We start from the raw sequence: 57,671 nt of genomic DNA on the forward strand, positions 1-57,671 counted from the left end.
CCCGTTTCGTCGAAGTGTTCGCCTGCGCCGGGCATCCGCTGGTGCTGTTCCTCGACGACCTGCAATGGGCCGATGCGGCCACGCTGCGGATGATCGAACTGCTGATGGTCTCCTGCGACAAGAGCTGCATGCTGTTCATCGGCGCGTACCGCGACAACGAAGTGAGCGCCGCGCATCCGCTCATCGCGCTGCACGACAAGCTGCTCGCCCGCGAGGTCCGCCTGTCGACACTGTTATTGGGCGCGCTGACCGAGCCGCAGGTGGCGCAAATGGTCGCGGCGACCGTGCGCGTGGCGGCCCACGACTGCGCGCCGCTGACCAGCATTTGCTACCGCAAGACGGCCGGCAATCCCTTTTTCCTCAACCAGTTTCTCGCATCGCTCAATGAGACGGGCCATCTGCGCTACCGGGCCGAAGACGATTGCTGGGACTGGGATCTGCCCGCGATACAACAGGCCAAATATACCGATAACGTGGTCGAGGTGCTGCTGGAGAAAATCCGCCGCCTGCCCGCGGTGACGCAGCACCTGCTGCAGCTGGCCGCTTCCTGCGGCAACCGCTTCACGCTCGACACGCTGGCGCTGGCAACGGACCGCGCCCCCCGGAAAACGCAGCAAGACCTGTGGCCGGCGCTCAGGGCAGGCTTGATCCAGCCGCTCGACGAACGCTATAAATACGTCAGTGGCGACAGCGATGCGGCCAACAGCGGCGTCGCTTACCGCTTCCTGCACGACCGGGTGCAGCAAGCCGCCTACCTGGCCGCTGACGATAATACGCGCGTGGCCAACCATCTTCTCATCGGCCGCCTGCTGCTGCGCCACGCGACGCCGGAGCGTCGGGACGAGGCGCTGTTCGAGATCGTCGAGCAGCTCAACGCCGGCCGCGCGCTGATCAAAGATGCGGGCGAGCGCTTGCGGCTGGCGACGCTCAATCTCCAGGCCGGCGTCAAGGCACGGCGTTCCGCCGCGTTCCACTCCACCCTAGAGCACATGCGCATTGGTCTCGGCCTGCTGCCGGCGCAGGCGTGGGAGGTCCACGCAGGGCTCTGGCTCGACCTGCAGCTGGGCGCGGCCGAAGCGGCCTACCTGTGCGGCCAGTTCGATGCCGCCGAGGCGATCTACCCGCTGGTGCGCGCGCGTACCTTGAGCCCCCTGCTGCAGCTGCGCTGCATCGCCATCCAGGCGCACCAGTATCAATTGCAGGGCCGCCTGCTCGACGCCATCGCCGTGCAGCGCGACGGTCTGGCCCTGCTGCACATCGACATCCCGCACGAGGTGGCGCAGATGAAGGCGCGCTTCAGCGACATTCTCGCCGACATCGGGCGCCAGCCCGGCGCGCATGCGCCCGATACCCTGCTGGCGGCCGATGACATGTGCGAGCCGGATGCGGTGGCCGCGATGCAGATGATGCAGGGCCTGTGGATGGCCAGCTATTACGCCGGCCAGCAGGATCTGAGCGCGCTGATGGTAGTGTCGATGACGCGGCTGTCCATGCAGCGGGGGAACAGCGATTTCAGCGCCGTCGCCTATGTCGGCTACGCGATGATGCTGGCACTGTACAGCGGCGACGTCGCGCGCGGCTATGGCTTTGGCGCGATGGCGATGGCGCTGGCCAGGCGCCGCGCCAACCTGCAGACGCGCACGCTCACGGGCCTGATGTTCGGCGCGCTCAGCAACCACTGGACGCAGCCGCTGCGCAGCTCCGACGCCCTGTACGAGGAAGCCTTTGGCTGGGCGCTGGAAATCGCCGATTTCGTCCAGGTCGGCGTGGTGGCGGCCGTGCGCGCCACCGACCGTATCATCCTCGGCGACTACCTGCCGCATCTGATGCACGACATCGAGCATGACCTGGCGCTGATGCGCGCCAACGGCCAGCAGGCAATGGCCGATTGCTGCGTCGCCGCCGCGGTCCAGCCGATCAAGTGCCTGATGGGCCTCCTGCCTCGTCACGACAGCTACGATGATGCTGCCTTCAGCGAGGCGCGCTTCCTCGAACGCTATGGCGACTCGCAGCTGTACCGCGCCTACTTCTTGCAAGGGAAGATACGCAACGCCTACCTGTTCGACGGCGCCGACGCCGAGCTGCTGGCCGGGCAGCTCGGCGGCGTCACCCAGATCATGCGCGGCCAGGCCAAAGTCGCCGAGTGCAGTTTCTACGCCGCGCTGATCCTGATCCGCGCCTTGCGGCGCGATCCTGCGCGCCCCGATGCGGGCGATGTGTTGGCCGTGATCGGCACGCTGCAGGCGAGCCTCGCCGGCTGGGCCAGACAAGGCTCGGACAATAGCCACGCCAAACATCTGCTGGTGATGGCCGAGCTGGCGCGCTACCGGGAAGATCTGCAGCTGGCCACGCGCCTGTACCAGCAGGCGATCGACGCGGCCGGCCTGGCGGGCTACGTCAATGTGCAAGCGCTGGGCAATGAACTGTGCGGCGAATGCTGGTCCGACCAGGGTCACGCGCGCGTGGCCGGGGTCTTCATCCGGGACGCCATCGCGCATTACGGCCAGTGGGGCGCGCAGGGCAAGGTGGCGCAGCTGCGGGCACGCCACGGCGCACTGCTGTCGAGGATGGAAGACCGCGGCACGCACGGCGGTGCCGCGCTCGACCTGGTGTCGCTGCTGAAGGCATCGCAGATCCTGTCGAACGAAGTGGGCCTGCGCAACGTGCTGACGCGCCTCATTTCCATCGTGTGCGAAAACGCCGGCGCGCAGGTGGCGCGCCTGCTGCTGCTGTCCGAAGGCAGCTATCAGCTCGAGGCGAATATCGATGGCGATGGCGTCGCCGTCCTGCAAGCGCGCCCGCTCGACCTGAACGCCGCCAGCGACCCGCAGTTCCCGCTGTCGCTGCTGCGCTACGTCATCCGCACAGGCGCCGAGGTGATCGAGGACAGCATCACGGGCGTCTCGCGCTTTGCCGCCGATCCCTACGTGCAGTTGCAGCGGCCGCGTGCCGTCATGTGCCTGCCGATCCGGCACGGCGGCCAGACCGGCGGCATCCTGTACTTCGAAAACCGGCTTGCCGAAGCCTCATTCACGCAGGAACGCGTGGCGTTCCTGCGCATGCTGGGTGCACAGGCGATGATCTCGATCTCCAGCGCCAGGCTGCATGACAGCCTCGAACGGCGCGTTGCCGAACGCACGGAACAGCTGGAAGACGCCAACCGCAAATTGGCAACCTTGTCCATCACCGACGGCCTGACAGGGCTTGCGAACCGGCGCCATTTCGACGACGTGCTGCGTGCCGAATGCGCGCGCGCCACGCGCGTCGGCCAGCCGCTTGCCGTCGTCATGCTCGATGTCGACTACTTCAAGCGCTTCAACGACAGGCATGGCCACCAGGCCGGGGATGCTTGCCTGATCCAGGTCGCGCAGGCGCTGGCGGCCGGCATGCGGCGCGCGGGCGACCTGACGGCGCGCTATGGCGGCGAAGAGTTTTCCATCGTGCTGCCGAACACCGGCGCGGACGAGGCGCGCCAGACCGGCGAAGCGCTGCGGCGCGCCATCGAGGATCTGGCGATCTGCCATGAAGGTGCGGATGGCCAGCAGGTGACGATCAGCGTCGGCATCGCGATCCAGCCGCCACCGGGCGCCGCCGATCCGGACGCCCTGTTGCGCCTGGCCGATGCCGCGCTGTACCAGGCCAAGGATGCGGGGCGCAATTGCGTGGTGCTCAGGCTTCTGCCGCCTGGCTGAGCGGCATGCGGCGCGCGCAGGTTTAAGGCGCCGCGCGGCGCCTCACTCGCTGCCATGACTGTTGTCGCGCGCCTGCTCCCTCGCCACGTCCTTTGAGGCCAGTCCATTGAAGAACAGATTGAGCAGTACGGCAACGATGGCGGCCAGCAGGATGCCGCTGTGCAGCAGCGGCGACAGTGCCTTGGGCATGTGCTGCGCGTATTGCTCGGCCACCAGCGGCAGCATGCCGAAACCAATCGACAGGGCCACGATGAACAGGTTGTTGCGGTTGCTCTTGTAGTCGACGCCGGCCAGGATGCGGATGCCCGTGGCGGCGACCATGCCGAACATCACCAGCCCCGCCCCGCCCAGCACGAAGGCCGGCACGGCTTCGGCCGTCTGTGCGATCTTCGGGATCACGCCCATGACGAGCAGGATGAGGCCGGCCGCCACGCAGACCCAGCGGCTGCGCACGCCCGTCACGCCCACCAGGCCCACGTTCTGCGAAAACGAGGTGTACGGGAAGGTATTGAAGATGCCGCCGATCAGGGTGCCCAGGCCATCGACGCGCAAGCCGCGGCCGATGTCGTCCTGCGTGATGCGCTTGCCCGTCATCTCTCCCAGTGCCAAAAACATGCCCAGCGACTCGATCATGACGACGATCATCACCAGGCTCATGGTTACGATGGCAACCACGTCGAAAGTCGGCATGCCGAACTGGAACGGCGTGACGATGGCAAAGGCCTTGGCGCTGGCCACCTTGGCGAAGTCGGCCTTGCCCAGCGCAAACGACAGGGCCGTGCCGGCGATGATGCCGATCAGCACGGCGATATTCGACAGGAAACCGCGGCCATATTTGGCCACCAGCAAGATGACGGCCAGCACGAAGAAGGCGATACCCATGTTGTCCAGCGCGCCATAGCCGGGGTTGGCAATCATGGGCACGGGGCCAAGCGGCGCGGGCAAGCCGGCCGCCGTGGCGGCAGCGGCCATCTTGAGGAAGACGGGATCGGCGATCTGGGCCATGGCGGGCGGCCCACCCATGGCCCAGTTTACGCCCACGCGCATCAGCGACACGCCGATCACGGCGATGATGCTGCCCGTGACCACGGGCGGGAACAGCGCCAGCAGGCGGCTGATGAAGGGCGCAATCAGCATGGCGACGACACCGGCGCCGATCACGGCGCCAAAGATGCCCGTGATGCCCAGGGCCGGATTGTTCGCCATGGCCAGCATGGGACTGACGGCGGCAAAGGTGACACCCATCATGACGGGCAGGCGGATGCCGAAATGCTTGCCTATTCCCAAGGACTGGATCAGGGTCACGAGGCCGCAGCAGAACAGGTCGGCGCTGATCAGCGCCGCCACCTGCTCGGGCGACAGCTTGAGGGCGCGGCCGACGATCAGCGGCACGGCGATGGCGCCCGCATACATGACGAGCACATGCTGCAAGCCCAAGGTGAACAGCTTGCCGGCGGGCAGCACTTCATCGACGGGGGACGGCACGGCAGGCGTGGTGCCGGCAGTGCCGCGGTGGATGGATTTCAAGCGGGGAGAGGCCATTTACGCTCCATTTCCTGGGTTACCGCGGCCCGGATGGGCGCAGATGAAGGGGAAAGGCAAGACAGAAACGGGACGGCAGGAACACACCAGCGGCCGATGATGCATGCGAAGCTCCTTGGATGGGATGACCAAGGTATGCCATGCACGCATCGTGCCAGGCGAATTGTATACAGGAATTGTGGCAAAACATCGCCGGAGAGCGGCCAATGCGACGAAGGGCGCACCGTTTTCTCTCACGCCGTCCCATGCCTGCACCAGAAGGCGGCACAGGGCGACGGCGACGGCAGGGCACTGTTGACTGACGACGGCAGCCTGGACCGCCGATAAGACCCGCTGCGCGTCGTCATTTGCGGCCTGCGATGCCCACTGCCCCGGCGGGACCCTACTGCGCACCGTTGCGCTTCCGGGGCCAGCGGGGGCGCGATCGTTCCTTCCACCCGCTACGTTTTTATTTTGCGCTGTCAGGCCTTGCTAGCTGCCAGAGCAGGCATCGAGCAGCGATTCCAGCTGGCGGACATGGGCGGCACGCAATTGCTCGCGCGCCAGCAAGGCTTGCACTTGCTCGAAGATGCCGTGAGATGGCACCGCCGGCAAGACGGGCGCGACGGGGCGCGTGGCGATGCATGGCGCGCTCACGGGCAAAGCGTCCACCTTCGATGCCGGCGCGCAGGCCGCACAACCGGTCAAGAAACTCAGCAGCAATAAACTGGCTAAACTGCTGGCGAGGCCGCCTGCACGCCTTCCGGCACGTTCGCGCGGCGGCCTCATGGCATTTCGCTGGCGATCAGCGCCTCGGCGGCTCGGCAGGCGTCGCCTTCTGGCTGCAACGCCAGGATGCGCGCCGCTGCAGCCTGGGCATCCGCCTGCCCGGCCTGCGCCGTGGCCAGCGCCTGCCATACCCGCGCCGACCGGCGCGCGCCCTCCTCCCGTATCGCGTTCAGCGCCTGGTTCTGGCGCCGCAACACGCCCTGCACCTCGCTCACTTGCGCCGCGCACGCGGCACGGCCCGCTTCGCGGCCCCAGCGCTGGGCGCAAAACACGGCCGCGCCCAGCAGCAACAGCATGGCCGCAATACTCAACGACGGCTTCATGCCAGCACCTTGCGCGCTGCCTGATACAAGACCAGACGCTCGGCCAGGCCGTTCACGCCGCCGTTGATGCGGCGCGTCACCCGTTCCTGGTCGCCCGCATCGGCCAGGCGGTTCAAGCCGCGCGATTGCCAGAACCAGCCCGCCGAGCGGCAAGCGAAAGCCGTTTGCTCCAGCAGTTGCGGCGCCGCCAGCAAGTCATGGCCCAGCGCCACGCCGCACGCCGCATAATTGGCGCGCCCCGTCACCTGCAGCAGGCCGCGTCCCTTGAAGCGCACGCCATCGCCAGCGATCACATTGCCCAGGTCGGCACGCCCTTCATAGGCCGCGCCGCTGGCCAGCTCGCGCACATAGCGCAACTGTCCCGATTCGTGACCGACCTGCGCCAAGAAGGACGCCTGACGCACTGGCGTATCGATGTTGAACTCGGCCATCGCCGCATTCAGGGGCGCCAGAAACAGCGTAGCGCGGCGGCCGGCCAGCGGCATGATCTGCATCAATTGGGCGCCGGTCATAGCATGCCCCGCACATCCTTGACGGCAGCGGCCGCATCAGCCGCCAGTTCACCGATGTCCTTGCCGCGCCGCTTGTCGAACCAGCGCACGCAGGCGCCCAGCACCCACCAGGCGGGCAAGCCAGCCGCCACCATCAGCGGCGCGGCGATGAACAAAAATCCCGTGGCCGGATCGCCGCCATACAGGCCCGCCACGGTTTTCGCGCTGTCGAACAGGCTGGGCCACCACGACAGCACGGCGGCCACGAGCACGGGGCCGAGAAAGGTGGAAATGATGATGCTGGAACAAAAACGAATAAATGCCTCCTTGGTGGATTGGGGCCACATGAACATGAAGCCCAGCGACGTGGCGGCGGCGCCGGCCAGCACGGGCACGCCAAACAGTTTGATCAATGCGCCGCCGGCGGCGGTGGTTTCGAGGGCCATGGTTGCCTTTCAGGTGGTGGAAATAAAAAAACCCGCCGAAGCGGGTTTGGATGTAGCAAGCACAGTGTCTATGCCACCTTCACGATGACACGGGCGCGCCCATCGTCTTCGATGGCGATGACCTTGCCGATGGCGCGCATGTATTGCTGGAGTGTCATGTCCTCCTCGCGTATAGCCAAGCCCCCTACGCCATCGCCCTTCTGCACCGGGACGATGTACTGCCCCTGTGTGGCATCCAGGACGTTCACAGGTACCTGACCGCAGAAAGCGATGCGGTCAACCTGCTGACGCGCCGCTTCCAGGGCCGCTTCAAACGCGAGGCCGGGTGCGCATTTAAAGGCCCATTCTTCATCGGTATCTCCCGGTATTGCTTCTTCCCGATATTGCGCTTCGCGGGCCGGCACGGCAGGCGCAACCTCAACCAGCTTTCCATCGACCACTTCCATCACGGCGTCAATAGCAGCAACAGCCTCACTGAGCAGCACTTGATGCGTGGAAGGCATGAGACGTTCAACCGGCACCGGACGCTCACCCAAATGCCGCGCCCATCGATCCCCGCCAACCATACAAGGATCAGTCGATTTAACAGCAAAGGCAATGGCACGCTGCCATTGGTCGGTAAGTTTTCCATCAACATCGATGCCGATAATCTGCCCCGGAAGAATACCCGTGCATCCAGGTGCCTTTAACATATATTCAGCGTAATCGGTACCGCCGGCATTGATGGTGCCAGCGGCGCTAATCGAGCGCGATGTCGTGGAGTTTCGCCCGACGTATGCAACCGAAGCACTGTTGCCCCAACCGCCAGCACCATTTGACGCTCGAATGGCAAAACACGAGGAAGTGACCCCTGTCTCGACGCGCCCAACGTAGCAAAGTTCACCGAACTCCGCAGTCCTACGGGTTAACTGATGCGCACTTAACGGGATAACTGGGCCAGCAGTAATAACGCCTGGCAGGGCAATGTCGCCGGTGCCATTAATATCCATAACTGGTGTGACATTATCAGGCAAGCTCGCATCGACAGCATTCAAACGTAGTTGAAATCCCTTTCCGTTGCTCCCCGGGTGACTACGGGTACTCCAAAAAAATCTACCGGCATTGGAATAGCCTGGAACTGATGCAACCCCCATGGACAGCGTTTCATAGTAGGTGCCGGCGCCCCCCGCAACCCCATCATTTGGTGCCCGAAGAGCACTTGCCCAAAGAGTATTAGATATCCCTCCGGCAATTATTTGCTTTGGACCGATCAAAACTGACGAAGAATCGAAAGTGGTCCGCTGCCGCTCGAACGTTACCGTATTCTGCGCACCAAGCTTCAAGCCAAAGATGGAGGTCGCCAAAGTTCCGGCTGGGGGCTCGGCAGCCACACCGTAATACGACACGTCAGAATCCTGCCAGCAGGTAGACTCACAGTAAATTGCCAGGGAAAAGAAGGCGCCACACAGGATATATATCTGACCATCGTCCGTGATGGTCACTTCCGATACGGTGTTATTTGTCGCCCCACCTTCGTTGTGGAAAACACCGCGTATCTTGCTGTCGTTGTCTACCCGGAGTTGGATGATGGTTGCCATGGCGTTCGACGTACCGGCAACAGCACCGTACGACGTGGTTCCACTTACACGAATTGATGCCTCCATCCCCTGCTGTGCGGAATTAAACTTTCCGATTCGCCACCAGCCAGTCTTCATACCTGTGTTCACAATAGGGCCTGGGCCATACGCGCAAGCTTGCACATATTGAGTTGTCGTGATCGGGGCATTCGAATAGATCGTGCCCTTCATATTCCCGCCGGACAATGGCAAGGCATTGTACGGTCCCGCCGCAAACGCCCGATCCATTTCATTCAGTTTCTCGTTGACGTTGGGCATACCGTCATAAAATTTATCAGCCATTTAAATTCCTTCAATTTGTAGTGGTGCAGAATAAGTTTCAAAGTACGGCGTAGTTACCGCGTCGATATTGCTGGCCTTGCCATACAGCATGTAGTCCTGCTCCAGCAGCGGGTCCGGGTTTTCTGGGAACAAGCTGAACAGCATTGCCTTGCCCTTGCCGTTCTCGCGCAGGATGCGCATGAAGCGCGTGCGGTCCATCGGTGTCAGGTGCGTCAGATTGATGCTCAGCTTGTCGCTGGTCGTGCCCAGCGCGGTTTTCAGGTTGCCTGCACCCGTGCGGTAATTTTCACTGCTATCCTGGGTCTGCAACTGGGCGCCGTACTCGGCGTTATATTGCGGTGACCAGTAGTTGCCTGCCACCAGACGCGAGATTTCCAGGTATCCTTCCGGGCTTTGTGGCGCAGATACCTCGATCACTATCTTGCGCACGCGCACAGGGGCGAACCATGTCACGCCGTCGGCACCGCCGCCGCACGGCCAGGTGTTCACGCCGCCCCACTGATAGGCGTTCCAGCCGAGCGGCAGAACGCCCCAGGGATAGGAACCATGCACGGCAGCCGGGCATGGGAAGATGCTGCCAGTGTCGAACACCGGTACGGCATCGCCCGGCAGGGCATAACCGCGTACGCGCATGCGCGCGCTGCTGGTCATGTTGGTGGAGATCAGCGCCACGCAGGCGATGGACTCCTGCGTCGGCCAGGTGGCGGTGATGATCTGTGCAGTGCCGCTGGCGCGCAACACCGCATTCTTGCTGTCGCGCTGCAGGTTGGCCGGACCCAGTTCGCCGGTTTGGCTCGATGCAGTCAGCACCGCGCGGTCAGCGGCGTTGTCGTAGATGATGCGAAGATTGCTCATGGCAGCAATGCCCCTTCCAGAATGAGGTAAGTGATTGGTGAAATAAACCCAGTGGCAACGCCGATAGGCTCGGTGGCGGCAATTTCCCAGCGCCGCTTCGACAGCATCACCTCGACTATCCCGGTACTGGTGGACGAAATGAAAAAACCCGCCGAAGCGGGTTTGAGAGGGATGACTGCCTGGTCACACGGCCTTGACCATTACATAAGCCCGGCCGTCCGGCTCGATCGAGATCACGCGGCCGACTGCGCGCAGGTACTGCTTCATGCTGAGATCGTCCTCATGCACGGCGATGCCCTTGATGCCGGCGCCGTCCTGCACCGGCACGATGTAATCACCAGGCTGGGTACCCAGCACGTTGACCGGCACGCGGCCGGCGATGGCGATGCGGTCGACTTTCTGACGCTCGACTTCCAGCGCCGCGTCGAAGGCGGCCATGGCTTCGGCGTCCTGCTGTATGGCTAGGTTGTGGGCGGCCAGCGCGGCGGTGTAGGTGGCCTGCTTTTCCGCCCACTCGTCATCGGTGTCACCGGCTTCCGTTATCACGTCCTCATACTCCGGTGGATTAACGCCGGGAACTGGCTGCTGCGTGACGACGCCTTCACGGCGCCGGGGCTGGCTCGGCGCCGGCCCTGCCTGGGGCGATGGCCGTTGCCCTATGTCATTCGCCCAGGAATCACCACCGACAAACGAGGGCGCCGTCGATTTGATCGAGAACATGACGGCATCGGACCATTGGTCGGTGACTGTATTGTCGGCTGTGATACCGACTATTTGGCCGGGGGAGACGACACCGCAGGCCGGGCTTTTGAAAACGTATTCGGCATAATCATTGCCTGACGTATTGACTGTACCTCCGGCTGATACGCTACGACCTGTAGTGGAGTTCTTGCCTACATATAGTACCGCTACCGGTGCCGACCAACTTCCTACCCCTTCAGAGGCTAAAATACCTACACTTGGCGCAGGGGCATTATCAACGCCAAAATATATAATCTCTGCTCCTTGCCCTGTCCCACGGCAGATGCTATGTCGCAGCAGAGAAGGGTCGCTACTTCCTGCCTTGAGCAAAGGAACATAAACCGTGCCATTGCCAGTAATGGAAAACAGTGTTGGGGTGAAGTTCCCTGAACCCACATCACGAGCCTTAAGCGCCAGTTTGTATCCCAATGCGAATGGGCTGGCATTTTCACCTACGGATACCACAGCATTGAAGAAGCCGGCGTATGAGATACCTGTATTGCCGGATACACCAATACGAAGGGCTTCTGCCTCTTGTTTAGCTGCCATTGAGTGCGCTTTTGGCGCGCCTGCAAGGTACGACACTGAAGACGTGTTACCGTCTTGCGCACGCACTTCGACAATGCTGTCAAAGCTCGTACCTTGCAGAGTGGTTGGGGCGTTACCCATACCACGCGAACGAGGGGAGCGATACAAAGGCTCCGATGGGCTTGCGGAACTATCCCATACTGGCGTGCCAGTCACTGTGTCCACCGCAACTGGACTGGTATAGGTAGTGATCTGCATTCCCATCAATTGGAAAGATGCCTGAGCAAAACCACCTGCCAAAAAGAACAGGTACACCGAGACTTTGCCATCTGATTCCAAGTACGCCAAGAGTCGTACATTAACCGGGATGAAGCGGCTGGACGACCATTCGACGTTCACACCTTCAGCTGCCGTAGCGACACGACTGCCAATGATGATAGTCATGGCTGTCAAATCATAAGCGCCCCACCCCCCTACCATTGCATCAATACGCAGCGATGAGTACGTGCTGGAAACCGTAGGCTCCAAGGTTGCGATTTTATACAGGCGCTGACCTTGGCCACCTTGCAGGTAGTTGTATCCATACTTGTTAGCCATTCCTGCACCAACACTGATAGGAAATTGTGACTTAATTGGCGTTGCAGTATCAATCCACGCGGCATCAATATAGCCATTCGGCCCGCCAAGTGGCGACCGCCCCACGGCTGGCGCATACGACGCCACCACGGCACCGCGCCCCGCCAGCTCATTCAGGCGCTGGATCGTATCCTTCTGACCATAGTAAAAAAAATCACCCATTACAGTTCCTCGATTTCGATGTTGGTGGCATATGCCTGGAAAGATGGCGTGGTGATGGCGGCCAGATTGGCCAAACGCCCATACACCTGGTGCGCCTGCTCCAGCTCGACGTCGTCGCTATCCGGATACAGGCTGATGAAAAGCGGGCGCGACATGCCGTTGCCGCGCACGATGCGCCACAGCTCGGCGCGGTCCAGCGGCGTCATGTGATCGAGCGCCAGCGACAGCTTGCGGTACATCACGCCCCGCTCCACCTTCTGTTCGCCGGCGCCATTGCGGTACTGGCTGCTGGTATCGATTGGCGTAATACCGGCGCCATACGACGCGTTCTGCTCGGGACTCCAGTAAGGCCCCGCCACCAGGCGCGCGGCCTCGATATAGCCGGCAGGATTGTCGGGGTCGGCCAGGTCGATCACCAGCTTCCTGATGCTGCGCATCTGGAACCAGCAGCGGGCGTAGGTACCGCCGCCATAGCTGTAGGCATTCAAGCCCAGCGGCAATGCGCCCCAGTCCCACATGCCCAGCCGCGCATACTCGCACGCTGGCATGAGGCCACTATCGAATGCTGGCGTAGTGTGGCCAGGCTCGATGTAGCCGCGCACGCGGATGGTCGCCCCAGGAGTCAGGTTGCAAAACGGCAAGGCCACGCCACCGACAATTTCTGGTGCCGGCCAGGTTACCGTGATGCTCTGCACCGTGCCGATTGAGCGCAAGACCAGAGACTTTCCCTCTCGCTGCAGATTGGTCGGACCCAAGGTGCCGGCCTGGCTCGATGCGATCAACATTGCGCGGTCGGTGGCGTTGTCATAAATAATGCGTAGATTTTTCATTAGATTTTCACCAGCTTCCAGGTGATCTCAGTTGGGATAATGTAGCCATTGCCACTAACCGGGGTCCAGGTAAATCGAATGTATATCTGATTATCAATTGGCAGGAGGGAGGCACTAGCACTTTTGAGGCCATCACCAACAACAACAGACGCTTCGCAATAACCATTGCAGCCACCGTTCGGGCTCGAATCACCCTTTGAAATCGTCGCGGTGGCCAAAAAAGTGTCCGACGGAGCCTCATGCCATGCAACATCGAATGCTTTCCCGGTATCGATGTAAACGGTAAAGGGGCGATATTCTTCACCAGTCCATCCAACTAGCCCTGGGGAAATGGGCGTCTTTCCACGACGCACCAAATTCGGTGGTGACAGGAGTCTGCGGGCAAAAGTACCTTCACCATCGGCGGTGATACTCACTGCTCCCGAGCCAGCATAGATAAACGGCATACTGCCCGTAGCGTTAAAATCGATAAACGTCGTATTATTTTTGTTTTGACCACGTCCGGCAATAATGGTGTCTGCCGTCAACTTCCCGGAAAAAGTGCCAGAAGCACCAAGCAGTTCACCACGGAAAGTGCCACTATTCGCGTGCAAATTTCCATTTCGATCCAGGCACCATCCCGTCTTGCTACCACTTCCACTCCAATTGCTGCTATAAATATCGCCACCAATCTGCGCATTAACGATGGCCGCGTTGGCGATGTAAGTCGGGGATGTGGACGGCGTGATCTGGCCGTAAATATTGTCGCCGAAACCTGCCCCTGGGCCATCCGCCCAAGCTGACGGCACCGTCTGCGCGGCCATCGCCACGCCGAAATACCACGATGAAGTAAAAAGGTAGGCATCGACTTCTCCCTTGCCAACAAGCACGCCACGCACAGATGCGTAAGCGGCCCCTGCCGGCGCCGCGGCGAATACCACGGACCTTGGCCATGCGCTCAGGGGACCTGTGGACGACACGCTGTCCACAACACTCCCAGCCATCTCAGTTATATACGCGCCCGCGCCATCGTAAAATGCGATGTTTGCCGCCCCCTTGCAGCGGTGGGTAGTCATGTAGATGCTGAATTCGTAGCGCACGCCAGAAATCACAGGAAATTTTCGGAATGCGCCAGCCCGTCTCGGGGTCATAATAGCCACAGCGTCTACTGGAACGATCCCGGGGCACCGCATGTAGACTCCACCGGCGCCGGTCGGCTGGTAGAGCTCGGGACTCGCAATGACGGCGGTTAGCCCCGGGGCGAAGGAATACTCCACGCCGAAGTCCCCTGCAGTACCAGGGTATGGACCGGAATTGCTGATCAGATTCCCCGCGCCTATGCCTGCATTCAGATAGTTGGACGTCAATGGCGTACCGGCGCTGAGAATAATCTTGCCGGTTGAATCCTTGATGCTCAGGCCGCGCGCATCAATCTTTTCTGCTGTAACGGAATCTGCCGCCAGCGCTTGGGTGGCCACAGAGCCATTGACCAGCAGATTGCCGTTCAGCACCGTACCCAGCACCAGCCATGCGCCGTTGTCAAAATACTTCGTCACCGCATGCGTCGCGTCATACAAGGTGACGACGTCGCGGTTGACCGGCGCGCCATAGCCTGCCTTGCCGATCTCATAGACAGCCGACGCATCCGACCAACTGGCATAGCCGGGTGCCGTCACCGTGACGGTGCCGCGCTGGCCCGTAGCGCCATCGGCGGCCAGGCGCGCAGCGGCGGCCCATTCACCTGGGGCGATGTCATCAGTCGCCGCGCTTGAAACGGCCGTGGCGCCGGACATGAACAGATAGGCGCCGCCCGCCGACGGCACCTGGGTCGACCAGCCATTGTTCAGTCCTGCCAATTTGCCCGTGGCAAAGGTAAACGTACAGACGGCCGTGGGCAGCGGCGGCGCAATATTGGTCGCGCCACGCTGGTAGATGGGCACGGAAATCACGTTCAAACCATCGACGCCGTCCCTGGCCAGTTGCACCGCCCCCGCCCACTCATTGGCGGCGATACTGTCCGTGGCATTGCGCGAACTGGCGGCGGCCACGCGCACGTACAGCGGCGCCGTGCCAGCCGGGATACTCTTCGACCAGCCATTGGCCAGATCGTTGCCGGCCGGCGTCGTGATGGCCGCTGTGGCAAAAGTGAAAATCACGTCGCCCGGCGAATCGGCTGGCGCGGCGGTCGCGCGCTTGTAGGCGAAAGCCTGGCCCGTGTTCAGGCCAGCCAGGCCCGTCTCGCCGGCGGCGCCGTCGAAGACCTTGCTGACCATGTAATTGGCGATGTAGTCGACGCCAAATTCACGGATGCGCGCCTGCACCAGGGCCGTGTCGGTCGTCATGCTGGCAAAATCGACCGTGACCACGTTGCCGTTGACCCGCAAGCTCGTGCCGGACGATACCGAAAACACGATATCGCCCACCACATTGACCGGCTTGGCGGTGATGGCGATCGTGCCGGGCGCCCCCTCGCCCGCGCTATTCACACGAAAAACGGGCGTGCTGGCGGCCATCAGGATCGCCTTGCCGTCGGCAACGGTACTGAAGCGCTCCGCCGTCGCCTGCAGCAGCGTATCGCGTTCTCCCACAATCGCGCTCATGCCAGCACCCCCACCGTCACTCTGCCCGTCAGCCAGAAGCGCGACAGCAGTACCACCACGCCCGGCACGCCATCCTGCAAGCCAAAGCGCTCGGCGCGCAGGGTTACGGGCTGCCCCAATTCCAGCATCATCATCTCGGGTTCTCCATCGAATTCATAAATAGTGCGCGGCACCTTGTTCAATTCCAGACGCCGCTGCGCTTCCGCACGGGCATCGGCCCGCGTCTTCAGGCAGGTATCGCTCTGTACAGGGTCATCGGACAGGCGATAGCGCGCGCGCACCGCCGCGTCGACCATGGTTTCGGTCAGCCATTCCGTGGCATACAAATCCGCATGCGCGGGCGGAATGCTGGTCGTCAGCCCCGCCTGCAGCGTCCAGTTTCGGTCGAAGCCGATCTTCACGGCCGCCGTCACGGGCACACGCTGCGCGGGACGCAGCGAGCGTTCGCGCATCTGCTCCGGACCGATCGCCACCGGCACGCCGGCGGCCGGCAACGCGATCTGCACCAGGCGCAGCTGGCCGGTGCGCGACATGACCGCCTGGGCGCCCACGCTGGCCGCCAGTTGCTGGATGGCCTGCGCCTGGTTCGTGCGGTCCGCAACATACAACCCCACCGGCTGCCGGTGGGCCGCATCGAAGGCGGCCAGGTTGGTCAGGTCCAGATCAGCCAGCGTAAAACGGTCGGCCGCCTTGCCGTAGGCCGTGGCGATGCGCTGCACCAGCGGCGCGATGCGCGGCGCATAGCCGCCGCCCTTGTCGCCCTGCACGCTGGCCGTGATCGTGGTGGAAAATGGATCGGTCGTCAGGTTGAAACGCCCCGCCTGGTCATTCAAGGCCACGGCGATCGGCTTGCCGTTGGTGCGCACCTCGAACGTCGTTTCGACCGCGCCGAGAAAGCCGTATTCCAGGGTGGCCGGATCAGTCAGCAAGGGCGTCACGTTGTGGCACTCGCCGAAGGGAATCGGCAGGATGGCGTCCTTGTTCGGCGTGCTGCCGCCCAGCTTGGCTTCGGAGATCGGCGTATTCAGGCGCTGCAGCTTGTCGCGCAGCACCAGGTTGACCGACTCGCGCCCAGCACTGCCCACGTCGGCGATGATGCCGTCGAAGACCAGCTGGAAATCGGCCCGCGGCCAGGAGGGATCGCCGGCCCAGGCCTTGATTGGCCGGTTCATCCAGACGTCGCCCAGCCAGCCATCCAGAGCGCCGTCGGCGTTATCGAGTTCGATATCGCCGCCCGACAGCCCCGCCTCGCCAGACAGGCTGACCTGTTCCGTGAAGGCCAGGCCGCCCTTGGCCAGCGGCAGGTACGCGGTATTCGCCGGCACCTCCTGCGGGCCGGTCACGTAGGGCCGCGAAGCGATATACCGCGTCACCTCGCTGCCGGCCACATTCACCTGCGCCTCGATCAGCACCATGCGGATGGCCGACGAGCTTTGCAGCCATTCCTGAAATTGCGCATCGGTCATGCGTACTCTCCTTTCACTGCATTGGCCCAGGCGGATGCCCTGGACGATTTGTCCACGCCATCGACCACCGTCCTGGCGGCGTTGGCGTTCGATTCAAAGGTGGCCTGGATGGTGGCGCCCGTTTGCGCCCGCTGGTCGGCACGCAAGCCTTCCAGCTCCACACGCATGGCCTGGTTGTCCTCGCGCAGGCCGCGGATTTCGGCGACGAGGACGTCGGAACCCACGTTCGCGGCCGACGAATAGCGCACGGGGTCGAAGACGGCCGGCGCTTCCACGGCTGTTTCTGCGAAAGAGGCGGCGACTGACATACCTGCAGCAGGCGCAAACCGCATGCCGCCTGTGATATCGGTCTGCCCGCCTGCGCGCAACGCAGCACCCAGCGCATCGACCGCTTGCTGGATACCTACCGCCGTTTTGTTCAGGTTAATCAACTGCCCCACTTGCGTATCGAGTGCAGTCAGTTGCTTCTGCGCATCATTCAACTGTGTGCCGGTGAGCGCCGCCAGCGCTGCCAGCTCGGCCTGGACCCTGGCCGCATCGGCGGCATAGCTCGCACTTGCAGCGTTCACGACCTGGCTCGCCGTCAAATACGCGGTGGCCGTACCTGTCAGCGCCGACTGCGCCGCCGCATCGCCCGTCTTCGCCTTGGCCAGCGTCTCTTCATACTGGCGCTGCGCCTCTACCATCTTCTGCATCGGCGTCAAGGTCGACAGGCTGCCCAGCAACAGGGAATCCTTGAATGAGCGGATGCCGTCGCCAAACGACTTCAGGTGGTCGATGGTGGACTTGAGGGCAGAAGACTCCGTTGCATAGGCACTGGCAATATCCTGCCGCGCCTGCAACTGGTCGTACAGGGCCAGGTTGGCGGCATCGACCGCTGTACGCTCCCTGGCACGCAATTGCGCCGAAGTCATCGTCATCTGGTCGAGCTTTTCCTGGATGCCCTTGCGCTCGTCGGCAATGCCCTGCTCCGATTTGCTCAGGTCTTCCGTCGCCGCATGCGTCTTCGCAAACGCATCGGCCAATGCCATCAGGCCCGCGTACTGTTCGGCGCCCGTCTTGGTGGCCAATGCACCGGAATTAGCCAGTTGCAAGACCGTGTCCTTGAACTGCGCGCGCGTGGTCACGCTGGCATAACCCAGGGCGGCCATCTGTTCCGTCACGTGTTTTTGCACCGGTGCCAGGCGCTCGGCTTCGGTCAGGTAGTTTTCGGCAAAGAACGCAGTCCGATTGCCCAGTGCTTCAACGCCGCCGGCAGCCTTGACCAATTGCTCGCGCGCCGCCAGGGATGCCACGCCGACGGCGCCAAATGCCTGCTGCGAAGTGCTGCCCAAGGTTGCCAGCACGGCGTCAACAGTGGCATAACTACCCGCCAGGCGCTGCAGTGCAGCGCTCGCCGACTCGCCTTTCAATTTGAGCTGCGACAAGGAAGGAACCAATTCCATGGCCATGGCATCGCCGACGCCGGTAAAGAAATCGGCAATGGCTTTCTGATTGGCCGCATCGTCCTTGGTCATGACAATATTGAGCGACTGCGTGCGCGTGGCCAGGCCATCCGTATTCACGCCCAGCGTGCTGGCGAACGTGCCCGTCACCGCCTTCATCTGCGCGTACGTATCGCCTAGCGATGCGGCCAGCTCGGCATCGACTTCAGAGTGGTCGGTACCCTTTTTATTCTTGCGGAAAAGACCGCCTTTCTGGGTCCAGTTCGAATAACTCTCACCCGTAAAGCCATCGACACCGAGACTGCCGGAAATGCCGGCGCTGCTGACCTTTTTCTCGCCCATGCCGAACAGGCGGTTCGCCGCGCCGCCCAGCAAGCCGCCCACCAGCGCGCCCATGGCAGTACCTACCACCGGGAAAATGCTGCCAACGACAGCCCCGATCGCCGTGCCAGCATTGACAACGCCATTGCGACCATATTCACCCGAAATCATCTTGCCGCCGTACACGCCGCCCATGACGCCGGCGGCAACGCTTGCCGCCGCGCCCGCACCGGTGGCAAATGCGCCATTGGCCCCGGCCGTGTACGGAGTGCCTTGCAGCATGCTCATGCCACGCTGCACGCCATTGGCTACCGAAGTACCAATACCGGAAAGTCCGTTGGACAGCGATTCATAGATGCCTTTCGCCGAACTCAAAAGCGACTGGATACCCCCGCCATTGGCCAAACTGCCCTGCGCCTGCGCCGCACCCGGATTCAGGAACGAGGCAAAGCCGGCAGCAATGGGAGACATGATCGGTTGCAGCACGAGGTTGTTGAACATGCTCTTCAACTTGTCCTTGAACATCGTCGCCAGGTTCTTACCGCCTTCGAAGCCGTTCATGAAGGCGTCAGTCAGCGATTTTTCGATGTCCTTGGCGCTGGCGGCCCAGTCATCCGAGGCCTTCTTGGCCGCAGCGGCAGACGCTTCCTTGGCGGCCAGTTCTTCCGTCGCCGTCATGCTGCGCTGCTTGGCATCGATCAAGGCATTCAAATACTCGATCTGCGCCGCATTTTCCTTGCCCACCGCCAGCGCGGCGCGCTGTTCCTTCAACAACGCCATTTCATTTTGCGCGATGGCGGTCTTGCTCATGCCATACACCGCTACCAGCTTTTCGCCAGCCTCGGCTTCCTTGACGGCATCGGCAACGGCCTGCGTTCGCGTATCGGACAGCGCTTTCGCGTCCGCCTGCACCTGCTCCGCCACTGCCTTGGCTTTCTTGTCCACCTCGATCTCATCGAGGCGAGTTTGTATCACTTTGCGTGCAACCTCGAATCCCGCCTGCTGTGCTGCGGTCACCTTTTTCGTCCGATCCGCCAGGAGTTCCTTCAAGCGATAATCGAACTGTTGCGCCTCGTTCATCTCGGCATAGCCGGCAACTTCGCGCTTCAGGTCACGGGCCTTGCTGCGCATGTCATCCATCATGGCTTCGAAAGGTGTTGGCGGAGCGGGAAGTGATGGCGCGCCTGTACCAGTTCCGCTCGTCGGTTTACCCGACGCGCCTTGCTGCTCAAGCTGCTTGAGCTTGCCCTGCAGCGCATCGAATTCGGCTTGCAGCCTTGCCATGTTGCTGTCCCGCGCCGCCTGGTCCAGGGACTGGTATTTTCCCGTGCGATTGCGCACCGCATCCATTTCCGTCGATATCTCTGCCATGCGCTCGCCAGCCGGGGTATCCAATCCTTTCTCCGACACGCCCAGCTTTGCCAGCTCATTGCGCTTTGCCAGCTGGACCATCTGCTTGTCGAGTTCAGCAATGATATCCTTGGTGCTCTTGCGCATGGGTTCTACGGCTTTCTCCGCATTGTCCTTCGATGAATTCCCCCACATGGCCCAGGCAGTTGCACCCAAGCCCAGCACCGTGACAATCAAGCCGATCGGGCCACCCAGGAATGCCAACGCACCGCGCAACACGCCAGCGGTGACGGACGCGGCACGCATTGCCGCCGTCTGCGCCACCAATGCGGCCGCATGGGCCTCGGTGGCAACTGTAGCGCGGGCCTGGGCCGGTATCAGGCCATTGGTGGTCAACGCCAGCGCCACGTCGGCCTGGCTGGCGCGTATCGTCGCTTGCAATTCAGCCACCCGTGCAGCCGCCAGTGCCGAGGTGGCGGCGGTCGCCGTCACGTCGGCATTCGCCGCCGCCAGGGTCGACGCCAGCAAGGCCCGGTTGGCCGCGACCTTGCTGTAAGTAGCCACTACGACGCCGGCAGCCCAGGTGGCAAACTTCGCGGTGGTCAGCGTTTCCAGCACGCCAACGACCAGGGTCAGGTTATTCGACAAAAATTCGAGACCGCTCGTCATCAGGCGCACGGCGCCGCTCGACTCCGCCTGCCTCGCCGTAAATTCCATCACGTTATTGCTCAGAACGGTAAAGCTGCCGCCGATGGTTTCGAACTGCACGGCTTCCTTGCGCAACTCGCCCAGCGCGTTCGGCAGCGCGATGGCCATCACCTCGGCGGTGATCAATCCTGCGCCGGCAAACCCGGCAAGCGCTTCTTTCGACACGCCCAGACCGGCGGCCATTGCCGCCATGACTTCAGGGGCGGCCTGGCTGATGGCGTTAAATTGCTGACTGCTCAGGGCGCCATCGGCGAAGGCATCGGACAGCCCCTTGAAGGCGGTAGCGGAATCCGCCGCCGATGCGCCGCTGATCTTGACGCCCAGATTGAGCGCCTCGGTGATGCCGGCTACTTCGCCCTGGCTGATGCCCAATTTCTTGGTCGCATCGTTCATTTGGGTATACAGACCCGCCGTAGCGGCGAGATCCGTTTGTCCCGAGGCGGCAATACGCTTGACATTGTCGTAGGCCTCGCCATATTCCTGCGTAGAGCTGGTCGACATGCGCAGTTGCGCTGTCAATTTCGTATATTCATCAGTTAATTTAACGATCTGGCCGATATTGTTGGAAATACCCAGGCTGGAGAGTATCTCCGTGTATTTTTTCGTGACATCTTCGAGTTTCAGAGTCGACTTGGCGGCCTTCTCGCTGGCCTCGCGCATGCGTTCCAGGTCATCTGCCGCGATGCGCACATTGAGCGTATCAATGCGTATCTGTAGTGTTGCAATATCAACGGTCATAATTTACCCATAAAAAAAGCCACCGAAGGGTGGCAATGCAAATCGAGGCCACCCTGGCGATGACAGTTGTGTTTTTGGCGTCACCTCTGCTATAGATAGGCCGGGTAAAGGCCAGCCTAATGAGAACTGTTTTGATGGACCATGTAGGCCGCGTCAAGCTGATCGACCAGCTCTTCTTCCCATACCGCCAGGCGTATGCGGTGTCGCAACTGCCAAGCCAGGATATCGAGGCTGCTCAAGGGATTGACCGCCATACCGTTTTGCCGCTTGCGGCTCATCTGCACGAAAAACTGCCACACGTGCGCCAGTTCAAACGGCAGTTGCGCGCAAACGGGAGCCTGCGGCTCCCGGTAGAGTGGATGACGCTTCGCGGCATCCAGGTGCTCGCCTTTCGCATTGCCATCAGCCGCCTTTGCCGAACGCTCGAACTGTTCGTCGGCAAAGAGCAGCAAGGCGGCGGCTAGACCGTCAAAAAATTGCCGTCCGCCTCGAGCGCAGCCAGCACTTTTTCCTGCCAGGACGGCATTTTTTCAAAAATCGCCTTCAGCAAAGCCGGGGACGGTTGTACCGGCACGCCCTTGTCGACGAAACCAGGCATGCCCACCACCACCGCAATGGCGATCTTCATGCTGCGGTTTTCCGCCAGGTCATACAGTTCCGCAGCGCCTTCGTCCGTCTTCGCGTCGATCTGCTTGCTTTTTTGCACCGAGCGCTTGATCGCCACCACCGACGTTTCGCGGATCACGGCACGGTACTGGTCGGAATTTTTGCTGACGATTTCAAAGCCCGCCTTGTGCGCACCGTCTTCGTCGAACAAGACCGACACCAGGTGCACCTGGTCCACGGGCTTGTTACCGTCATTCAGCAGGGAGATATCAAAACCAGCCGAGGCGATCATTTGTGCGTTGTTCATGTGTATTTTCTTTCTTGATAAAGGTAAAGAGTAAAAGGGCCGCCTCACGGCGGCCCCGGAGCAAGCGTCAGCCGCTTACAGCGCGCTGTCCTGGATGGTCAGGGTGGTCGCTTCATGCTGCGCATCGGCGCCCTTGTAGCGCAGGACGTCGAAGGCGCAGGTGACGATCTTGTTCTTCTCGCCGTCGTCGATCTTGGCCGAGGTGATCTTGATGCGGCCCATGGCCAGCGCCAGCACGTCGGCGGTTGGCGCCGTGCCCGACGCCATGGCGTAGGCCAGCGGGATTTCCGTCTCGGACTTGAAGTAGTCGAGGTAGGTGGCGTCCTGCAGCAGCACCGTGAACTGGCCCGAGCCCATGACCTTGCCGCGCGAGGCTGCCGTGGCGTACTTCGAGCCGATCACCGGGTCGACCTTGACCTGGCCGTCGAGCGAAACGGACATGCCGGTGCAGATCTGCGACGGGATGCCGTTCACGGACAGCATCGCCGTGGCGCCCGAAAACTTGCCGGCGCCAGGCGCGGCCAGCGGCGTGGGGAAATACGGCACGGCCGTGGTCGGGCCTTCCGCCTTGCCCATCAGGGTGAAGTCCAGGCTGGTGATGCCGTTCGGCTGCACGGCGATATCCATCTTGCTGACCAGCTGGTCGACGAAGCTGCGGTGCACGCCGATCTTCGGGTCCTGCACTTCGGCCGTGAACCAGTCGGTGGTGTGGCCGCTCAAAGGGGTGAAGCTGCGCTTGCCCACCGCCGCCACGCCGACCGAGTCGCCGGCCGCCTTGACGATCATGGCCGAACCATCCATGAACTGGCCATTCAGGTTGGTCGCCGTCACCGACGTGACGAAGAAGTTCTTCGCGTTGTTGGCGGCCGCCGGCGCCGTCATGCCGGTGATGCGCACCACGCTGCCGGCGCGGAAACTCTCGGCCAGCCAGGAACCGGCGCTGCGCGTCAGGCCGGAGGCGGCGGCAGCGATGGTGGTTTGCGCGGCAGCGACGCCGCCGGCCGTGAAGTCGCGGCGCAGCAGCGCTGCCATCAGCGGCGCGTAGGTGCCGCACGCCGCTTCCGCCTTGATGGCGCCCGTGGTGCGGAAATTGCCCAGGCGGGTATCGCCCTGCTGCTGGCTGGCGTCGATTTCGGCGCTGGCGTATTTGTCCGCTTCCGTGTCGAAGGTGGCCGTGACGCGGGGATAAATCTGACCGCCGCCGGCGGCGGCCTTGCTGCCTTCGGCGCTTTGTTTGCTGATAACGATCAAGCTGTCGATGCCGTTTGCTGTCGATGCCATAAGTAATACCTTTCGTGGGATGAAAAAAAAGACCACAGCTGTGGTCTTGAGGGGTGGAACTGCCAAGTATCGGGAAAATAAAAAGCCCGCGCGGTGAGGCGGCGGGCTGGCGTCCGGATGGCGCGAGGCCGTGCCGGACGGAATGGGCGAAGGGGGCCATGAAGGCGGTTCGCTGCGCTGATTTCCCCTATCGGTGTCGCGCCAGAGGCGCGTCTATTACGAGTGGAGAAGCATGTGGTCCTGCGGTGTTGCCGGTGTTGCTGTTGCTGCGTGATCGAGACTCTATTGTAGGGGCATTTTTTTCAGCGTCAGGCATATTGCAAAAAACTTTTCAGTGACCCAGGCGGCGCATGGCGCGGACCCCGTGCGACTGGAAGATGCCTTCCAGCTCGCTGACCATATCCTTGATGCGTTCGAGCTCGAAGCCGCCGGAGCAGCTGATGGCCGCTTCGCCGGCGCCGTGGCAGGCCTTGCAGACGACGGGCGCGCCGGCCTGCATGGCGGCGACGACGCCCGTGCCGTGGCAAACCTTGCATTTGCTGTCGAGCCAATGCGCGAGCGACGCTTCGGCCACGCGGCGGTACAAGGTATTGGCGGCCTGCGCATCCCAGGCCGTCTGCGCCTTGACCCAGCGCCGCGCGCGGCCCTTCTGCGTCACAGCCGCCGTCCAGGCGCGCAGCAGCTGCGCCAGGTTGCCCGCATTACCCTCGAACAGGCGGCTGACGGTGCCGTCCGCGTATTTGACACGGCACAGCAAGGCGCCCATGTCGCCGGCCAGCGCGGCGGCCGCGATCACGTCCAGGTCGTGGTGGACGGCATCGTCGCGCAGGTTCTGCGACGACAGCGATGCGATGAATTTTTCTGCAAACCCCATGATTTTCTCCTCGTTGATTCTTGTCTTAATTTTCCTGCGCCGGCCCGAACAGGGCCGCCACCAGCGGATCGCGGCGCGCCGCACCGCGTGGCCAGCTGGCCGTGCGACGCACCTGCGGCGGCAGTTCGGCCCAGCCATCGGCGTCTTCATCCTGTTCGCCCAGCGCGTACAGGGCGGGCCGCTGGCGTCCTGGCTCGGTGCAATGGCGCTGCGCCAGGTGGATCTGTCCCATGCCGCACATGTGGCGCAGATAGCGGCTCATGGTGCCCGCGTCGAGTCCCAGCAAGGCGGACAACTGCGCCGCGCTGGCCTGGCCCTGCTCGCGGATGTACTGCGCGATGCGGGCGATATGCAGCTGCGACTTCTTGCTGCGTCCCTGTAACTGGCGCCCCTGCCGCGGCACCGCCCTGCTTTCAACCGACTGACTGCTGTTCAACATCTGCCTGACCTCCCGTGGTGTCGCCAACCGGCAAACGCTGTAGTACGTTTGCGACAGGCAACAAGTGGACTTTATCAATCGCTAATGTTAAAGTCAAGCATTTGGTAATTTATCAAACGGTAAATTTCAGGTTTAATGTGGAGATGGACATGTATCAATACAGACGCGACCGCCTGCTGGCCCTGATCCGCGAGCACTACGACAACACGCGCAAGAAAATTTCCGACGTCAGCGGCTGGAGCGAGGCGCGCATCTCGCAAATCCTCTCGCCCACCTACCGCGAGGGACGCGCCTTCAGCGAAAAGATCGCGCGCAAGCTGGAAGCGGACCTGCAGCTGGGCAGCATGTACTTCGACCAGGGCGCGGCGCCCGACCAGGCGGCCATGGCCGCGCGCGCGCTGGCCGGCGTGCAGCCCGTGGTCGTGGAAGATGGCGAAGATGAACGCTTCTACCCGATCCGCAAGGTGAAGCTGCGCCTGTCGGCCGGCATCACGGGCTTTGCCATCGAGCCGGAAACGCACGACGGCAGCACCATCAGCGTGCCGCGCAGCTGGGTCGAGCGCAATGGCTACCACCCTGAAAAACTGGTGGCGATCAAGGTCAAGGGCGAGAGCATGGAGCCGGCCCTGTACGAGGACGATGTGGTGATCATCAATACGGCCGACAACCGGCCGGCCGACGGCATCGTGTTTGCCATCAACTACGAAGGCGAGCCGGTGGTCAAGCGCATGGCGCGCGATATCGGCGAATGGTGGCTGACGTCGGACAACCCCGACCAGCGCAAATACCACCGCAAGCTATGCCGCGGCAATGAATGCCTGATCGTGGGCAGGGTCGTGCGCAAGGAAAGCGACCGTATTTGAAAACGATGTTTATCGATTGATAAACCTCGCTCCCGTCATGGCGCCGACGCCAATGCTGCCTGGATCTGCTGCAGCGATGCCGGGTCGTCCATCGACGTCAGGTCGCCCGGGCTGCGTCCCTCGCAGATGGCCTGGATCGAACGGCGCAGCAGCTTGCCCGAGCGCGTCTTCGGCAACTGCGCCACGAACAGCACGCGCGCGGGCCGCGCCACGGCGCCCAGCTGGCGGTCGACCACGGCCATCACTTCGCGTTCCAGTACCGCCTTCGCGTCCAAGCTGTCGAAGCCCTGCGGATTCTTCAGGATCACGAAAGCCATCGCCACCTGGCCTTTGAGCTTGTCTTCCACGCCCACCACCGCCACTTCCGACACGTTCGGATGGCTGGTGATGCTTTCCTCGATCTCGCGCGTGCCCAGGCGGTGGCCGGCCACGTTGATCACGTCATCGGTGCGGCCCAGAATAAAATAATAGCCGTCCGCGTCGCGCACGCCCCAGTCGAAGGTCGAATACACTTGCCGCCCGCTGAAGGTGGACCAGTAGGTGTCGACGAAACGTTCGTCGTCGCCGTACACCGTCTGCATGCAGCCGGGCGGCAGCGGGCCTTCCAGCACCAGCACGCCCTTCTCGTTGGCACCGCACTCCTCGCCCGTCGCCTCGTTGAGCAGCTTGACGCGGTAGCCGTACATGGCCTGGCCGGGGCTACCCAGGCGCGTCGGCGTATTGGCAATCCCTTTCGCCACCGACAAAATCGGCCAGCCCGTCTCCGTCTGCCAGTAGTTGTCGATGATATCCACTTTCAGTTCGTCGGCGATCCACTGCGACGTGGTTTCATCGAGCGGCTCGCCCGCCAGATACAGCGCCTTCAAGGACGACAGGTCGTATTTGCGCATCAGTTCCACCGGGTGCTTGCGCAGCACGCGGATGGCCGTCGGCGCCGAGAACATGCGCGTGACCTTGTATTTTTCAACGATGCTCCACCAGATGCCAGCATCGGGACAGATGGGCAAGCCTTCGTACAGGATGGTGGCCATGCCGGCGATCAGCGGACCGTACACGATGTAGGAGTGGCCCACCACCCAGCCGATATCCGAGGTGGCAAAGAAGGTTTCGCCTGGCTTGCCGCAGAAGTTGTACTGCATCGACGAGGCCAGCGCCACCGCATAGCCGCCCACGTCGCGCTGCACGCCCTTGGGTTTGCCCGTCGTGCCCGAGGTGTACAGCACGTACGACGGCTCGTTCGATTCGAGCCAGGCAACGGGCACCTGCGCGTCCAGATGCTGCTCGCGCAGGGCCGCGTAATCGACGTCGCGGCCCGGCGTCCGTTCCATCGGCACCATTTGGCGGTCGACCAGCAGCACGTGCTGCGGCTTGTGCGCTGCGATGCGGATGGCTTCGTCGAGCAGCGGCTTGTAGGCAATCGCCTTGCCGTTGCGCGAACCGGCATCGGCGGAAAATACCAGCTTGGGCTGCGCATCGTCGATGCGGCTGGCCAGGCTGTTGGCGGCAAAACCGCCGAACACCACGGAATGCACGGCGCCGATGCGGGCGCAAGCGAGCATGGCAAACGCCGCCTCGGCGATCATCGGCATGTAGATCAATACGCGGTCGCCCTTGACCACGCCGAGCGACAGCAAAATGGCGGCGCAGCGCTCCACTTCGCGCTGCAGCTCGCGAAAGCTGTAGCTGCGCTCCGTATTCGTTTCGGTGGAAATGGCGATCAGCGCGGCGGCATCGCCCTGGCTGTCCACCCAGCGGTCGACGGCGTTGTGGCACAAATTCGTGGTGCCGCCGACGAACCATTTGGCGAAAGGCGGGCGGGAATAATCGAGCACTTGCGAAAACGGGGTGTTCCAGTCGATCTTGTCGGCTTCCTCGCGCCAGAAAACGTCAGGCGTGTCGATCGAGCGTTGATAAAATGCCGCGAAATTCATGTCTCCTCCGGTATGCGTGGAATCTGTATCGGACCTGGGCGACCGGGCCTGGTCACCGTTTTATGTGTTCCATCTGTGTGCCATCTGCCTGCGTCTCGCTGCCTAGAACGCGTCGCCCGGAATGCGCACGGCACCTTCCATCAGCACGCGCGCGCTGCGGCTCATGATGGCCTTGGTGACGCTCCAGGCGCCATCGAGCAGCGCCGCTTCCGCGCCCACCATCAGGGTGCCGGACGGGTGGCCGAAGCGCACGCTCTGGCGCGGGCCGCCGCCGGCCGCCAGGTTGACCAGGGTGCCGGGAATGGCCGCCGCCGTGCCGATGGCAACCGCCGCCGTCCCCATCATGGCGTGGTGCAGTTTGCCCATCGACATGGCGCGCACCAGCAGGTCGACGTCGCCCGCTTCCACCTTTTTCCCGCTCGACGAGACATAGCTTGCCGGCCGGGCGACAAAGGCCACTTTCGGCGTGTGCTGGCGCTTCGCCGCTTCATCGACATGGGAAATCAAGCCCATACGCAGCGCGCCATGCGCACGGATGGCCTCGAAGCGGGCCAGCGCGGCCGGATCGCCATTGACGGCGTCCTGCAGTTCCGTGCCCGTGTAGCCGATGACGTGCGCGTCGACGAAAATCGTCGGGATGCCGGCGTTGATCAGCGTGACTTTCAACACACCGATGCCGGGCACGTCGAGGTCGTCGACCAGGTTGCCGGTAGGGAACATGGCGCCACCGCCACCCTCTTCCTCCGCGGCCGGATCGAGGAATTCCAGCTTCACTTCGGCAGCCGGAAAGGTCACGCCATCGAGTTCGAAGTCGCCCGTTTCCTGCACTTCGCCATGCGTCATGGGTACGTGGGCGATGATGGTCTTGCCGATATTGGCTTGCCAGATGCGCACCGTGGCGATGCCGTCGGCAGGCACGCGGGCCGCGTCCACCAGGCCGCTGGCGATGGCGAACGAGCCGACGGCGGCCGACAGGTTGCCGCAATTGCCGCTCCAGTCGACGAAAGGCTTGTCGATGGAGACCTGGCCGAACAGGTAGTCGACATCGTGGTCAAGCTTGCTGCTTTTCGCCAGGATCACCGTCTTGCTGGTGCTGGACGTGGCGCCGCCCATGCCGTCGATCTGCTTGCCGTATGGGTCGGGGCTGCCGATCACGCGCAGCAGCAGCGCATCGCGCGCCGCGCCCGGCACTTGCGCGCTGGCCGGCAAATCCTGCAGGCGGAAAAACACGCCCTTGCTGGTGCCGCCACGCATGTAGGTGGCGGGGATGTTGATTTGGGGTACGTGGGTCATGAGTTTTCCTGGAAAGAGGTAGATCGGATTAGCGTGGCTTCGCCACGCTAATCCGACACATTGTTGGCGCGTTTTGGCAGACAGCGTCGGATTACGCGCAAGCGCTAATCCGACCTGCCGTTACGCGGCTTTCGAAGATTCGAGGAAATCTTGGGCAAATCGCTGCAGCACGCCGCCGGCCTCGTAGATCGACACCTCTTCCGCCGTATCGAGGCGGCAGGTGACGGGCACTTCGACCGTGTCGCCGTTCTTGCGGTGGATGACCAGGGTCAAGGTGGAGCGCGGCGTGCGCTCGCCCACGACGTCGTAGGTTTCGCTGCCGTCCAGACCCAGGGTCTTGCGGTTCACGCCCGGCAAAAACTCCAGCGGCAAGACGCCCATGCCCACCAGGTTGGTGCGGTGGATGCGTTCAAAACCTTCGGCCACGATGGCTTCCACGCCGGCCAGGCGCACGCCCTTGGCGGCCCAGTCGCGCGAGGAACCTTGGCCATAGTCGGCGCCGGCGATGATGATCAAGGGCTGCTTGCGCTCCATGTACACCTCGATGGCTTCCCACATGCGCGAGATTTTTCCTTCCGGCTCGATGCGCGTGAGCGAACCCGCTTTGACTTTACCGTCCTCGATGACCATCTCGTTCTTCAGGGTCGGGTTGGCGAACGTGGCGCGCTGCGCCGTCAAATGGTCGCCCCGGTGCGTGGCGTAGGAATTGAAGTCTTCCTCGGGCAAACCCATCTTCGCCAGGTATTCGCCGGCCGCGCTGTCGAGCATGATGGCGTTCGATGGCGACAAGTGGTCGGTGGTGATGTTGTCGCCCAGGACGGCCAGCGGACGCATGCCTTTCAAGGGGCGCGCGCCTGCCAGCGCGCCTTCCCAGTACGGCGGACGGCGGATATACGTCGTCTGCGGACGCCAGTCGTACAACGGGCTGACCTTGATGCCGTCATCCGCCTGCGCGGCGAACATGGGAATGTACACCTTGCGGAACTGCTCCGGCTTGACGCTGGAGGCGACGATGGCGTCGATTTCCTCGTCGGACGGCCAGATATCCTTCAACAGGATAGCCTTGCCATCCGCGTCATGGCCCAGCACATCCTTCTCGATATCGAAGCGGATGGTGCCGGCGATCGCGTACGCCACCACCAGCGGCGGCGAGGCGAGAAAAGCCTGCTTCGCGTACGGGTGGATGCGGCCGTCGAAGTTGCGGTTGCCCGACAGGACGGCCGTGGCGTACAGGTCGCGCGACACCACTTCATCCTGGATCACGGGGTCGAGCGCGCCCGACATGCCGTTGCACGAGGTGCAGGCGAAAGCCACCACGCCAAAGCCCAACGTTTCGAGCTCCGGCATCAGGCCCGCTTCCTGCAGGTACAGTTCCACGGTTTTCGAGCCGGGCGCCAGCGACGATTTCACCCACGGCTTGCGCGTCAGTCCCAGGCGGTTCGCATTGCGCGCGATCAAACCGGCGGCGATCATGTTGCGCGGGTTGTTCGTATTCGTGCAGCTGGTGATGGCGGCGATGATGACGGCGCCGTCCGGCATCTTGCCCGGCTCGTTTTCCACCACGCCGGAAATGCCGCGCGCGGCCAGTTCCGACGTCGGCACGCGGTTGTGCGGATTCGACGGCCCGGCGATATTGCGCACGACGGACGACAGATCGAACGTCAGCACGCGCTCGTATTGCGCGTCCACCAGGCTGTCGGCCCACAATCCCGTTTCCTTCGCGTACAGCTCCACCAGCTTGACCAGTTCGTCGTCGCGGCCCGTCAGTTTCAGATACTTGATGGTTTGCGCGTCGATGTAGAACATGGCAGCCGTGGCGCCGAATTCCGGCGCCATGTTGGAAATCGTGGCGCGGTCACCCAGGGTCAGGTGCGACGCGCCCTCGCCGAAGAATTCCAGATAGGACGAGACGACCTTCTGCTTGCGCAAAAACTCCGTCAGCGCCAGCACGGTGTCGGTCGCCGTGATGCCCGGCTGCGGCTTGCCCGTCAGCTTGACGCCGATGATATCGGGCAAACGCATCCACGAAGCGCGGCCCAGCATCACGCTTTCCGCTTCCAGGCCGCCCACGCCGATGGCGATCACGCCCAGCGCATCGACCATCGGCGTATGCGAATCCGTGCCCACCAGGGTGTCGGGATAGGCCACGCCGTCCTGCACCTGGATCACGGGCGACATGCGCTCGAGGTTGATCTGGTGCAGGATGCCGTTACCGGGCGGGATCACGTCGACGTTTTTAAAGGCCTTCTTGGTCCAGTCGATGAAATCGAAACGGTCTTCGTTGCGGCGGTCTTCGATGGCGCGGTTCTTGGCGAAGGCGTCGGGGTCGAAACCGCCGCATTCGACGGCCAGCGAATGGTCGACCACCAGCTGCGTCGGCACCACCGGATTGACCAGGGCCGGGTCGCCGCCCTGGGCCGCGATGGCGTCGCGCAGGCCGGCCAGGTCGACCAGGGCCGTCTGGCCCAGGATGTCATGACAGACGACGCGCGCGGGAAACCAGGGGAAATCGAGGTCCCGGCGGCGTTCGATGAACTGGCTCAGCGAGGCGTTCAGGGTGGCCGGGTCGCAGCGGCGCACGAGGTTTTCGGCCAGCACGCGCGAGGTGTAGGGCAAGGTGGCGTAGGCGCCGGGCTGGATCGCATCGACGGCGGCGCGCGTGTCGAAGTAGTCCAGCCCTGTTCCCGGCAAGGGTTTGCGGTGCAGGGTATTCATCGGGGTACTCATTGCTGTGCTCATTATTTGCGGTCCTTGATCGGCACGAATTCCAGGTCTTCCGGGCCCACGTAGTTGGCGCTCGGGCGGATGATCTTGTTGTCGATGCGCTGTTCGATGATGTGGGCGGCCCAGCCCGAGGTGCGCGAGATGACGAACAGCGGCGTGAACATCGCCGTCGGCACGCCCATCATGTGGTAGGACACGGCCGAGAACCAGTCCAGGTTCGGGAACATGTTCTTGATTTCCCACATGACCGATTCCAGGCGCTCGGCGATGTCGAACATTTTGGTCGAACCCGCTTCCAGCGACAGATTGCGCGCCACTTCCTTGATGACCACGTTGCGCGGGTCGGAAATCGTATAGACGGGGTGGCCGAAGCCGATCACCACTTCCTTGTTGGCGACGCGCTCGCGGATGTCCGCTTCCGCTTCGTCGGGGTTGTCGTAGCGCTTCTGGATGTCCAGCGCCACTTCGTTGGCGCCGCCGTGTTTCGGGCCGCGCAGCGCGCCGATGGCGCCCGTGATGGCCGAGTGGATGTCCGAACCCGTGCCGGCGATGACGCGGCTGGTGAAGGTCGAGGCGTTGAATTCGTGTTCCGCGTACAGGATCAATGACGTGTGCATGGCTTTTTCCCACGACGCCGACGGTTTTTCGCCGTGCAGCAGGTGCAGGAAGTGGCCGCCGATCGAGTCGTCGTCCGTTTCCACTTCGATGCGCTTGCCGTTATGGCTATAGTGGTACCAGTACAGCAGCATGGAGCCGAACGACGCCATCAGGCGGTCGGCGATGTCGCGCGCGCCCGGCGCGTTATGGTCGTCTTTTTCCGGCAGGGTGCAGCCCAGCACGGACACGCCCGTGCGCATCACGTCCATCGGGTGGGCGGCGGCCGGCAGCGCTTCCAGCGCCAGCTTGACGGCCGACGGCAAGCCGCGCAGCGACTTCAATTTGGCCTTGTAGCCCTTCAGTTCCGCGCTTGTGGGCAGCTTGCCGTGCACCAGCAGGTAGGCGATTTCCTCGAACTCGCAGCTGTCGGCCACGTCCAGGATGTCGTAGCCGCGGTAGTGCAAATCGTTGCCGGTCTTGCCGACCGAGCACAGCGCCGTGTTGCCGGCGGTGACGCCGGACAGGGCGACGGATTTTTTAGGCTTGAAAGTGGCGGCTTGCGGTGCGGTCATTGTGTTCTCCAGATTGAATAGTCTCGGGTGCGTCACTGCGGGACCGGCATGCGGTCCCTGCTTTTTGCTTATTCTTGCTTATTTCTGCTTATTTCTTTTGCGCGGCGAACAGCGCGTCCAGTTTCTGCTCAAAATCATGATAGTTGATCGATTCATACAGTTCCATGCGCGTCTGCATGGTGTCGACGACATTCTTTTGCGTGCCGTCGCGGCGCAGCGCCTGGTAGACGTTTTCCGCCGCCTTGTTCATGGCGCGGAAGGCCGACAGCGGGTACAGGGCCAGGCCCACATGGGCGCTGCGCAGCTCGTCCAGGGTGAACAGCGGCGTGGCACCGAATTCCGTGATGTTGGCCAGGATCGGCACGTTGACGGCCTTGGCGAAGGTGGCGTACATGTCCAGGTCCGTGATGGCTTCCGGGAAGATCATGTCGGCGCCCGCTTCGACGCAGGCGACGGCACGCTCCAGTGCCGCGTCCAGGCCATCGACCGCCAGCGCATCGGTGCGCGCCATGATGACGAAATTCGGGTCCGTGCGCGCATCGACGGCCGCCTTGATGCGGTCGACCATCTCTTCCTTGCTGACGATTTCCTTGCCCGGACGGTGGCCGCAGCGCTTGGCGCCCACCTGGTCTTCGATGTGCAGGCCGGCCGCGCCGAACTTGATCATCGATTTCACCGTGCGCGCCACGTTGAAGGCGGAGGAACCGAAGCCCGTGTCGGCGTCGACCAGCAGCGGCAGGTCGCACACGTCGGTGATGCGGCGGATATCGGTCAGCACGTCGTCCAGGCTGGAAATGCCCAGGTCGGGCAAGCCCAGCGAGCCGGCCGCGACGCCGCCGCCGGACAGGTAGATGGCTTTATAGCCGGCGCGCTTGGCCAGCAAGGCGTGGTTGGCGTTGATGGCGCCGACGACTTGCAACGGGGATTCTTCCTGGACGGCCTTGCGGAATGCGGCACCTGCGGAGTATTGAGTCATGTGTTCACCTTATGGGTTTCGGATGGTCCCGAATGTTTCACGGAGTGGCTATGAGCATCAGTATTGCAAATGCCGTGCCAGCACCATGCGTCCGTGCGGAAAATGCGCCACGGCACAGTGAAAACCAGGGTAAACGGCCACGCGGCGGCAATGCAGGCGCTGCCACGCCAGGGAACAGCGATGTCACGATGCAGGTCAACGATGTTTCAAATATGTTTCAATCATTCCATTTGAAACATTGAAACATGAAACGTGCCGGGCTGCCGCCGGGCAGGCGGGACGCCGGGCGCACGCATAAAAAAACAGCCGGCGGGTGCCGGCTGCAGGTCTGCTGAAAATGCAGGGTCTACGCGAGCCGCACCAGCGGATTGGCGATGATGTTGTCGATCTGGCGCACGGCTTCTTCGCAGGCGGCGGCAATGGCGCCCTCCTCGTCGTCGCGCACGAACTGCATGGTCGAGCCTTCGAATACTTCCAGGCCTTCCGCCGTGGCGCGTTCGATGTCGCAACTGGCCGACCATTTGCCATCGGTGGTGGGCACGGCCAGGGGAACGATTTCCCAGCCTTTATAGTGAATTTTAGAACTGCTATCCATGGGGTGCCTCCTTGGTGACTGACTCAATACTGGAAATCGTAGCATGAAGCGGGACCGCTAGCGACGTGTTTCACGCGTCGGCGCGCTGTCAGGCCGACTTTCGGGCTAAACGATTTACGCTGTCTCAAGGACGCAGCAGATTATCCACTTCCGTCCTGGCCACTTCCAGGCCCGCCGTGCAAGCGGTCTCGGGCGCCGCGTAGCCGCCCAGGGTGCGGCTGCGCGTGATGGCCTGCGCTTCCGGCTCACCCTCGCGCTGCAGGCGGTAGGTAAAATCCCATAAATCATCGTTGTCCTTTTGTGGGGTCACGGAAATCGTAAAACCGCGGTACTGTTCGCTGCGTGCAGTGATATCGTTCATGAATTCCTCCTTGGAAGAATGAGGTTACCATGCTGCAAGCGCGAGCATGCGCACGGCTGCGACGGGGGCTTATCTGTTTTTCGCATGTCAAATGTCAATTTGCAGCATTTTTTTAGCGAACTCTGGCGATATAATGCCATTCCCTTGCCCGTCCCTTGCCGCCGCGATGACTCCACAAATCCAAGCCTTCTTCGACCCGACCACCGCCACCGTCACCTATGTTGTCTACGAGGCCGATGGCCGGGACTGCGCCATCATCGATTCCGTGCTCGACTACGACCCCAAGGCGGGGCGCACCTCGACCGCCTCGGCCGACAAGGTGATCGCCTTCGTGCGCGAACACGGCTTGCAGTGCCGCTGGCTGCTGGAAACCCACGCGCACGCCGACCACTTGTCCGCCGCGCCCTACCTGCAGCAGCAGCTGGGCGGCGACGTGGCCATCGGCGCCGCCATCCAGACGGTGCAGCAGGCCTTCGCCGCCGTCTACCACCAGGACGGCGCCAAAGCCGACGGCTCGCAGTTCGACCAGCTGTTCGCGCCCGACCAGGTGTTTCATATCGGCAAGCTTGAAGTGCGCGCGCTGCACGTGCCGGGCCACACGCCGGCCGACCTGGCGTACCAGATCGGCGACGCCGTGTTTGTCGGCGACACCCTGTTCATGCCGGACGTGGGTTCGGCCCGCTGCGACTTCCCCGGCGGCTCCGCTTCCCTGCTGTACCGCTCCGTGCGGCGCCTGCTGGCCCTGCCGCCGCAAACGCGGCTGTTCATGTGCCACGACTACCCGCCCAACGGCCGCGCCCCGCGCTGGGAAGTGACGGTGGCCGAACAGCGCGCCAACAACATCCACTTGCGCGACGGCATCACGGAAGAGCAATTCGTAGCCATGCGCACGGGCCGCGACGCCACCCTCGACATGCCGACCCTGATCCTGCCCGCCATCCAGGTCAACATCAACGCGGGCAAGCTGCCCGAGCCGGAAGACAACGGCGTGCGCTATCTCAAGATACCGCTGAACGCGATCTGATCCCTGCGGGCACTGCCCGCCCGCCTCCCCTCCTTTCTTGACACCACGCAAGTTCCACCTCAGGCAATCCGCATACAGTGCAGATTGCCTGAATTCACTTTGGCGCCGCTTTTTCCTGCTTAACGCTGACGGAGCGCCCGCATGTCGCCCGACCCTACGCTCGATACGAATTGCCTGCTGCTGGCCGAAGCCGAAGGCACGGCCTTGTTCAGCCACGCGCTGCTCCAGGCCGTCACGCGCCTGCCGCGTCCCGGCATCGTCATCTTCGTGCATGGCGTCAATTCCGACGGCGAATGGTATGAGCAAGCGGAGCAAGGCCTGTGCGCCGGGCTGAATGCCCGTCTGAAGCGCCGCGACGAAGACCTGGAAATCCCGGGCCCGGCCGCCGGAAAGATGCAGGCCGCCACTTACGCGCGCGAATTGACGGATGACGGCTTCCTCAATCCCAAGCGCAACGCCACCACCTTCCTGCAGGCAGACGACGCCAATTCGCCCGTGATCCGCTTTCGCTGGGGCTACAAGGCCAACGGCGAGGAATTGCAGGCATTCGGCGACGGCATCTATCTGAACGAAAAGAATTACTGGGGCGGCGGGCCGTTCGCCAACGGCTGCAGCGCCCTGCCTGACCTGTGGAACCAGGGCTTGTCGGAGGAGCTGTTCCTGTGGATGCATATCCAGCACATGAACCCGACGAATGACCGGCAAGTGTATGCCTGCCCGCCGCGCCCGTACTTCGTGTTCGCCGCCTGGCGCCTGGCACATCTCGTACAGTCGATACGCGCTTGCCAGCACGACGCGCCCGTCACCATCGTCTGCCATAGCCAGGGCAATATGGTGGCCATGGCGGCCGCCTTTCTCGGCGAAACGCTGGGCGCCTCCGCCGTGGCCGACGCCTATGTACTATGCAACCCGCCCTACAGCCTGCTCGACAGCAACTTCACGGAAAACTGGGTCAGCGGCCATCTGAAGGATGAGCATGGCAACACGGGCCGGCAAAAGTATGAGGCGCGCACGCAAACCTTGAAAGCGTTTTTCAATATCTTGCGCACCCGTCCGGCCATGCAGCAGGATGCCGCCTTTGTCGACGAGTACAGCGCCAATCGCAAGCCTGCGCGCAAGAACAGCTATACGGCCGCGTTCGACCGCGCAGACTACGGTTTGCATGGCTCCACCTATGGCCGGGTTACCTTGTATTTCAATCCGCACGACCAGGTGATTTCCGCCACGCCCGTGCAGGGCATAGGCTGGCGCGGCATGTCGGCACAGGAAATTGCCGATACGGGCGGCGAAGGGATCTTCACCCAGCGCGTGTTTGCGCAAAATCACCTTGTCGGCCAGGAAGATGAGAAGGACTACGATATCTGGCAGCGCAATGGCCAGCCCTTGACGCCGGACAGCCTCGATTTCTGGCACCCGCGCTCGCTGGTCGCCGAGTACTCGATCGAAAAGGGCATGCGGGCCAGCAAAGGCATCGGCCGCAAGATACTGACCTTTCTGTTTGCGCCCATCGTCATCATTCTCGCCAAGACTGCCGGCACGCGCATCAACGCCCTGCCGCCCAAGACCTGGCGGCTGCCGATGACGGCGCCCAGGCTGCCCGAGCCCTTCCTGCCCCATTCGAAACGCTTTGCCGATACGAGCGAACAATTTGACGAAGACTGCGATGCCCCCGCCGACTCCCTGCACAAGGACCGCGCCGCCGAAGCCGACGATGCGTATGCGCCTTACCGATCCCAGGGCAAGGGCGATGCGCAGACCGAGGCGGCGCTGCGCTACGAACAGAATGGCATGCTGCGCATGCAGGCCAGGCGCGACGGCTGGGTCGAAAAAGGCAAACCGGTGACGGCGGTGGACGAGCCGGAAGAGGCTAGCAAGGAATTCAATGCCTGGCGCAAGAACGAAATCCAGAGCTACCTGGCCGCCAATATCGACACCCACGCCACCGATCACTCGACCATCATGACCAATCCCGAGCATGCGGAAAAGGCGCTGGCGTATGACGTGGCGGTGGGGGTGTGCACGATCAGGCGGGAGGCGTTGCGCAAGTTACGGGTAGCGGCGGATTGGAGCTTATTAGAGCCTCTCAATGCCACCGATGATAGCGCCGAGTTTTTTGAGTATTACGATAGCGGAAAATTCAAAAAGACATCTTTATACAAATGGGCTAACGCCAAAGACAGCCCAGCCAGAAAACCGAAAAGCATCGTTGACGAGCGCCAGAATGCCAGGCCTGCCGACCCGCCCACCAACTTTGCGCTGAGGACTGACGGTGCGTAAGTTCATTGCCACGCCGCGCCAGCGACTGGCCTGGGCGCTCACCACATTTCTCTTCGTCATTTTCCTGGCACTTTGGTCCATCTGGCCGGGCTATGCCGGCCACCAGACTGTCCATTCACCTGGAGACCTCATGAAACAGTTCCTCGCGCTGCCCATGCTCGCCGCTTTCTCCATGTTTGCGCTGTTGACAGCCTGTGCCGTGAAACCTGCGCAGAAAGAAGACGATCTCCCAACAATCACGGCCCACGTTCCCTTCCGGGCACAAGTCGTGGGCCTGCAGTGGCTCAATCCGCTGCAGCGGCTCGACTATCCGACCGAGTGGCAACTGCTATGGACCTTGGGATTGGCCAAACCCAACAAGAATGACGATATGGTCAGGACGGATCCCAGAGGTTTCAGCACCTTGCAGGCCGTCGCCCCCATTGCTCACGATCTCGATGGAACGGAAACGTTCAAGGGCTATCATTATAAGTATGTGCGGAAATTGACCAGTCTATTTCATGACATTTACTACTCCAGCCCCACCTACTTTTATCGGGTCTATCCCAAGGATCAAAAACAGAACTGGCGTGAACTGGCAGGCATCCACGTGGAATATGCGCTGCCTGCGGGCAAGTTGGATCCAGAGGAGGCAAGAAACACTATACGCGAACGCATCACCGACACCTTCAGCATCGGCAATACCAATTTCCCCACCCTCTGGACCCGCGCCACCCCGCCCGACGTGCGCATCACCCTGGGCGGCAACAACGCGGGCTTCGTCTCCCTGAAAGCCGCGCTGGCCTACCTGGAAACGCATCCGAAGGAAACCGTGTGGGTCATGAACTGGGACGCGCCGAGCCGGCCGAAGCCCATGCAGATCAATGAAAACCTGGTGCTGCTCGTGCTGGCCGGCCCCGGCTACAAGACGGAGCGGGCGGCGCTGGCGTGGATAGGCTATCCGGCCACGAAAAGCGTGGCCGATTTTGCGCTGGCCAAGGACAAGCCGCCGCGCGCCGTGCAGGCGTGGCAGGCGGCGTTCGCCGAGGCGGCCCGCCTGGGCGGCAAGACGGAAGAAGACATCGGCTACGTCATCCACGACGCCAACAAAACCTTGCCCGCCTCCTCCGACCGGCTGCGCCAGCTGGCGCATGCCTTGAGCCTGGAAGTGCCGGGCTTCGACTTCCTGCCGCAGACCTTCAATACGCCGGCCCTGCTGGGCGAGATGGGCGCCGGCACGGCGCTGACCAATGTCGCCCTGGGCATCGCCCATGCCAACCACGTCGGCCAGCCCGTGCTGGTGGCGGGCACCAGTGATCCTGACAGCGTCACGGGCGTGCTGGTCACGCCACCGGCAACGGTGCGCCCCATCGCCCACGACAAGCCGTGGTTCCGCGCCCGTGGTGAAAACCATGCCTACCTGCCCTGGTGGGGCATCCGCCACGACACGGCGGACGACATGCAGGGGTACTCAAAATAAAGGCCGGGGCGCTGGCCAGCGCCCTTCACGCTGCGCGCCATGCGTGCACGCTCCCATGCAGCATCCGGCCCGGACGCCGCAGCCAACCCGCCGGCGCTCGCCTCTTGCGCGCCCAAGCATCAGGAATCGTGAGCCGCGCGCTCAGTATTTACGATTTGCTTCGCTCCCCGTGGCGGCTTATCGTGTACCCGCAATCGGCCTGGCCCGGCCTTCCGGGACTCCGGGTCCTTGCCAGCCGGCGCCGGCCTTGTTGCCATGCGCTCCACTTCCCCCTCCTTTGCCTGGACAGGCACCACGATGACCTACTTGACCTACGCCAGCCCCCTGCCGCCCGCGCCGCCCTTGCGCCGCATCGATGCCGCCGCAGCCAGCCAGTCCGACGGCATCGCCAGCGTCTGGACGCAGGTGCGCGGCATGGCGCAGCGGCTCGCCGCGCGCGAGCCGCTGCTGCGCCCCATGCTCGACGAGCTGATACTGCCGCACGACAGCCCCGCCGGACTGCTCGCCGCCGTCCTGGCCCAGCGCCTGGGCGCGCGCGACATGCGCCCGGCCGTGCTGCGGCCCCTGTTCGAGGATATTTTAAGCACGCAGCCGCCCATCCTGGCCAGCATCACGGCCGACCTTGCGGCCATCGCACAGCGCGATCCCGCCTGCCCCGACAGCCTGCACGCGCTGCTGAACCTGAAGGGTTTTCACGCCCTGCAGACCTACCGCATGGCCCACCATCTGTGGACGGCGGGCCGCAGCGAGGCCGCGTATTCCCTGTCCAGCCATGCGGCCGGCGTCTTCGGCATCGACATCCATCCGGCCGCGCGCATCGGCGCGGGCATCATGCTCGATCACGGCAGCGGCATCGTCATCGGCGAAACGGCCATGGTCGACGACAACGTCTCCATCCTGCAGAACGTCACCCTCGGCGGCACCGGCAAGGAACATGGCGACCGTCATCCGAAGATACGCTCGGGCGTGATGCTGGGCGCGGGGGCCAAAATCCTCGGCAACATCGAGATCGGCACCATGAGCAAGGTAGCCGCCGGCAGCGTGGTCCTGCGCGACGTGCCCGCGCATTGCACCGTGGCCGGCATTCCCGGGCGCATCGTCCGCTACCACCTGGCCGACACCCCGCCCGCCTTCGAGATGAACCAGATGCTGTAGCGGCGCCCACGCACAAGACATGGCGTCAAACGCAACAACATAGTGCAAATGATGCGTCTTCCGCCATGCCAAATCCCTCAGTACCATGTAATGACTCTTATTGGATGGATCAGCCACCTTATGAATTCGCCGTCAAAACCCGTACCCCCCACACCCAGCCAGCAGGCCGCCCAGGCCGGCGCCGCCACGATGCCCGTGCGCGGCGCGCTTGCCAGCCTGTCCCTGTCGATGCTGCTGCCCGCGCTGGGCACCAGCATCGCCAACGTGGGCCTGCCCGACATGGCCAAGGCCCTGCATGCGCCGTTCCAGGACGTGCAATGGATCGTGCTGGCCTACCTGCTGGCCATCACCGCGCTGATTGTCAGCGTGGGCCGCCTCGGCGACATGATCGGCCGGCGCCGCCTGCTGCTGGCCGGCATCGCCCTGTTCGCCGCCGCCTCCATCCTGTGCGCCCTGGCGCCCACCCTGTGGCTGCTGGTCGCCGCGCGCGCCCTGCAAGGCCTGGGCGCCTCCGTCATGATGGCGCTGACCATGGCCTTCGTCGGCAGCACCGTGCCCAAGGCGCAGACGGGCAGCGCCATGGGCCTGCTCGGCACCATGTCGGCCGTCGGCACCACGCTCGGCCCCGCGCTGGGCGGCCTGCTGATCGCGCGCTTCGGCTGGCAATCCATCTTCCTCGTCAACGTGCCGCTGGCCGGCGTGGCGCTGCTGATGGTCTGGCGCTTCCTGCCGGCCGACCAGCACGGCGCGCACGCCAAGCGGCCCGTCTTCGACCACCGCGGCACGCTGCTGCTGGCGCTGACCCTGGCCGCGTACGCGCTGGCCATGACCCTGGGCCGCGGCCATTTCGGCATGCGCAACGTGGCCCTGCTGCTGGCCGCCTGCGTGGGCGGCGCCCTGTTCGTCTACGTGGAGCTGAAGGCGCCAGCGCCGCTGATACGCCTGGCCATGCTGCGCGCGCCCGTGCTCAGCGCCGGCCTGGCGACCAGCATGCTCGTGTCGACGGTCATGATGTCCACCCTGGTGGTCGGTCCCTTCTACCTGGCGCGCGGCCTGGGCCTGGGCACCGCCGTCACCGGCATGGTGCTGGCGGCCGGACCGCTGGTGGCGGCGTTCTGCGGCGTGCCGTCGGGCTGGCTGGTGGACCGCTACGGCGCGCAGCGCATGGGCGGCGCGGGCCTGTGCGGCGCGGCCGCCGCCTGCCTGGCGCTGTCCCTGCTGCCGGCCAGCCTGGGCATCCCCGGCTACGTCGCCCCGATCATGCTGCTCACGGCCAGCTACGCGCTGTTCCAGGCGGCCAACAATACCGCCGTGATGGGCGACATCGTGCCCGAGCAGCGCGGCCTCATCTCCGGCATGCTCAATCTGTCGCGCAATCTGGGCCTCGTCACGGGCGCCTCCGTGATGGGCGCCGTCTTCGCTTTTTTTGCCAGCGCCAGCGATATCGCCGGCGCCCAGCCAGCCGCCATGATCCGTGGCATGCACGCCACCTTTGCCGTCGCCAGCGCGCTGATACTCGCCGCGCTGGCCATTTTCGCGCTCGGCCGCGCCCTGGCCAAGCCCCCTACGCCTTCTGGAGACCCCGCATGATGCGCCCCCGTCCGACCCCCTCCCTGCCCGTCCCGCTGTTACTGCTGCTGGCCGTGGCCTGCAGCGCCACTTTATCCGGCTGCGGCCGTTCCCAGGCCGCGCCTGGCGGTCCGCCGCCCAAGCCAACTGTTTCCGTGGCGCTGCCGGAAACGTCGATGGTGCAAGCGAACCTCGACTACACGGGCCGCATCGAGCCGTCGCAGCGCGTGGAAGTGCGCTCGCGCGTGTCGGGCTATTTGCAGCAGATCGCGTTTCGCGATGGCCAGCAGGTCAAGGCCGGCGATGCGCTATTCGTCATCGACCCGCGCCCCTTCGCGGCGGCGCGCGACCGCGCCCGGGCCAGCCTGGCCCAGGCCCATGCGCGCAGCAAGCTGGCCACGGCCCAGTTCGAGCGCAGCAGCCGGCTGCAGCAGACGGGCGCGGCCAGCACCGAGGAGCTGGAACGGGCGCGCGGCGAGCTGGAAGGCGCGCAGGCGGCCGTCATGCTGAGCCAGGCGGAATTGCGCAGCGCCGAACTGGAACTGTCCTTCACCACCATGCGCGCACCCATCGCCGGCACCGTGTCGGACCGCCGCGTCGACGTCGGCAACTATGTCGCAGGCGGCGCGGCGCAGAGCGGCGTGCTGACCACCATCGTCGCGCACAGCCCCGTACGCGCCATGGTCGACCTGTCGGAAGCGGATTTCCAGCGCCTGCGCCAGCAAAACAAGCTGCCGTCCAAGGTGCAACTGGCGCTCGATGGCGGCGGCCCCGCCCAGGATGCCAGCGTCGACTTTGTCGACAATGAGATCAGCGCCCGCTCGGGCACGGTGCGCCTGCGCGCCAGCCTGGCCAACGCCGACCGCGCCGTCATGCCGGGCAGCTTTGCCCGCGTGCGCATTCCCGTCGGCGCGGCGCAAGAGCGCCTGCTGGTACCCGACGCCGCCATCCTCAGCGACCAGAACAAGAAGATGGTGTTCGTCGTGGACGCGGCGGGCAAGGTGGCGCCGCGCAAGCTGGAACTGGGCGGCCTGCAGGGTGACAAGCAGATCGTGCTGTCCGGCCTCGCGCCGCAGGACCGGGTCATCGTCTCCGGCGCGGCCAAGGTGCGCCCGGGCGACCAGGTCCTGGTGGCGGCTCCCCGCGCCAGCGGCACCTAAGGAGTGACCATGCGCTTTTCCCAATTTTTCATCCGCCGTCCCGTGTTTGCCATCGTGCTGTCGATCCTGATCACCCTCGTGGGCGCGGTGTCGGCCATGCGCCTGCCGATCTCCGAGTTTCCCGAGATCGTGCCGCCCACGGTGACGGTGAAGGCCAGCTACCCTGGCGCCTCGGCGCAGGAAATCGCCGATACGGTCGCCGCGCCGATCGAACAGGAAATCAACGGCGTCGACGGCATGCTCTACATGTCCTCACAATCGGTGGGCGACGGCAAGCTGACCATCAGCGTGGTGTTCAAGCCGGGCACCAACGTCGAGCAGGCCCAGTCGCTGGTGCAGAACCGCGTAGCGGTGGCCGAGGCGCGCCTGCCCGAAGCCGTGCGCCGGCTGGGACTGGCCGTCAAGAAGGCCTCGCCCGACCTGCTGATGGTGGTGCTGTTCGATTCGCCGAAAGGCACGCGCGACCAGCAGTACATCTCCAACTTCATCGGCACCGCCGTCAAGGACAAGCTGGCCCGCATCGAAGGCGTCGGCGACATCTACACGCGCGGCGCGCGCGACTTCTCGATGCGCATCTGGCTCGACCCGGCGCGCGTGGCCTCGCTGGGCCTGAGCGCGCCGGAAGTGATCGCCGCCGTGCGGCAAGCCAACTCGCAGGTCGCCGCCGGGGTATTGAACCAGCCGCCCGGCGGCAGCGACGGCGCCTACCAGGTGCAGGTGCAGGCGCAAAGCCGCTTGCGCGACGTGGCCGAATTCGAGGCGATCGTCGTGGCCGCCCATGCCGACGGCGGCGTGGTGCGCCTGCGCGACGTGGCGCGTGTCGAGATGGGCGCGCAGGATTACACGGAAAGCGGCTTCGTCGACAACCGCACGGCCATCGCGCTGGGCATCAGCCTGCTGCCCGGCTCGAACGCGCTGGCCACCGGCGACCGCGTGCTGGCGCAGCTGGCCAAAATGGAAGCCGATTTCCCGCAGGACGTCGCCTACCACGCCTATTACAACCCGACCGAATTCATCCGCTCCTCGATCGACAAGGTGCGCGACACCATCTTCGAGGCGGCGCTGCTGGTGTGCCTGGCCATGCTGCTGTTCCTCGGCTCGTGGCGCGCCGCCATCATTCCCATCCTGGCCATTCCCGTGTCCCTGGTCGGCACCTTCACGGTGCTGGCCGCGATGGGCTATACGCTCAATACCCTGTCCCTGTTCGGCCTGGTGCTGGCCATCGGCATCGTCGTCGATGACGCCATCGTGGTGGTGGAAAACGTCGAGCGCCACATGGAGGAAGGCATGAGCCCCGTCGCCGCGGCGCAGCGCAGCATGAACGAGGTGGGCTTCGCCCTCGTCGCCATCGCGCTGGTGCTGGTGGCCGTGTTCGTGCCGACGGCCTTCATCGACGGCATCTCCGGCATGTTCTACCGCCAGTTCGCCGTCACCATCGCCGCCTCCACCGTGATCTCGGCGCTGGTCTCGCTGACGCTGTCGCCGGCCCTGGCCGCGCTGCTGCTCAAGCCGCAGCACGACGCCAACAGCCTGGGCGCGCGCTGGATGGCCATCTTCAACCGCGGCTTTTCCCGCCTGACCGGAGGCTATGTGCAACTGACCGGGCGCATCCTCTCGCGGCGCTGGCTGATGCTGCCCGTGTACCTCGTGCTGGCGGGCCTGACCCTGTGGCGCCTGGACGTCACGCCGCGCGGCTTCGTGCCGCAGCTGGACCGCGGCTATGCCATCGTCTCGATCCAGCTGCCGGCCGGTTCGACCCTGGCGCGCACCAGCGAAGTGGTGCAGGACGCCACGGCCCGCCTGATGAGCCACCCGGGCGTGGCCCACACGGCCGCCTTCGTCGGCACCGACGGCGCCACGTTTACTTCGGCGCCCAACACGGCCGTCATCTTCACCATGTTCAAGGACTTCGGCGCGCGCGCCAGCGATGGCCTGGACGGCCCGGCCATGCTGGGCGCCCTGCGCGGCAAGCTGGCGCCCATCAGCGCGGCGCGCGTGATGGTGATACCGCCGCCTTCCGTGCCCGGCATCGGCACCGGCGGCGGCTTCAAGCTGATGCTGCGCGACACGGGCGGCCTGGGACCGCAAGCCTTGCAGGCGGCCGCGCGCGGCATCGCCGAGGAAGCGGGCAAGCTGCCCTCGGTGATGGGCGCCTTCACGCCGTTCAACGCCATGAGCCCGCAGGTCAAGGTCGAGCTGGACCGCACCAAGGCGGAATACCTGGGCGTGCCGCTGCTGCGCGTCAACGAGACCCTGCAAAGCTACATGGCGCCCGTGTTCGTCAACGACATGAACCTGATGGGCCGGGTCTGGCGCGTCACCGCCCAGGCGGACGCGCCCTACCGGCGCAGCGTGGCCGACCTGGCAGCCCTGAAGACGCGCGCCGCCAACGGCGACATGGTCCCGCTGGGCAGCGTGGCCACCTTCAGCGAAGGCACGGCGCCGTTCCGCGTGCCGCGCTACAACCTGTATCCGGCCGCCGAAATCCAGGGCAGCACCAAGCCCGGCTACTCGACGGGGCAAACCATCGCCGCGATGGAAGAGCTGCTCAAGGCGCGCCTGCCGGCCGGCTTCGACTACGAGTGGACGGAACTGGCGCTGCAGGAAAAACACGCGGGCGCCAGCACCGGCATGGTGCTGGGCCTGGCCGTGCTGCTGGTGTATCTGCTGCTGGCGGCCCTGTTTGAAAGCTGGCTGCTGCCGCTGTCCGTCGTGCTGATCGTGCCCAGCTGCGTGCTGGCCACGCTGATCGGCGTGTCGTGGCGCGGCCTGGACAACAACGTGCTGACGCAGATCAGCATCGTGGTGCTGATCGGCCTGGCCGCCAAGAACGCCATCCTGATCGTCGAATTCGCGCGCCAGGCGATGGCGGCCGGCGCCGATGCGCGCGCAGCGGCCATCGCCGCCGCCCGCACGCGTCTGCGGCCGATCCTGATGACGTCGCTGGCCTTCCTGCTGGGCGCGATACCGCTGATGCTGTCTTCCGGCCCCGGCGCGGAAATGCGTCAGTCGATGGGCACGGCCGTCTTCGCCGGCATGCTGGGCGTGACCTTGTCGGGCCTGTTGTTTACACCCTTGTTTTTCACCTTGCTGAGCAGGCGCCGCGCGGCGCCCGCCACGCACACGGTCGCGCTGGGAGAAGCCGCATGAGCCGCATGACACACCTGAACACGCGCCGCGCCGCGCCGCTGCTGGCGGCGGCCATGCTGGCCCTGGCCGGCTGCAGCGCCGGCACGCCCACGGCGACGCGGGCGCTCGAGCCGGCGCAGCTGCCGGTCCTGCCCTCGGCGGGCGCACCGGAGCTGCAGGCCGGCGCGCCGCCGGCGCTGTGGTGGCAGGAACTGGGCGATGCCAGGCTGGAGCAACTGGTCAAGCGCGCCTGGCAAGACAATTACGACGTGCGCATCGCCGCCGCGCGCCTGGCCAGCGCCAGCGAGTTCGCGCAGGCGGCGCGCGGCGCCCGCCTGCCGACGGTGGATCTCGATGCCCAGGCCGGACGCGCGCGTCTGGCGGCCATCGAGAGCGGCGACGGCCAGCCGCACATCGCCTCGCCGGTGCAGTGGAACGCCGTCTTCAGCTGGGAGCTCGACCTGTTCGGCCGCGTGCGCCACAGCATCGCCGCGGCCGAGGCCTCGGCGGACGAACGCGCCGCCGTGCGCGACGACGTGCGGCGCCTGATCCTGGCGCAGGTGGTGGATGCCTACCTGGTCCTGCGCGGCGCGCAGCAGATGCGCGCCAGCCTGCAGGAGCAGCTGTCGAACCAGTCCGGCACCCTGCAACTGGTGCGCGAGCGCGAGAACGCGGGCCGCGCCGCGCCGGCCGAACGCATGCGCGCCGAGGCGCAGATGCGCCTGGCCAGCGCCCGCCTGCCCAGCCTGAACGCGGAAGAACGCGTGGCGCGCAACCGGCTGGCGACCCTCACCGGGCAGCGCCTCGACGCGCCGGAACTGGCGGCGCTCGACCAGCCGATGCCGCTGGCGCTGCCGCAATCCTTGCTGACGGACGAACCGGCCCACCTGCTGCTGCGCCGGCCCGACGTGCGCGCGGCAGAACGCGCGCTGGCGGCCGCCAGCGCGCGCGAAGGCGCCGCCATCGCCGAGCGCTTCCCGCGCATCAGCCTGGGCGCGCTGTTCGGCGCCTCCGGCGTGGCCGGCGACTGGAATGGCGGCGATGCGGCGCGCTGGCATGCGGGCGCCGCCTTTTCCCTGCCGCTGTTCGATGGCGGCACGCGCCGCGCCCGCGCGCGCGCGGCCAGCGCCGAGGTGCTGGCCGCGCAGGCCGGCTTCGACAAGGCGCTGGCGCTGGCGCTGGAGGAGACCGACAGCGCCATCGCGCAATGGGTGCAGCTGCGCGGCCGCCATGCGGAACTGCGCCAGGCGCACCAGCTGGCGCAGGAAAGCGCGCGCCTGGCGCGCGTGCGCTACCAGGAAGGCGCGGAAAGCCTGCTCGGCGTGCTCGAAGCGGAACGCATTGCCCTGGCCACGCAGGAGCAGCTGGTGACGGCGCACCGCGACGTGGCCATCGCCACGGCACGCAGCTACACGGCCATGGCCGGCGGCTTCGACGGGCCCGTGCCGCGCTAGAGCAACGCTGCCGGCGCCGTCAGGCTATGCCTGCCTGACCGGCGCAGGCGTCGACCACGCAGCCGCGCAGCCAGCGGTGGGCGGGATCGGCGTCCATGCGCGGATGCCACATCAGCGAGACGGTCAGATCCGGCATGCGCAGCGGCAGCGCAAAGCTGAACATGCCGGCGCGCAGATTGCCCGTATGCCGCTCCGGCACCGTGGCGATCAGGTCCGAGCCGGCGGCCAGCGCCAGCGCCGCCGTGAAGCCGCCGACGATGCTGGCGATCGTGCGCTGCAGTCCCAGCGCGGCCAGCGCGTCATCCATCGGCCCCGTATCCTGGTCGCGCCGCGCCACCAGCACATGCTGGCCGGCCGCATAGCGCTCGGCGCTGATCTCGCCCTGCGCCAGCGCATGGCCGCTGCGCACCACGCCCACGAAGCGGTCGCCGAACAAGCGGCGCGTGCGCACTTCCGGACTCGTGAAACTGCCGATCACGCCCGTCTCCAGATCGATGCTGCCCTCGCGCAACTGCACGCTTTCGCGGTCGACCTTTTGCACGAAGCGCAGGCGCACGCCGGGCGCCTGCGCGCCGATATGCGCGAGCAGTGCCGGGCCGAAATTTTCCACGAAACCGTCGCTCGAACGCAGCGTGAACGTCTGCTCCAGCTGGCGCGGATCGAGCCGCTGCGCCGGTCCCAGCACGGCCAGCGCCTCGCCCACCAGCTGGCCCACCCGTTCGCGCAGCTCCAGCGCGCGCGGCGTGGGCACCAGTTCGCGCCCGGCGCGCACCAGCAGCGGATCGCCGGTCGTCTCGCGCAGGCGCGCCAGGGCGCGGCTCATGGCCGATGGACTCAGGCGCAAGCGCCGCGCGGCGCGCGTGACGCTGCCTTCGGCGAGCAGGACATCAAGGGTGATTAAGAGGTTCAGATCGGGTAGCGACATAGTTTCTTACCTTAGCATGATTTGCCGGCGCCATGGCGCCGGACGCATGGATACATTGCGCGCCACACGCCTTCCGGCGCGCCCGGCGCGGCGCTACGATGGCTGCATCGCCACTTTGATCGACAACGACATGCCAGCCATTCTTGCTCCTTCATCCGCCCATGCCGCCCGCGCCGGTCACCACGCACCGGCACCGCTGCCGGGGAGCGCACGGTGAGCCGCCTGCTGTCCTGGGCCGCGCGCTTCCTCGCGCCGGCAGGCGCGGCGCCGCTCCAGGAGCCTGGGCAGGAGCAGGACGGCAGCGAAGGCAGCGAAGGCAAGGCCGCGGCCGCGCCGGCCGATGCCTATCCGCTCGACGCCACCGGCTGGGGCACCTGCGGCTGGCCATTGTAGGCACGCCTTTACCTCAGCGCACGCGCGCCATCGCTCGCCCGCACCAGCACGCCATCGGCCAGCCAGCGCAGCAGCAAGGGGGCCGGCGCGAACGGCGTGCCATCGGCGTCCAGCAGGTGCGCCTGCTGCGCCGCCGCCAGCGCAGCGCCCAGGGCGGCCCCGCCGGCCAGCACGCCCAGCGCCGCCGCTTCCGCCGCATCGATCTCGCGCACCCGCGCCGTCCAGCCATCGCGGTACACCAGCGCCAGCGTCTCGCCCACGGGGCCGGCCGGCATGGCATGCCGCGCCGCGGCGTCGTGCGCCAGCCAGATCGCCGCCGCGCGCCAGGGCGAGCGGTACAGCACGGCCGCCGGATGCAGCGCCAGCTGCCAGGCATCGACCTGGCCGGCACCGGCCGCCTGCACGTCGGGCAGCGTCAGGGGCGCCGCGTCGGGCGCGCCATGCGCCTCGTGCAGCAGCCACTCGAGGCGCGCCACGTCGGCAAAATAGCCATGCGCGGCGGCCGGCGGCCAGGCGGCAAGAAACACCGGCAGGCTGGCGCCGAAACGGGCCAGGTCCGCGCTGCGCGACGGATGCGCATCGCCGTAGGCGTGCGCCATGGCCTGGAACCAGGAGGCGCCGCCCAGCGCGCACAGCACCGGATACACGAGTTCCAGCGAGCGCGCGTGATGCTGGCGCAGCGCCTGGCCATAGCGCGCCAGGGCGCTGGCGCCGCGCGCATCGCCTTCCAGCCACGGCGCCAGCGCGCACGCATCCGGCACGTGCGCGCCGATCTGCGCGCCGAAGGCGGCCTGCAGGCGCGCCAGTTCCTCAAGCGTCATCGCATGCCGCCAGGGCCGCCGGCGCGAGCGCCTCGCCGGCAAGCGTCCGCGCGCGGGCCACTTCGTCGAGCAGGGTGGCCAGGGGCGGCAGATTGGTATCCCATTCGACCAGGGTGGGCAGCGGGCCGTAGCGGCGCAAGGCGGCGCGGTACAGTTCCCACACGGGGGCGGCAACGGGCGCGCCGTGGTGGTCGACCAGCAGGCCGCCATCTTCGCAGTGGCCGGCCAGGTGCAGTTCGCCGACCAGGCCCGGCGCCAGCGCCGCCATCGCGGCCAGCGCGTCCTCGCCGTGATTGCATTGATTGACATACAGGTTGTTGATATCGAGCAGCACGCCGCAACCGGTGCGGCGCGCCACGCAGGCGAGGAATTCCGTCTCGCCCCAGCTGTCGCCGGGAAAGCGCAGATAGGTCGAGACGTTCTCCAGCAGGATGCGACGGCCTAGTACCTCCTGCACCAGGTCCACGCGCTGGCACACCAGTTCCAGGCTGGCGCCGTTCAGCGGCAGCGGCAGCAAGTCGTTGAGCACCGCCTCTCCGGTGGCGCCCCAGCACAGGTGTTCCGACACCAGCATCGGCTCGATGCGCGCGGCCAGGCGGGCGATGCGCTCGACGTGCGCGCGCGAAAAGCCGTGCACGGAGCCGAGACCCATGCCGACGCCATGCAGCGAGACGGGATAATCGGCGCGCAGCGTCACGAGCACGTGCTGGTCCCAGCCGCCTTCGGCCAGATAGTTCTCGCTGTGGACTTCGAGCCAGTCCACGGGCTGGCGCCGCGCCAGCATGTCGCGGTAATGCGCGCCGCGCAGGCCGATGCCCACCGGGGGCGCGGCCTTCGCCACCTCGCGCATCAGGGCAAGCCGCGCGCGCGCGCTGGCGCCGCCCCGTCCTTGGCCGCCGTGCCGGGCGCCGCATCCATCTCGCGCACCACGCGCAAGCCGATCCAGCCGCGCCGTCCTTCCGCGCCCAGGCCCAGGCGGGTGGCCGCGCGCACGAAGTTCGGCGTATCGGTCCAGGAGGCGCCGCGCGCCACGCGTTTCTTGCAGCCCGCTTCCTCCCACACGCGGCCATCTTTCGGCGCGCCCTCATAGTCGCTGTGCCAGCAATCGGCCGTCCACTGCCACACGTTGCCCAGCACGTCGTACAGCCCTGCCGGATTGGGCGCGTAGCTGCCCACGGGCGCCGTGGTGGGCCAGTTGCCCGAACCGGAGACCACGCCGCCGCAATGCTTCTGCTGCGGGCAGTCGTCGGGACCGTACTTGGCGTCGCCGCGCGTGATGTCCTCGCCCCACCAGCGCGCCGTGACGGTGCCGGCGCGCGCCGCGTATTCCCACTCGGCCTCGGTGGGCAGGCGGTAGCGCGCCCCGCTCTTTTTCGACAGCCAGCGCAGATAGCTTTGCGCGTCGTTCCAGCTGACGTTGACGGCCGGGCGCGTGCCGCGTCCCCAGCCTTCGTCCGACGGCCGGTAGCCGTCGCAGCCGCCATCCTGGACGCAGGCGTCGAACTGCTCGAACGTCAGGCTGAAGCGGCCGATGGCAAACGGCTGCAGGATCTCGACCGGGTGCTGGCCTTCATTGCCGAAGCGGCCGCTCTCGCCCGGGGGCGATCCCATGAGAAAGCGCCCTGCCGGCAGCGGCACCATCTCCGGGCAGGCGCCGTCGCAATCGCGGAACGACTTGCCGGCGGCCACGGGGCTGGTCACGCCGGGATCGATGGCGTCAGCCTTTTGCCTGGACAAATAGGCGGACAGGTTGGCGATATCGCCGTCCGTCAGGGGGGCGACGGCCGTGTTCATCAAGGGACTGACGCGCGCATGCGAGCGGAAGGCGCGCAACTGGCTGTCCAGGTAGGCCAGGTTCTGGCCTGCCAGCTTCGGATAATCGGCGACGGCCGCATTGCCCTTCGGGCCATGGCAAGCCACGCACGCCGGCAGCGCGCGCGCCGCGTCGCCCTCGTGGTACAGCGCCTCGCCCGCCGCCACATCGGCCGGCGGGCCGGTCCTGGCGGGCGCCGCGCCCGGGCAGGCCAGCGGCGCCGCTTCCACCTTGCCGCCCAGCGCCGTGCACGTGCCGGCGGGGACGGTCATCCATTCGCCGGGATCGCGGTCGACCGTCGCCAAGCCCGAACACAAATGGAAGCAGGTGGTATTGGCGCATTCATTCTGGCCCGCCTTGGCCACGCCATAGCAGATTTCGCTCTTGGCGGCGGCCTTTTTTTCCGGCGCCTGCGCCGGCGCGGGGACCGCCACGGCCAGGGCGCAGGCCGCGGCCACGGCCGCCTGCACCAGCGCCTGCCGGTTTTGCGGCTGCGGCGCCGGCGGCATGGCAGCTTTGCTTGTCGTCGATACTTGCACCATGCGGTGGCTTCCTTTTCAAAAATGCCGGCAGGCGCCGCCAGCGGCGCGCCTGTCCTGCCGTGTCAGTCGTTGTTAAGTCGATGCATCAGTCATAGTGCGCGCTCGCTTCGATCAGTTCGATGCGGTAGCCGTCGGGGTCCTGCACGAAGGCGATGACGTTGCTGCCGTGTTTCATCGGCCCCGCCTCGCGCGTGACGGTGCCGCCATGCGCGCGCACCCTGGCGCAGACGCTGGCCGCATCGTCGACCGCCAGGGCCAGGTAACCGTAGGCGTCGCCGTGGGTGTAGTCGTGCCGGTCCCAGTTATGCGTCAGTTCGATGGCGGCATGCGCGGGCGCTTCGCCATAGGCGACGATGGCGCGCGTAAAGCGCGCGTCGGGATAATCGTGGCGCCGCTGCAGGGTCATGCCCAGGGCGTCCTGGTAGAAATGCAGCGCGGCGTCGAGGTCGGCGACGCGCAGCATGGAATGAAGTATGCGCATGGTGTGATGGCTCGGATCAGGTTGGGACAAGGGCTTCAGGCGACGCGCTGCCGCGCCACGACGGCTTCCATGGCCGGTTCGTCCGGCACGGGCAAGTAGCGGGCGCCGGCCTGGTAGCGCTGGACGAACTGGCCGAAGTCGCCGCTGTCGGCGCGTTCCACGCGCTCCTGCTCGGCCAGCGAGGCATCGGCCTGCGCCGTGAAGCGCGCCAGCGCCGCCGGCGCCAAGGGCCGGGCGCGAAAATACGCCGCGTGCGCCGCACTCTGGCGCAGGGCGAAGGCGTCAAAACTGCCTTGCTCGGCGCGGATCGCCGCCAGCACGCGCGCCGAGGGCGTCAGCGCCACGTCGGCCAGCTTGGCGCGCTGCGCCGCCAGCGCCGTGGCGCAATCCTCGCCGCCGCGCGCCTGGTCCAGCAGCGCGGCCATCGGGGCGATGCGCTCGAGCAGTTCGCCGGCCCACGCCTGCAGGCTGACCTGTTCGCCGTGGCGCTCCAGCAGCAGTCCCGGGCGGCGCCCTTCCTTGACGGTGCGGGCGAAATTCTCGGTGTTCTCGCGGCTTTCGGCATTGCCGGTGAGCGGGCTGTCCTGCAGCGCGCAAAACAGCAGAAAGGCGTCGAGGAAATGACAGGCTGGCGCGCCGATGCCCAGCGGCTCGAACGGATCGACGTCGAGGCAGCGCACCTCCACGTACTGCACGCCGCGCTGGGCCAGCGCATGCAGCGGGCGCTCGCCGCTGTGCGCCACGCGCTTGGGCCGGATCGCCGAGTAGTACTCGTTCTCGATCTGCAGGCGGTTGGTATTGATCTGCACCCACTGCCCCTCGCGCCGCGTGCCCAGCTCGACATACGGCAGGTACGGGTGGTTCATCGCCGCCGCCAGGCTGGTGATATAGCTGTCGAGCGTGTTGTAGTCGGGCGTCAGGCCGGCCTGGGCATCGTTCTGGTAACCCATGTCGCTCATGCGCAGGCTGGTGGCGTACGGCAGGTACACCGTATCGGCCGACAGCTGCTCCAGCGGGAAGTCGCCGCGTCCCGGAAAATGGGCGGCCAGGGCTGGCGCGGCGCCGAACAGATACATCAGCAGCCAGCCATAGCGGCGGAAGTTGCGGATCAGCGCGACATAGCTTTCCGACTGAAACTGCATCGCCGTGCGGCCATCGTCCTCGTCCGCGCGCAGGCGTTCCCACAATGCGGGCGGCAGCGAGTAGTTGTAGTGGATGCCGGCGATGCACTGCATGCTCTTGCCATAGCGCAGCGCCAGGCCGCGCCGGTAGACATGCTTGAGCATGCCGATGTGCGAACTGCCGTACCAGGCGATCGGGATGTCGGGGTCGGCGGGCAGGCGGCACGGCATCGAGTGGCTCCACAGCATTTCGTCGCCCAGTCCGCTGAAGACGAAACGGTGCAAGGCGTCGTAGCCGTCCAGCATGGCGGCCGTGTCCTGCTCGGGCGGCGTGATCAGCTCGATCAGTGCCTCGGCATAGTCGGTAGTGATGGTGGGATGGGTCAGGGCCGCGCCCAGCGCCAGCGGATGCGCCGTGGCGGCCAGGTGGCCGCGGCCGTCCACGCGCAGCGCTTCGCGTTCGATGCCGCGCAATCCCTGGGCCAGCAGCGCAAGTCCGTCCGCGCCTGCCAGCAGCGCCATGCGGCGCGTCAATAATGAACTCATAGCTGTGCTGCCTTTACAAAAAAACATCGTTCGGCTTTCCATCTCGACGCCGACGATAAGCCCCAAGCCCCGGACCACACAACTCGCAAATCCTGAGTGCGGGGATCAGAAACACTGATGCCAGGGGCAAAACGCCTGCATTTCCGGGGCCTGCGCCCGGCACCGGCGTTCGCATCAGCGTTGGTGAGTGCTGCACTCAGGATTTGCGAATTGCGCCGTCCCGCGCGGCCCCTTATCTTGATAAACGAATATCAATAGACGGAAAAGTTTGGTTGCGCCGGCATCGCAGCGCCGGTACACCCCTTCTTCCGTATCCGGCGCGCCGTCACGGCCGCGTGCTCAAGACGCATGCATGCGTGCATGCGGCATGCAAGCCAACAAGGAAGCCGACAAGGCGATGGGAGAACACAGGTGGAAGTGATGGACAAGATGGTCGCGGACGACCCGGGCGTTGTACGCCTGAGCACTTATGCGCTGGAAGACAACTTGCTGGCACGCGGCGGCAGCGTTTTTCTCACCGGCACCCAGGCACTGGTGCGCCTGCCGCTGATGCAGCGCTGGCTGGACCGCGAGCGGGGCCTGAACACGGCCGGCTTCATCAGCGGCTACCGGGGCTCGCCGCTGGGCGGCTACGACCAGGCGCTGTGGCGCGCGCGCGGCGTACTGGAAGCGCAGCAGATCCGTTTCTTGCCCGCCATTAACGAAGAGCTGGCCGCCACCGCCGTGCTGGGCAGCCAGCAGGTCGAGACCGATCCCCAGCGCACGGCCGATGGCGTGTTCGCCCTGTGGTACGGCAAGGGACCGGGCGTGGACCGGGCCGGCGATGCGCTCAAGCATGGCAACGTCTACGGTTCCTCGCCGCACGGCGGCGTGCTGGTGGTGGCCGGCGACGACCACGGCTGCGTCTCGTCATCGATGCCGCACCAGAGCGATTTCGCCATGCAGGCGTGGAGCATGCCCATCGTCAATCCGGCCAGCATCGCCGAATACCTGGAATTCGGCCTGTACGGCTGGGCGCTGTCGCGCTTTTCCGGCATGTGGGTGGGCTTCAAGGCCATTTCCGAAACCGTGGAAAGCGGCGCCACGGTCGACCTGGACGGCCTGTGCACGCGCTTCGACCAGCCGGCCGGCTACAGCGTTCCCGCCAGCGGCCTGCATTACCGCTGGCCCGACCTGCCCGGCCTGCCCATCGAGACGCGCCACGCGCACAAGCTGGCCGCCGTGCACGCGTTCGCGCGCGCCAACAGCATCGACCGCCTGCTGTGTCCCAGTCCGCAAGCCGATATCGGCATCGTCACCTGCGGCAAGGCGCACCTCGACGTGCTCGAAGTGCTGCGGCGCCTGGGCCTCAGCCTCGATGTGCTGGAACGCGCCGGCGTGCGCCTGTACAAGGTGGGCCTGAGCTTTCCGCTGGAAGCCGAGCGCCTGGCGCAGTTCAAGGCGGGCCTGCGGGAAATCCTCGTCATCGAGGAAAAGGGGCCGCTGGTGGAGCAGCAGATCCGCACCCTGTTCTACAACCTGCCGGACAGCGCCCGCCCGCTGGTGCTGGGCAAGCTCGATGCCGGCGGCGCGCCGCTGCTGCCGGCGCAGGGCGAACTGCGCCCTTCGCGCATCGCCGGCGTGCTGGCCGCCTGGCTGGCGCGCCACAAGCCCGCGCTCGACCGCCGCAGCCTGCTGCCCGGCTTCGCGCCCGCCGCGCTGCTGGCGAATGCGGCCGACGGGGTGCGGCGCCAGCCGTATTTCTGTTCCGGCTGCCCGCACAACAGCTCGACCAAGGTGCCGCAGGGCTCGCGCGCGCAGGCCGGCATCGGCTGCCATTTCATGGCCTCGTGGATGGAGCGCGACACCACCGGCCTGATACAGATGGGCGGCGAAGGCGTCGACTGGGTGGCGCACTCGATGTTCAGCAGCACCGCGCACGTGTTCCAGAACCTGGGCGACGGCACGTATTTCCACTCGGGCTTCCTGGCCATCCGCCAGGCCATCGCCGGACGCGCCAACATCACCTACAAGATTTTATACAACGACGCCGTGGCCATGACGGGCGGCCAGCCCATCGACGGCAGCCTGAGCGTCGACGCCATCGCCTGGCAAGTGCATGCCGAGGGCGCCAAGGCGATCGCCGTGGTCAGCGACGCGCCGGAAAAATACGCGGGCCTGCGCGGCCGCTTCCCGCCGCCCGCCACCTTCCACGGACGCGACGAGCTCGACCAGGTACAGCGCCGCCTGCGCGAGGTCAAGGGCGTCACCGTGCTGATTTACGACCAGACCTGCGCGGCCGAACTGCGCCGGCGCCGCAAGAAAAAGGAAATAGCCGACCCGCCGCGCCGCATGGTCATCAACAGCGCCGTGTGCGAAGGCTGCGGCGATTGCGGTGTCCAGTCGAACTGCCTGTCCATCGTCCCGCTGGAGACAAGCTATGGCCGCAAGCGCGCCATCGACCAGTCGTCCTGCAACAAGGACTATTCCTGCGCCGACGGCTTTTGCCCCAGCTTCGTCTCCGTGCGCGGCGGCGCCTTGCGCAAGGCGGCCGACGCCGCCATCGACCCGCAGGCCCTGCGGCGCGCCGCGGCCGCCCTGCCGCCGCCCGCGCCGCACGCCTGGCACGGCGCGTTCAACCTGCTGGTGACGGGAGTGGGCGGCACCGGCGTGGTGACCGTGGGCGCGCTCGTTTCCATGGCCGCGCACCTGGAGGGCAAGCAGGCCTCGGTGCTCGACTTCATGGGCTTCGCGCAAAAGGGCGGCGCCGTGCTGTCCTTCGTGCGCCTGGCCCTGGCCGGCCAGGATCTGCACCAGGCGCGCATCGACGTCGGCCAGAGCGATGCCATGCTGGCCTGCGACATGGTAGTCGGCGCCAGCGCCGA

The 57,671-nt window shown here is 65.1% G+C and carries 43 protein-coding genes (2 of these 43 running past the window's edge); 13 read left to right on the forward strand and 30 right to left on the reverse strand.

What is annotated here, in order from left to right; all coding sequences use genetic code 11:
• A protein-coding gene (locus tag AC07VH_RS05570; RefSeq protein WP_494787064.1) for a diguanylate cyclase domain-containing protein crosses the window boundary here: on the forward strand, nucleotides 1-3,692 show its 3' portion. Its footprint begins 1,327 nt before the window's first position; 3,692 of the gene's 5,019 nt are visible here — the last part of the coding sequence; its start codon lies off the left edge, out of view; it ends in the stop codon at nucleotides 3,690-3,692.
• Between the two features lie 42 nt (nucleotides 3,693-3,734).
• Here AC07VH_RS05570 and AC07VH_RS05575 read toward each other — a convergent pair whose 3' ends face one another.
• The 17 genes from AC07VH_RS05575 to AC07VH_RS05655 form a co-directional block, all read right to left on the reverse strand.
• Nucleotides 3,735-5,234: a nucleobase:cation symporter-2 family protein gene (locus tag AC07VH_RS05575; RefSeq protein ID WP_494787065.1), complete on the reverse strand. Its 1,500-nt coding sequence runs from the start codon at nucleotides 5,232-5,234 to the stop codon at nucleotides 3,735-3,737.
• A 471-nt stretch (nucleotides 5,235-5,705) separates the two neighbouring features.
• Complete coding sequence (locus AC07VH_RS05580; RefSeq protein ID WP_494787066.1) at nucleotides 5,706-5,885, reverse strand: hypothetical protein; 180 nt, start codon at nucleotides 5,883-5,885, stop codon at nucleotides 5,706-5,708.
• A gap of 113 nt (nucleotides 5,886-5,998) precedes the next feature.
• A complete protein-coding gene (locus AC07VH_RS05585) occupies nucleotides 5,999-6,325 on the reverse strand; it encodes a hypothetical protein (RefSeq protein WP_494787067.1) in 327 nt (108 codons plus the stop codon).
• A complete protein-coding gene (locus tag AC07VH_RS05590) occupies nucleotides 6,322-6,837 on the reverse strand; it encodes a glycoside hydrolase family 19 protein (RefSeq protein ID WP_475415935.1) in 516 nt (171 codons plus the stop codon). Before AC07VH_RS05590 ends, AC07VH_RS05585 begins: the two co-directional genes overlap by 4 nt.
• Entirely contained in the window at nucleotides 6,834-7,262 is a 429-nt protein-coding gene (locus AC07VH_RS05595; RefSeq protein WP_034785835.1) for a hypothetical protein, read from the reverse strand. Before AC07VH_RS05595 ends, AC07VH_RS05590 begins: the two co-directional genes overlap by 4 nt.
• A 68-nt stretch (nucleotides 7,263-7,330) precedes the next feature.
• The gene (locus tag AC07VH_RS05600; RefSeq protein WP_494787068.1) at nucleotides 7,331-9,160 is read right to left on the reverse strand and encodes a hypothetical protein; all 1,830 of its coding nucleotides are present in this window, start codon (nucleotides 9,158-9,160) and stop codon (nucleotides 7,331-7,333) included.
• Complete coding sequence (locus tag AC07VH_RS05605; RefSeq protein ID WP_494787069.1) at nucleotides 9,161-10,015, reverse strand: hypothetical protein; 855 nt, start codon at nucleotides 10,013-10,015, stop codon at nucleotides 9,161-9,163. It abuts the gene before it with no gap.
• 183 nt (nucleotides 10,016-10,198) lie between these two features.
• Nucleotides 10,199-12,082 carry a hypothetical protein gene (locus tag AC07VH_RS05610; protein ID WP_494787071.1) on the reverse strand — a complete coding sequence of 628 codons (1,884 nt, stop codon included), beginning with the start codon at nucleotides 12,080-12,082 and terminating at the stop codon, nucleotides 10,199-10,201.
• Nucleotides 12,082-12,912: a hypothetical protein gene (locus AC07VH_RS05615; RefSeq protein WP_494787072.1), complete on the reverse strand. Its 831-nt coding sequence runs from the start codon at nucleotides 12,910-12,912 to the stop codon at nucleotides 12,082-12,084. Before AC07VH_RS05615 ends, AC07VH_RS05610 begins: the two co-directional genes overlap by 1 nt.
• Entirely contained in the window at nucleotides 12,912-15,491 is a 2,580-nt protein-coding gene (locus AC07VH_RS05620) for a hypothetical protein (RefSeq protein ID WP_494787073.1), read from the reverse strand. The genes AC07VH_RS05615 and AC07VH_RS05620 overlap by 1 nt, the downstream gene beginning before the upstream one ends.
• A complete protein-coding gene (locus AC07VH_RS05625; RefSeq protein ID WP_494787074.1) occupies nucleotides 15,488-16,957 on the reverse strand; it encodes a hypothetical protein in 1,470 nt (489 codons plus the stop codon). Before AC07VH_RS05625 ends, AC07VH_RS05620 begins: the two co-directional genes overlap by 4 nt.
• A complete protein-coding gene (locus AC07VH_RS05630; protein ID WP_475417663.1) occupies nucleotides 16,954-21,519 on the reverse strand; it encodes a tape measure protein in 4,566 nt (1,521 codons plus the stop codon). The genes AC07VH_RS05625 and AC07VH_RS05630 overlap by 4 nt, the downstream gene beginning before the upstream one ends.
• Before the next feature lie 116 nt (nucleotides 21,520-21,635).
• Nucleotides 21,636-21,971 carry a phage tail assembly chaperone gene (locus AC07VH_RS05635; RefSeq protein WP_230504772.1) on the reverse strand — a complete coding sequence of 112 codons (336 nt, stop codon included), beginning with the start codon at nucleotides 21,969-21,971 and terminating at the stop codon, nucleotides 21,636-21,638.
• Between the two features lie 8 nt (nucleotides 21,972-21,979).
• On the reverse strand, nucleotides 21,980-22,432 hold the full coding sequence (locus tag AC07VH_RS05640) for a hypothetical protein (protein ID WP_143450064.1): 453 nt from the start codon (nucleotides 22,430-22,432) through the stop codon (nucleotides 21,980-21,982).
• A 75-nt stretch (nucleotides 22,433-22,507) separates the two neighbouring features.
• Nucleotides 22,508-23,713 carry a phage tail tube protein gene (locus tag AC07VH_RS05645; protein WP_494787075.1) on the reverse strand — a complete coding sequence of 402 codons (1,206 nt, stop codon included), beginning with the start codon at nucleotides 23,711-23,713 and terminating at the stop codon, nucleotides 22,508-22,510.
• Between the two features lie 331 nt (nucleotides 23,714-24,044).
• A complete protein-coding gene (locus tag AC07VH_RS05650) occupies nucleotides 24,045-24,587 on the reverse strand; it encodes a hypothetical protein (protein ID WP_489630591.1) in 543 nt (180 codons plus the stop codon).
• 25 nt (nucleotides 24,588-24,612) lie between these two features.
• A complete protein-coding gene (locus tag AC07VH_RS05655) occupies nucleotides 24,613-25,026 on the reverse strand; it encodes a FeoC-like transcriptional regulator (protein WP_489630590.1) in 414 nt (137 codons plus the stop codon).
• Nucleotides 25,027-25,175: 149 nt separating this feature from the next.
• Here AC07VH_RS05655 and AC07VH_RS05660 point away from each other — a divergent pair, with 149 nt between their 5' ends.
• Entirely contained in the window at nucleotides 25,176-25,889 is a 714-nt protein-coding gene (locus AC07VH_RS05660) for a S24 family peptidase (RefSeq protein ID WP_475417660.1), read from the forward strand.
• A 35-nt stretch (nucleotides 25,890-25,924) separates the two neighbouring features.
• On the opposite strand, the gene AC07VH_RS05665 is transcribed toward AC07VH_RS05660, so the two are convergent.
• The 5 genes from AC07VH_RS05665 to prpB all read right to left on the reverse strand — a co-directional run bounded on the left by AC07VH_RS05665 (nucleotide 25,925) and on the right by prpB (nucleotide 33,982).
• Nucleotides 25,925-27,820, reverse strand: a complete 1,896-nt coding sequence (locus AC07VH_RS05665; RefSeq protein WP_494787076.1) for a propionate--CoA ligase — start codon at nucleotides 27,818-27,820, stop codon at nucleotides 25,925-25,927.
• 102 nt (nucleotides 27,821-27,922) lie between these two features.
• Nucleotides 27,923-29,113 carry a 2-methylaconitate cis-trans isomerase PrpF gene (prpF, locus tag AC07VH_RS05670; protein WP_494787077.1) on the reverse strand — a complete coding sequence of 397 codons (1,191 nt, stop codon included), beginning with the start codon at nucleotides 29,111-29,113 and terminating at the stop codon, nucleotides 27,923-27,925.
• A gap of 120 nt (nucleotides 29,114-29,233) precedes the next feature.
• Nucleotides 29,234-31,828: a Fe/S-dependent 2-methylisocitrate dehydratase AcnD gene (gene acnD / locus AC07VH_RS05675; protein WP_494787121.1), complete on the reverse strand. Its 2,595-nt coding sequence runs from the start codon at nucleotides 31,826-31,828 to the stop codon at nucleotides 29,234-29,236.
• Between the two features lie 23 nt (nucleotides 31,829-31,851).
• The gene (gene prpC, locus AC07VH_RS05680; protein ID WP_489630587.1) at nucleotides 31,852-33,006 is read right to left on the reverse strand and encodes a bifunctional 2-methylcitrate synthase/citrate synthase; all 1,155 of its coding nucleotides are present in this window, start codon (nucleotides 33,004-33,006) and stop codon (nucleotides 31,852-31,854) included.
• Nucleotides 33,007-33,094: 88 nt separating this feature from the next.
• Entirely contained in the window at nucleotides 33,095-33,982 is an 888-nt protein-coding gene (gene prpB / locus AC07VH_RS05685; protein ID WP_489630586.1) for a methylisocitrate lyase, read from the reverse strand.
• Between the two features lie 50 nt (nucleotides 33,983-34,032).
• Between prpB and AC07VH_RS05690 the strand changes: the two genes are divergently transcribed.
• Entirely contained in the window at nucleotides 34,033-34,224 is a 192-nt protein-coding gene (locus tag AC07VH_RS05690) for a hypothetical protein (RefSeq protein WP_489630585.1), read from the forward strand.
• Nucleotides 34,225-34,328: 104 nt separating this feature from the next.
• Here AC07VH_RS05690 and AC07VH_RS05695 read toward each other — a convergent pair whose 3' ends face one another.
• Both AC07VH_RS05695 and AC07VH_RS05700 read right to left on the reverse strand, forming a co-directional pair.
• Nucleotides 34,329-34,577 carry a hypothetical protein gene (locus AC07VH_RS05695; RefSeq protein WP_034783948.1) on the reverse strand — a complete coding sequence of 83 codons (249 nt, stop codon included), beginning with the start codon at nucleotides 34,575-34,577 and terminating at the stop codon, nucleotides 34,329-34,331.
• A 124-nt stretch (nucleotides 34,578-34,701) separates the two neighbouring features.
• Nucleotides 34,702-34,938, reverse strand: coding sequence for a hypothetical protein (locus AC07VH_RS05700; RefSeq protein WP_070257673.1), 237 nt, complete (start codon nucleotides 34,936-34,938; stop codon nucleotides 34,702-34,704).
• Nucleotides 34,939-35,104: 166 nt separating this feature from the next.
• On the opposite strand from AC07VH_RS05700, the gene AC07VH_RS05705 reads away from it, so the two are divergent.
• The 8 genes from AC07VH_RS05705 to AC07VH_RS05740 all read left to right on the forward strand — a co-directional run bounded on the left by AC07VH_RS05705 (nucleotide 35,105) and on the right by AC07VH_RS05740 (nucleotide 48,165).
• On the forward strand, nucleotides 35,105-35,962 hold the full coding sequence (locus AC07VH_RS05705) for an MBL fold metallo-hydrolase (RefSeq protein WP_494787078.1): 858 nt from the start codon (nucleotides 35,105-35,107) through the stop codon (nucleotides 35,960-35,962).
• Nucleotides 35,963-36,103: 141 nt separating this feature from the next.
• Entirely contained in the window at nucleotides 36,104-38,239 is a 2,136-nt protein-coding gene (locus AC07VH_RS05710; protein ID WP_494787079.1) for a T6SS effector phospholipase Tle3 domain-containing protein, read from the forward strand.
• A gap of 130 nt (nucleotides 38,240-38,369) precedes the next feature.
• Nucleotides 38,370-39,698 carry a hypothetical protein gene (locus AC07VH_RS05715; RefSeq protein WP_494787080.1) on the forward strand — a complete coding sequence of 443 codons (1,329 nt, stop codon included), beginning with the start codon at nucleotides 38,370-38,372 and terminating at the stop codon, nucleotides 39,696-39,698.
• A gap of 297 nt (nucleotides 39,699-39,995) precedes the next feature.
• Nucleotides 39,996-40,853, forward strand: coding sequence for a serine O-acetyltransferase (gene cysE / locus AC07VH_RS05720; protein WP_494787081.1), 858 nt, complete (start codon nucleotides 39,996-39,998; stop codon nucleotides 40,851-40,853).
• Nucleotides 40,854-40,973: 120 nt separating this feature from the next.
• Complete coding sequence (locus tag AC07VH_RS05725; RefSeq protein WP_475416185.1) at nucleotides 40,974-42,443, forward strand: MFS transporter; 1,470 nt, start codon at nucleotides 40,974-40,976, stop codon at nucleotides 42,441-42,443.
• On the forward strand, nucleotides 42,440-43,582 hold the full coding sequence (locus AC07VH_RS05730; RefSeq protein WP_494787082.1) for an efflux RND transporter periplasmic adaptor subunit: 1,143 nt from the start codon (nucleotides 42,440-42,442) through the stop codon (nucleotides 43,580-43,582). The genes AC07VH_RS05725 and AC07VH_RS05730 overlap by 4 nt, the downstream gene beginning before the upstream one ends.
• Before the next feature lie 9 nt (nucleotides 43,583-43,591).
• Nucleotides 43,592-46,732 (forward strand): efflux RND transporter permease subunit, encoded by a 3,141-nt coding sequence (locus AC07VH_RS05735; protein ID WP_475416183.1) that lies wholly within the window; start codon nucleotides 43,592-43,594, stop codon nucleotides 46,730-46,732.
• A complete protein-coding gene (locus AC07VH_RS05740) occupies nucleotides 46,729-48,165 on the forward strand; it encodes an efflux transporter outer membrane subunit (protein WP_494787083.1) in 1,437 nt (478 codons plus the stop codon). Before AC07VH_RS05735 ends, AC07VH_RS05740 begins: the two co-directional genes overlap by 4 nt.
• A 19-nt stretch (nucleotides 48,166-48,184) precedes the next feature.
• Here AC07VH_RS05740 and AC07VH_RS05745 read toward each other — a convergent pair whose 3' ends face one another.
• Nucleotides 48,185-49,090, reverse strand: a complete 906-nt coding sequence (locus tag AC07VH_RS05745) for a LysR family transcriptional regulator (protein ID WP_489630578.1) — start codon at nucleotides 49,088-49,090, stop codon at nucleotides 48,185-48,187.
• Nucleotides 49,091-49,303: 213 nt separating this feature from the next.
• Here AC07VH_RS05745 and AC07VH_RS05750 point away from each other — a divergent pair, with 213 nt between their 5' ends.
• On the forward strand, nucleotides 49,304-49,483 hold the full coding sequence (locus tag AC07VH_RS05750) for a hypothetical protein (protein WP_494787084.1): 180 nt from the start codon (nucleotides 49,304-49,306) through the stop codon (nucleotides 49,481-49,483).
• An 8-nt stretch (nucleotides 49,484-49,491) separates the two neighbouring features.
• On the opposite strand, the gene AC07VH_RS05755 is transcribed toward AC07VH_RS05750, so the two are convergent.
• The 5 genes from AC07VH_RS05755 to gshA all read right to left on the reverse strand — a co-directional run bounded on the left by AC07VH_RS05755 (nucleotide 49,492) and on the right by gshA (nucleotide 54,807).
• Nucleotides 49,492-50,304: an HvfC/BufC family peptide modification chaperone gene (locus AC07VH_RS05755; protein ID WP_494787085.1), complete on the reverse strand. Its 813-nt coding sequence runs from the start codon at nucleotides 50,302-50,304 to the stop codon at nucleotides 49,492-49,494.
• Nucleotides 50,294-51,154 carry an MNIO family bufferin maturase gene (gene bufB, locus AC07VH_RS05760; RefSeq protein ID WP_494787086.1) on the reverse strand — a complete coding sequence of 287 codons (861 nt, stop codon included), beginning with the start codon at nucleotides 51,152-51,154 and terminating at the stop codon, nucleotides 50,294-50,296. Before bufB ends, AC07VH_RS05755 begins: the two co-directional genes overlap by 11 nt.
• Entirely contained in the window at nucleotides 51,154-52,659 is a 1,506-nt protein-coding gene (bufA1, locus tag AC07VH_RS05765) for a BufA1 family periplasmic bufferin-type metallophore (RefSeq protein ID WP_494787087.1), read from the reverse strand. Before bufA1 ends, bufB begins: the two co-directional genes overlap by 1 nt.
• Nucleotides 52,660-52,744: 85 nt before the next feature.
• Nucleotides 52,745-53,140 carry a lactoylglutathione lyase gene (gloA, locus tag AC07VH_RS05770; protein WP_475416176.1) on the reverse strand — a complete coding sequence of 132 codons (396 nt, stop codon included), beginning with the start codon at nucleotides 53,138-53,140 and terminating at the stop codon, nucleotides 52,745-52,747.
• Nucleotides 53,141-53,175: 35 nt separating this feature from the next.
• On the reverse strand, nucleotides 53,176-54,807 hold the full coding sequence (gene gshA / locus AC07VH_RS05775) for a glutamate--cysteine ligase (protein WP_475416175.1): 1,632 nt from the start codon (nucleotides 54,805-54,807) through the stop codon (nucleotides 53,176-53,178).
• A gap of 429 nt (nucleotides 54,808-55,236) precedes the next feature.
• Here gshA and AC07VH_RS05780 point away from each other — a divergent pair, with 429 nt between their 5' ends.
• Nucleotides 55,237-57,671: the 5' portion of an indolepyruvate ferredoxin oxidoreductase family protein gene (locus AC07VH_RS05780; RefSeq protein WP_494787122.1), read on the forward strand. Its footprint extends 1,090 nt past the window's final position; the window shows 2,435 of its 3,525 coding nt (coding positions 1-2,435); the start codon lies at nucleotides 55,237-55,239; its stop codon lies beyond the right edge, outside the window.

Source organism: Janthinobacterium sp. GW821-FHT03C10, assembly GCF_059420865.1.

What these genes read in the sequence shown, in the direction of transcription:
- AC07VH_RS05575 (WP_494787065.1), bottom strand. Translation starts at nt 5,234, where the DNA reads ATGGCCTCTCCCCGCTTGAAATCCATCCACCGCGGCACTGCCGGCACC.
- AC07VH_RS05585 (WP_494787067.1), bottom strand. Translation starts at nt 6,325, where the DNA reads ATGAAGCCGTCGTTGAGTATTGCGGCCATGCTGTTGCTGCTGGGCGCG.
- AC07VH_RS05590 (WP_475415935.1), bottom strand. Translation starts at nt 6,837, where the DNA reads ATGACCGGCGCCCAATTGATGCAGATCATGCCGCTGGCCGGCCGCCGC.
- AC07VH_RS05595 (WP_034785835.1), bottom strand. Translation starts at nt 7,262, where the DNA reads ATGGCCCTCGAAACCACCGCCGCCGGCGGCGCATTGATCAAACTGTTT.
- AC07VH_RS05600 (WP_494787068.1), bottom strand. Translation starts at nt 9,160, where the DNA reads ATGGCTGATAAATTTTATGACGGTATGCCCAACGTCAACGAGAAACTG.
- AC07VH_RS05605 (WP_494787069.1), bottom strand. Translation starts at nt 10,015, where the DNA reads ATGAGCAATCTTCGCATCATCTACGACAACGCCGCTGACCGCGCGGTG.
- AC07VH_RS05610 (WP_494787071.1), bottom strand. Translation starts at nt 12,082, where the DNA reads ATGGGTGATTTTTTTTACTATGGTCAGAAGGATACGATCCAGCGCCTG.
- AC07VH_RS05615 (WP_494787072.1), bottom strand. Translation starts at nt 12,912, where the DNA reads ATGAAAAATCTACGCATTATTTATGACAACGCCACCGACCGCGCAATG.
- AC07VH_RS05620 (WP_494787073.1), bottom strand. Translation starts at nt 15,491, where the DNA reads ATGAGCGCGATTGTGGGAGAACGCGATACGCTGCTGCAGGCGACGGCG.
- AC07VH_RS05625 (WP_494787074.1), bottom strand. Translation starts at nt 16,957, where the DNA reads ATGACCGATGCGCAATTTCAGGAATGGCTGCAAAGCTCGTCGGCCATC.
- AC07VH_RS05630 (WP_475417663.1), bottom strand. Translation starts at nt 21,519, where the DNA reads ATGACCGTTGATATTGCAACACTACAGATACGCATTGATACGCTCAAT.
- AC07VH_RS05640 (WP_143450064.1), bottom strand. Translation starts at nt 22,432, where the DNA reads ATGAACAACGCACAAATGATCGCCTCGGCTGGTTTTGATATCTCCCTG.
- AC07VH_RS05645 (WP_494787075.1), bottom strand. Translation starts at nt 23,713, where the DNA reads ATGGCATCGACAGCAAACGGCATCGACAGCTTGATCGTTATCAGCAAA.
- AC07VH_RS05650 (WP_489630591.1), bottom strand. Translation starts at nt 24,587, where the DNA reads ATGGGGTTTGCAGAAAAATTCATCGCATCGCTGTCGTCGCAGAACCTG.
- AC07VH_RS05655 (WP_489630590.1), bottom strand. Translation starts at nt 25,026, where the DNA reads ATGTTGAACAGCAGTCAGTCGGTTGAAAGCAGGGCGGTGCCGCGGCAG.
- AC07VH_RS05660 (WP_475417660.1), top strand. Translation starts at nt 25,176, where the DNA reads ATGTATCAATACAGACGCGACCGCCTGCTGGCCCTGATCCGCGAGCAC.
- AC07VH_RS05665 (WP_494787076.1), bottom strand. Translation starts at nt 27,820, where the DNA reads ATGAATTTCGCGGCATTTTATCAACGCTCGATCGACACGCCTGACGTT.
- prpF (WP_494787077.1), bottom strand. Translation starts at nt 29,113, where the DNA reads ATGACCCACGTACCCCAAATCAACATCCCCGCCACCTACATGCGTGGC.
- acnD (WP_494787121.1), bottom strand. Translation starts at nt 31,828, where the DNA reads ATGAATACCCTGCACCGCAAACCCTTGCCGGGAACAGGGCTGGACTAC.
- prpC (WP_489630587.1), bottom strand. Translation starts at nt 33,006, where the DNA reads ATGACCGCACCGCAAGCCGCCACTTTCAAGCCTAAAAAATCCGTCGCC.
- prpB (WP_489630586.1), bottom strand. Translation starts at nt 33,982, where the DNA reads ATGACTCAATACTCCGCAGGTGCCGCATTCCGCAAGGCCGTCCAGGAA.
- AC07VH_RS05690 (WP_489630585.1), top strand. Translation starts at nt 34,033, where the DNA reads ATGAGCATCAGTATTGCAAATGCCGTGCCAGCACCATGCGTCCGTGCG.
- AC07VH_RS05695 (WP_034783948.1), bottom strand. Translation starts at nt 34,577, where the DNA reads ATGGATAGCAGTTCTAAAATTCACTATAAAGGCTGGGAAATCGTTCCC.
- AC07VH_RS05700 (WP_070257673.1), bottom strand. Translation starts at nt 34,938, where the DNA reads ATGAACGATATCACTGCACGCAGCGAACAGTACCGCGGTTTTACGATT.
- AC07VH_RS05705 (WP_494787078.1), top strand. Translation starts at nt 35,105, where the DNA reads ATGACTCCACAAATCCAAGCCTTCTTCGACCCGACCACCGCCACCGTC.
- AC07VH_RS05710 (WP_494787079.1), top strand. Translation starts at nt 36,104, where the DNA reads ATGTCGCCCGACCCTACGCTCGATACGAATTGCCTGCTGCTGGCCGAA.
- AC07VH_RS05715 (WP_494787080.1), top strand. Translation starts at nt 38,370, where the DNA reads ATGAAACAGTTCCTCGCGCTGCCCATGCTCGCCGCTTTCTCCATGTTT.
- cysE (WP_494787081.1), top strand. Translation starts at nt 39,996, where the DNA reads ATGACCTACTTGACCTACGCCAGCCCCCTGCCGCCCGCGCCGCCCTTG.
- AC07VH_RS05725 (WP_475416185.1), top strand. Translation starts at nt 40,974, where the DNA reads ATGAATTCGCCGTCAAAACCCGTACCCCCCACACCCAGCCAGCAGGCC.
- AC07VH_RS05730 (WP_494787082.1), top strand. Translation starts at nt 42,440, where the DNA reads ATGATGCGCCCCCGTCCGACCCCCTCCCTGCCCGTCCCGCTGTTACTG.
- AC07VH_RS05735 (WP_475416183.1), top strand. Translation starts at nt 43,592, where the DNA reads ATGCGCTTTTCCCAATTTTTCATCCGCCGTCCCGTGTTTGCCATCGTG.
- AC07VH_RS05740 (WP_494787083.1), top strand. Translation starts at nt 46,729, where the DNA reads ATGAGCCGCATGACACACCTGAACACGCGCCGCGCCGCGCCGCTGCTG.
- AC07VH_RS05745 (WP_489630578.1), bottom strand. Translation starts at nt 49,090, where the DNA reads ATGTCGCTACCCGATCTGAACCTCTTAATCACCCTTGATGTCCTGCTC.
- AC07VH_RS05755 (WP_494787085.1), bottom strand. Translation starts at nt 50,304, where the DNA reads ATGACGCTTGAGGAACTGGCGCGCCTGCAGGCCGCCTTCGGCGCGCAG.
- bufB (WP_494787086.1), bottom strand. Translation starts at nt 51,154, where the DNA reads ATGCGCGAGGTGGCGAAGGCCGCGCCCCCGGTGGGCATCGGCCTGCGC.
- bufA1 (WP_494787087.1), bottom strand. Translation starts at nt 52,659, where the DNA reads ATGGTGCAAGTATCGACGACAAGCAAAGCTGCCATGCCGCCGGCGCCG.
- gloA (WP_475416176.1), bottom strand. Translation starts at nt 53,140, where the DNA reads ATGCGCATACTTCATTCCATGCTGCGCGTCGCCGACCTCGACGCCGCG.
- gshA (WP_475416175.1), bottom strand. Translation starts at nt 54,807, where the DNA reads ATGAGTTCATTATTGACGCGCCGCATGGCGCTGCTGGCAGGCGCGGAC.